This window comes from Dysgonomonas sp. BGC7, assembly GCF_001261735.1.
Lineage (GTDB): Bacteria > Bacteroidota > Bacteroidia > Bacteroidales > Dysgonomonadaceae > Dysgonomonas.
This window is the reverse complement of sequence record NZ_CVRP01000008.1, coordinates 115344-158423: the sequence shown is the minus strand read 5'-3', so window position 1 is coordinate 158423 and position 43080 is coordinate 115344. Positions and strand designations below refer to the sequence as shown.

Here is a 43080-nt window from a genome sequence, read left to right as displayed (position 1 = left end):
TCTTTCTGAAAATCAGGCTTAATGACTGCTTGCTCATTATCTAAATTGGATGGTTTTTGCCATTCGGAGAGCTTTTCCAACTTCTTATCCACCTCTGAAAGCTTCTCCCAAAGTGCATCGTTCGATACTGACTGTGCCATATTTTTCCTATTTTAAGTTGTTAATAATCTATTTTAAAGCTTTGGTCTCTTGATTTTTCTCTTTTTCTTTTTCCGCAACAAGGCTTCTGCTTCGTTCATATCGTAATTAGACGGCTGCATATTAAACAAACCGCCTATGCTTGATATCGCATCGGCTACTCCTATACAGCATTTTCTATCAAGCTAGCTCCTGCCTCTTTCGGTGGGGTTACTTGCTGTTGTTCATATTGTTGCTGTTTCTGAGAATGGCTGTTCTCAGTTAGCAGTGCATCCAGTTTGGAGTAGCTAAACTTCCTGTCTATCTCCGAACCTTTGAACGAATGCTCTCCTTTCTTAAATGAAATCCCTTGTACTTCATTTGTTTGTCCTTTGTATTTATACTTTATGGATATATTTTTCTTTCTTAGGAGTTCTTCAAATGCCTGCCAACTCTTGGCTTTTGGAAGAATATCTTTAATCACATGGTAGATTTCGTATTTAGTCTGTTCCGCTCCCTTTAGCCTCTGAAGATTGACATTCTCTTTTCTTTTGCCGTAAGTGAGGTCGTATTTATCCTTTAATTGTTTACACACTTTCTCATTCCGGTATTGGTCGTTCTTTTCGGAAATCGTCTTACCATCATTATCCACCCGATTGAACACAATATGGCAATGTGGATGAGCAGTGTTACCATGGCAAACAATGATATACTGTGTATTTTCTATACCCATCGCCTTCATATACTCGTTTGCCAAACGTTCCATAAACTGGTCTGTCATCCGTTCTTTATCATTGGGAGAAAATGCCAGCGGAATATGTCCCACACATTTTGAAAGGTTCGGATTGAGTAAGCTTTGCATATAAAAACTGTTGATTATGGATTTTGCATCGGTTTCCAATACACCTTCACTCGCCAAAATCTTAGATTTTTTGTTTCCTAAGACGTATGAAATACAGCCCTTAAAACTCTTTCCTTTTACTATTTTTCCAATCATCCGACAGTTTATTGATGATAGTTTGTATCTGATTGAATAGAATTTCGGTTTCGTTTTTGAGCCGTTTTATGCCCAAAAACTTGGCTGTTTTTGTGAGCTGATTCAGATTATTACCCATATTGGAGAGGCTTCTAAGCGTATCCAGTTCTTCTTTTTTCAGCGGTTCTTTTATCTTTCCGTTTAGAATCGCATCGTGACAATAGACACTAAGCGGAAGATTTGCTTTGGCTGCCCGATGGCGAATAGCATAGAACTCCGGCTCGGAAAAACAGACCGCAATGGTCTTGTCTTTGCGAGTAACGGAGCTTTTCTTCGGGCGTCCTCCTTTCTTCTTATGGTTACTGTCCTGATTCAATACTTTCGATTTTTATTTGCTGATAAAGTGATAATAGAAGGGTCTGCGACCCTAACCCGAAACTGCGACCAACGAGAGAGGTTTCCCCTTTGGCTGATAAGCCAAAGCGAGGGTTTTCATGCAATCAAAACATAACCTCGCTCCACTACAAGAACATTTATGTTCCATTTAAAAGATAAGTCGTTACACTATACAGACTTACTTTACAATGGATAGAAGCTAAAGATTAGAGCTTCTTCCACATTTCCACATCATCTTGATAGATTTTCAGATGATGACGGACAATGTTCTCAATAAAGCCCGATACGCTCATTTTCCGTCCTCCTAACTTGCAGACGATCTCATCCAGGCTGTCTCGCACCTCCCGACTGATAAATACAGGTTTGCGGTCTTCGAGTTTTGGAACAGAGAGAAATGCTTGCTGATATTCCTCCAATGATTCCTTGCGCTGCTTGCTACTGATACGTTTTATCGTGCAAGGTGTATTTACCACCGGTTCTGTTTGCAAACTATCCTCTGTACGAATACTATCTTCTATCCTGATAGTTTGTTCAATATCTCTATTAGAGTTCTCTTTATGTACATCAACGCCCACAACATTGAGATCATCTCTCCCTAGAAATTTTTTCAGAAGTTCGTCTTTGTCTCCATTATCGAATTTTGTGGTGTTGGGTTTCCCTGCAACCGAAGGTAGAGGTGACCAGTCTTCGGGCATTGTCTTTTTTGCTGCCTGTTATCAGTTTGTTTACTGCTCATAGCATACTGTATTAAAAATATGAATACTACGGCTCTTCTTACTATAAAGGGCCGATTATCAGTTGCAAATAAACTACTATTAGTCAGCAGTATTAGCAGACTTATTTTATATGGAGTATTCTGCAATATCTTTCTGCTGTATTGAGTGTATGGGCAGTATATACTTCACTGTTTTGCACATCGGACAAAACTGAGCAACCGAAATACGATATGTGAGAATGATATTTTCTCTGTTGGTGTTTAGTTCAGCATCTCAATGGGCTGAGAAACTGCTTTTTTAACTAAGAATTGATACTCAAGAGAGAAAAATTGAAGTTACACTATAGACAACCCCTGCCACAAGCTGCCACTTGATTTAAAAGCCATTGAGGAATGAATGTTTCTACTTTACTTCCTATCGGAAGAAAGAAAAATAAGGGGGAGGCGATGCCTCTTGCTGCCAAATCAATACCACTGACTGCCAACAGACTAAATGCTCATTGAAGGTTGCGTTTTTCTTTTTTACTTCACAGCAGAACGATGAAGTTATCACAGTTGAATTTGCTTGTTTATAAGCAAAATACGACATGAGGATGCAAAGGGATCTATCCTTTGGTATGTGATAATTGAAAGGCTTATTTTTGGAACAAATACGAATAATAATTTTAAAATATAGTGCAATGGAGATCGTAAATATTGAAGCAAAAACATTTGAAGCGATGCTTTCAAAATTTGAAAATTTCGCTACCCGGATGGAACACCTTTGCCGTCTGTATGGTAATACTGAAAGTGAGTGGATGGACAATCAGTACGTATGTATACTGCTGAATATTTCGCCGAAAACCCTGCAAACATTTCGGGACAACGGCACGCTGGCATATTCTCAAATCAATCATAAAACGTACTATAAGTCCCAAGATGTGGAAAAGGCACTGCCATTGGTGGAGGAAAAGCGTAAACAAGCCAATCATCAGGGAAAGGAACTGTAAGTATGGAAAAATATCAAAATTATCGGAGTTTCCCAACTGCATGGCTGGGAGCTTGGGAAAGTGTCAATGGTAATCCCGATGTGTATATTTTTCAGGGGTATAACGGCAGCTATAACCTGTTAGCCTACCATTATGATAAGGAATCCAAGCGGGAAGTTTTTCCTGTTACGAAATTGATTCGGGTAAAGATGGTTACTCCATTGGTATGGGGATGAAACGGAGCAAGATAGAATCAGAAAAGTCGCCTTATGGTTTGTATATTACAGGTTGGGGTCGTTATATGAAATGTTAAACAAAACAGATTTTAAATCAATAAAATAGAAAAAATATGAGTAATCAATTAATTACACCGGAGAGCAATGAACGGGTAAAATCATTTTTTCTCTCACTGGATCGGCTGGCTTCGCTTATGGAACGATTGTTTCCTGTCCGCAAGCCGACTTTGAATGGAGAAAGCTTTTATACGGATGAAGAGTTGTCGAAAAAGTTAAAGCTAAGCAGGAGAAGTCTTCAGGACTACCGGAACGAAGGGAGAATTCCCTATATCAAACTGGGTGGTAAGATCTTGTATCGTTCGTCGGATATTGAGAAGCTTCTACAAGATGGCTATAGGGAGAGTTTTAGGAAGTAAGCAGACCAGACTAAGTGTGCAGAATACTCTTCCCTACAACATCAACTTTTTTTCTTTTTTATCCGGTAACTATTTATTACAGCAAGCATTGGTAAATAAGACAAATCTTTTCCTGTTAAGGTAAACCCGCAAAGGCTTCGGATTTGGCATTTTACCGGCTTGCTGTTCTTTTATGGACGGATAAATATGAAAATCATTATTAAACATTTTCTTTAAAATAACTGACAAGATACAGTATGTGCTCCTACTGTAGCATAAATTTCCAACCTAATTCTTCGATTTTTTATTTATCTTCAACTTAGTAGTTGATATGTAGAAGAATTCCTGATTTATCTCAAACATTGTCTTTGTCAAGCAAAAGACTATTTTGTCCCAAATCTAGAAGTGTCTACCTCTTTACGTTTATTCTCTTTAAAACCTCCAAATTTATAGGTCAACGATAAACTCACATATCTATTATCGGATTTCATCTGCATATTTAGATTTTGGTTATCAAATTGGGTCTTTACATTCTTAGGATTCCAAGAGTTAAGTATATCATTAACCTTGAATCGAACTTCTGCTTTATTATTGTTCGAAGTCCATTTAACTCCTGTATCAATTTTATACATCTTAGAGAGTGTGGCTGGACCTTGGATATATTTAGGCATATACGCACCTGACAATTCAGCCTTTATATTTGGTTTTGAGGATATATTAAATGTATTGTTTAGTGTTGCAGAGAAACTAACAATATCATTGGAGAATGACAAATCATGAAAATTATTACTCTTCACCTTTTCATAGAATCCTGTCAGGTTTAATCTGGAATCTAATATTGAGCTAATGCGAAAAGGAATCACGGTATTTATCCCTACTTGACGGGAATAGTCAAAATTAGTTGTTTTATAAATTATAGCCAATCGTTCGGATGATTGATAAGGTAATTGTGCAAAATAATCATCTTGAAGACTACCATAAAGTGTGAAAATATATTTGCTCTTCAGAATATAAGACAACTGAGTTTCGTATGACCTGTATGGTTTCAAGTCCGGATTTCCGTGTATTTCGGTATAACCACTTAGATGTGAAATAGAATTAACCATTTCCCAATAATTAGGATAGTCTTTGTCTGACGATATACTGTATTGGATTATATTGCCTGGATCAATCGTGTAAGTTAGTTCCAATTCGGGATAAGCACTCCAATAGTCTTTACCTTTATGTTTGTAATACTCTCCTGTCAAATGGGATTTTAATGATAATTTATCAGAAAATTCTTTAGAAAATCCCGCATACAACTCATAGGTATATTCGTCCAGATTGCTATCTGTATTTGAGGTCGATAAGTCTTTGTCCTTCAAAGACGAATATATTTGTGAACTTTTGTCGGATGCATAACTGAATTTAGTTCCATAATCAAGCGTCCAATCTTGACCTAATGAGTGACTCTGATCTGCGTATAACGAAAGCTTGTTGATATTTTGTTTTGATTGTGCAATAAAAGCATCTTCTCTACCTGTCTGGAATTCATTGTAATTCTGAGTAGAATGATTCTTATAGAATGTATAATCAACACCTGTATTTAATCCAAAATTAGAGGAATAACTCAACGATATATTGTGCATCTGAACAGGACTGTCCATTGTTTTTTTATTCTGAGAATTAGAAAATGAACCTTTAGAGGTTTCAACAATTCGTCCTCCTGCTTTTATCTGACCTGTATATACCAAACTTAATTTATTCCCTTCACCTAAATACAGATCATTTCCCAGACGGATATTATGCCCCTGGCTTTTGTTATATCCTCTGTTAGATTGTTCAATATTATATAAGATATTATTAATGGTATGATGTGAATCTAAATCAAGACCAGAGCGATGATTCAGATACCCGAACTGATACATAAAATCAGTCGATGTTTTAGGAGTGCTGTACATTAGTGTTATCCCTCCCTTATAATCGGCATAATGATATTGACTATATTCTGTATTCACTTGCCCTTGTAATTGTGGTGTTTCAGACAAATTATTTGATAGTACCAGATTTATAGCTGCACCATGAACATGGTATTGAGGAGGTGCACTATACATTACTTCTGCCGATTGAATTCGCTCCTTAGGCATATTTTTCAATAATGTAGTCAACTGATCTCCAGTCATTGTCGAAGGTTTTCCATTGATAATAATAGCTACACCATTACTGCCTGCCAGCTTTATGACATCACTTTGTTCTGATACACCCGGTAGTTCCAAGATAGCTTCGTAAGCATTACCGGCCATTTTATTTTTCAATAGTTGTGGCATGTCATAAGTCATTTTACCATTTATTACCTTTACCACAGGACGTTCACCATTAATTACAATTTCGGACAATAGATTTTCTTTTTCGTTCAGTTGTATTTTGCCTACATCGGAAGAAGAGAATTCACAGATAAATGTATTGTACATTAAATGCTGAGCTAATAAGCGAAAGTCTTTTAAATCTTCGTTAAAAGAGAAATAACCCAACGAGTCGCTGTAAATAGTGTTGATGAATAGAGAATCCTTTGTTTGTAATACAATGGTTGCAAACTCTATCGGGCTATTTCTTGTATCTACAATCCTTCCTGTTATATTTTGTGCTGCTACATTAAAATAGGATAGCAATAGGACGAATACCACAAATATTATTTTTTTCATAGTTGTTTTCCTTTTATTTCAGATAGTACTTCTCTTTCTTTTAGTAATTGTTTTCGACTTAGGGGTTGGGAATATACATTGGTTTCTTCCTGAGTGTTGTTGATCTTAAATTTGATTCCATCTTTTTTTGAAAACTCAATGCTTCCCCCAACAGAAATATTATTCCTGTTATCAGAGTATCTGGTATCTGGTCTTGTCGGGTAGCTATCGGATTGAAATACTCTACCAGGTACAGACAGTTTGATACTGAACTTTTGAGCATTGGCCGATGATATCAAACCTAACGTAAATGCGAGTAATAAGATTGTCTTTTTCATATTTTATTCTACTTTGATTTATTTCTGATGCAAAGATTTACAGAACAATAGATAAAATGGGTTATCACTTACTTATGAAGTCTTATCTAGTCTTAACAGATTGCAAATAGTGAAATATTTCTATTTACATTTGTTTCAATATAATTTTATAATGTAATGAAACCTAACTTTAAGTATATAGTCATTTGCATTCTTGTCTCATTGTCGATTGTATTTCTTGTTCAGCTTTTTTGGTTGAAAGGGTTATATACTAGCATTCAAGTCGAGACCGAAAAAAATATCTTCGATTGTCTTAATATTGCTAATTCTCACGAGTTGGAGTTCAGAATGGATAGCTTGGAGAGTTCTTCCGATAAGGATAAACTCAACGGAGAAATATCAATAACTCAATCTATTGGAAATAATGATAGTAAGGAGGCAGACACATCTGAATCGAAAAAAATGGTAAAGAGTAAGCGAATTGTCCAGCATGGAGATACAATAAAGGATAGCAAAGAAGAGGTCGGAGATGAGGAGTTTAGTTTAGCTCAATTTGAAAAACTGGGAGTTATGATTCGCGAAACAATGCATCAAACAGTAGATTCGATCGCCCCAATCAGATTAGATACACTTCATGCTGCTCTGTCTACTGCTTTAAAAGCAAGAGAGATCAAATCTGATATATATAAAATAGAGGTTGTTGATTTCTCAAAAGACAGTGTCATACAAAGTTTAGATATTACAGAGATAAAGAATGACTCATTTGTATTTAACTATACATTTGACTCAAATAACCAGCTTGGTTATCGAGTACATTTCGAGGCTTTGACCAAAACGATTTTGTCACAAATGTTGGGTATTCTGTCTACAACAGCACTTATTGTCCTTATTTTAGCGTTTGCTTTTTGGTACCTAATCCGCACGATCCTCCAACAAAAAACATTGGACGAAATGAAAGATGATTTCACCAACAATATGACTCATGAATTGAAGACCCCGATAGCTGTCGCATACGCAGCTACAGATGCTTTACTGAATTTCGGACAAGGAGACAATAAAGAGCGGCGTGAGAAATATTTGTCAATCAATAAAGAACAGCTTGAAAAACTGAGTAGTTTAGTAGAACAAATTTTGTCCATGAGTGTGGAACGACGATTGAAACTTATTCTCAAAAAAGAAGACCTCAGATTAAAGTATATGTTTGAGATTCTTATAGAACAACACAGGATGAAGAGTGAGCGAAAAATCATTTTTAATCTTAATATACAGCCTGACGACTTAACGATATGTGCAGACAAGGCTCACTTAAACAATGCCTTAAGCAACCTCATAGATAATGCTGTTAAATATTCTAAGGATAAAACCATTATAGATATTACCGCTTACATAGACAATCGGTATTTTATTATTAAAGTAAAGGATAATGGAATTGGAATTGCTTCGGACAAACAAAAATTTGTGTTCGAAAAATTCTATCGTGTTCCACAAGGTAATAAACATAATGCTAAAGGTTATGGAATAGGCCTATTCTATGTAAAAACAATAGTAGAAAAACACGGAGGAATAATAAACGTGGCCAGTGCTATTGGCAAAGGCTCTGAATTTACGATAAAAATACCTGTTGAATAATGGAAAATATAAAAGTCCTATTGGTTGAAGATGAGCAAACCCTCGCTATGATAATTAAAGATACATTGACGGATCAGGGTTTTGAAATTATTCTGGGAGAGAATGGAGTTGAGGGTTTGAATTTATTTTTTGATGTTAGACCCGATATCTTAGTAGCAGACGTAATGATGCCTGAACTTGATGGCTTTGAGATGGTCAATAAGATACGACAAACAGATAAAACAACTCCTATCCTTTTTCTGACAGCACGATCGGCAATTAAGGACGTTGTCGAAGGCTTTGAGCTTGGAGCCAATGACTATCTCAAAAAGCCTTTCAATATGCAAGAGTTAATCGTAAGAATAAAAGCCTTAGTCGGAAGAATACAAACATATAAGGAAAAGGAAGGCTCAACAAACTTTAGTATTGGTAGCTACCATTTTAATGCGGTATCACAAATATTAAGTCATGCCAATGGCAAGGAAGAACTGTCTCACAGAGAATCAGAAATATTAAAGCGATTATGTATAAATAAAAACAGTGTTGTAGAAACACAAAGTATCTTGCTAGATCTTTGGGGTGATGACAGTTTTTTTAATACAAGAAGTTTACATGTTTTTATTACAAAACTAAGGCATAAATTGGCTAAAGACGACAATGTTAAAATAGTAAATATTAGAGGAATCGGTTATAAGTTGATTGTATAGAGCATATCTCATCATACTTAAAGCTTACATCAAAAAACGGCAGACTGTTGAAAGCTTGCCGTCATTGTACCTGGTATATCTATTCAAGCTAATTCAAGGAAATATTCTTACTGTATACAAGTGTTCGTATTCGAAGGTCATTTATCCCAATTTGCTTTAGTAGCCATCCTCTGAATACCTCAGCATTTGCCGAGTGTACGCGAAAGGCAACGGCAATGACCATCTCCAACCCATAATATTCAGGATATATTTTTGAGCCTTCGCAAACACAACTTCCAACATAGTCACCATTAACGACACCCAATTTTTCAATATTCCGAGTGAGCCTTTTGGCAGTCTGGTAGTGAATACCAAACAAGTTGGCAATCTAAGAAATACTCATTTTCGTTTCACTTGGAACGGTTACTGTTCCATTATTTGATATTGTGATTTTTCTATTTTCCATGATTATTTGGTTTTAATTGCTCTGTTTTACATTGATTTGCTTTATTGTCATTTTCAACATAATCCTCCAGTTTGTATTTCCCGCCAATACGGCTACTTAACTTCTTCATATCCTCATTAAGCTTCTGTCGCGTTAGCTTGGCATAAATCTGGGTGGTTTTAATGCACTTGTGCCCCATCATCTGACTGACCGTTTCCATCGGAACTCCCTGTGAAAGCGTGATAAGCGTTCCGAAATTATGTCGCCTTTGATGGTAGGTAATCCGTGTTTCTATCTTACATAGCTTCGCAATTTTCTTCAAATTAACTTCCATGCATGACAGGGTTATCATATTGAAAATCTTGCTCCCCTTTCGCTCCGATTTATATTTCTCCATGATTTGTAATGGTACATCCAATAGCGGAATATTGCATTTACTGCCTGTCTTTTGCCGTTTAATCTTTAACCAAAGTCTTCCGTTCTGCTCTTGGTGGATATTTTCTTCTGATAGATTTCGCATATCTGCATACGACAAACCTGTGAATGTCGCAAAGATGAACATGTCGCGAGTGTGGCATACACGTTTGGAGGCTATCGATACATTCATAAATTTATCCAGTTCTTCGCGATTCATGTGCCTGCGTTTACGGGGTGGTTGCTCGGGAATATAACTGGCAAAAGGATTTTTGTGTAATATTCCTTGACTGATTGCCCTGCGGATTATCTTTCGTAACATAATTGTATAGGAAGAAACTGTATGTGCCGTAAATCCCTGTTCGATACGCATAAATGAATCAAACTTTTCGATAAAAGATAATTCTAATTGTCTGAGTGGTATATCCTCCGCATTATAGAGGGTGCGTAAGAAACTTTTTGTTTGATTATACACCGAAATATAGTTTCGCATAGTTTCAGCAGAACGGGTAATACCTACTTGTTTGGAATATTCTTCGTTATGCTCCTGAAAGAGTTCCAGTAAGTTTTCTTTCTTTCGACCAATACCACCTACGGCATTTTTGACAAGCTCTGCGGTAATATATCCCTGTTCATCAAGTATCTCTTTATAATACCGATTAATCTTTTCGATCAATTGTGATATCTGATAGTTTGCTTCGGCTGCATGACGGCTTCTGCCTGTCAGACGATAAGTTTTTGCATCCCAAAGTTTCGAATCGACATCTAATCCGACAGAAAACTGAGCCATTTCCGCATTGATGGATATTCTACCCATTAGCGGACACCTGCCGTTTTTCTTTATCTTTTGTCGATTGATGTAAAACAAAACAGCAAAAGTGCTGTAAACGGTACTTTTCGTATTGTTTTTATTCTTGTTCCTTGTTGCATTCATTTCTCTCTCCTCCATAAATTACAATACTGCATCAGTAGAGTTACTCCTCTCAAAATCGTATTTGCCCGATAAGCGTTTGTTAAGTAATTGCATGTCTTCTCTGATTTTATCATTGCTGACCTGTGCATAGATTCGGGTGGCTCGCCAATCGGTATGTCCTAACAATTCGCCAACCGTTTCGAGCGGAACACCCTGTGAGAGTGTAACAACCGAAGCATAGCAGTGACGTGCCATGTGGAAGGTAACTCGCTTGTCTATACCGCATTCCTTAGCGATTCGTTTCAGGTAGATATTGGTTTTACTGCAACTGATCATCGGAAATAACCTGCCATCTTTGACTATTCCCCGATATTTTTTGATAAGTTGAAGAGGTATTTCCAATAGTGGAATATGACAGGGTGCTCCTGTCTTCTTCCGACTGAGATGAATCCACCAGACTCGATCTTCGGCTCTGGAAATGTTTTTTTTAGTCAAATTACGCATATCGCTGAATGCGATGCCCGTGAATGAGGAAAACAGAAACATATCCCGAATAAAGTTCAGATTCGGGCGGGACAGTTTTGCTTTTATCAGTGTATCCAACTCATCCGAAGTCAGTGATTTGGGAACAGCCTCTTGGGCAATGTACTTGTAGTCCGTAAATGGGTCGGAGCGAACCAAGCCGTTGTTTGTCGCTATTTTAATGATTCTTCGCAGATGAACGATTGTATTGATTATTGTTCCACAAGCAAGACCAAGTTCAATACGCAAATAGTAGTCATAATCGGCAACAAAGGAAGGTGTCAATGCCTGAAAGGGTATGTCGGAAATATTATATTTCTTTCGCATAAAACGTTTCAAGTGACCAAGAGAGGTTAGAAAACGCTTATAAGTTCCTTCTGCACGGTTTATGCCTACATTTTGTAAGAATTTCTCATTATGAGCCTCAAAGTATTTGACAAGGGTATCTTGCTCAGATGCAATACCTTGAAAAGCATTTTGACTTCCAAAGCTGATACATTGTTATTCTTTAGCGAAAGTTCCCGATAAGCGGAATGGATGGCTACGCATGTCTTATCCAACGTTGCGTTGATGGACAAAGCTGTTTTACTTTTACCGATAGCTCTTCCCGAGGTAGTATTCCAAAGGGATACAGGGACATAAACTTTGGCACTGAACTGTATCATTGATTTTCCGATGCGGATACGTCCTAAAATGGGAACTGTTCCGTCTGCTCTTTCCTCTTTTCGTTTGAGGTAGAAGCTTACTTTTACGTCTTGCATAATTAACTCTTTTACAAGTTACAAAATCAACTGTTATAGAGCTAATCAACGATACGCAAAATGCTGTGAATTAGCGAATAGGAAATGGATTCAGAGTGTAAAGCTGACATAACACAGCCTTGTTTAAAAAAAATGTACTGAATCGTTTACTGTTAGAGGAAAATCTGTTATTTGAATGAGTCGCCACAGTTTAAAACAGGTAACGTATTCGTAACGGAACCTCTTCCTGAATACACAATATCTTACTTTTTTAATGCTTGCAGCGGAGAGAAGAATAATGAATTTATCGCCAATTAATCAGGAACTTACGCCGTTTTACTCGTTCTTGCATTTTTGGTGCAGAGTTTAGAAACCAGCTTGGTTCTTATATTTGCTTAATTCTCTCACTATGCTAAAGAGCGACTTATCTTTTGTAAAGATAGAAAATGCAATTTACTTCGCTTTATTTTTTTCTTTATTCGACATTTCAATCCAGCATTCTACTCGATTTCTAATTTAGATGCACCAGCTAAATTACAAACAGCAAGTAATATACTCGTTAATAGTCTTTTGCCCCATAACCTTAGAGACTTTCGATACATTACCTAATTGTTGGGCTAAACCTAAAACTGCTAACTTGTTCTTAATAATTTTTTGTGAAGTAGTCATAATTTAATCTGTTATAATGTTACTGTTTTTATTGGTAACTGTAGATTAAATCGTGACTATTTGACATCACATAATTAACTGTTTTTCCAATCCTATTGATCATTTGACTTAACTTGGTATTCTATCTTTAAGGTGATTGATTATAAAATCCTCAAAATCTGATAATGTTTTACCATAATCAACGTGTTTCAGTGGAACCAATGTTCTAAAATCGCCATCTAAGTGGATTTTTTCGGCTTCATTGATTTGATTTAACACATCAATTAAATAAGTTAAATCATATCCATCGGCATCAGTAATAGCACCGATAGTTGTACCCGGAACGCTGACTGTGACTCCGGTAACCAGTACTCCCTTTTCGTCTAGTACCGTACTACGCAGGCTCCCTTTTCCTTTAGGTACAGCTGTCTCGTTGGTTTCTTTTACTTCTTTTTTTATGATAATCGAGCTATCCGGCATACTTTTACTCGCATGTGCTTTATAATTTATATCTATTGAAAAGCCCCTGCCAATGAATAGATTGACAGAGACCTCAGTTTTTAATTAATTATGAAAAAGTGTTCTTTACTCTATAAATTAATATCGAAATTGATTAACTCTTCAATCTTTAGGTTTAGTAGCAATTATTAGCATGTTTAATTATTTAAGAAATATTTTGCGAATAGCCGCATTTCCATAATCTAATAAATAAATATCTCCATCTATATCGATGGCTATATCAGTAATAACTCCACCCCATTGAGCAGACTCAAGAGAGTTGTCATTTAAATCAGAACCATATTTAGCTTTAACAAGAGTACTCACAATCTGAGTTTCCAAATCTATTTTTCTTATAGCAAAATTTCCCTTATCCATAATTAATAGGTTTTCATCTAGGTCAAGTATTAGAGAAGTAGGACCATAGTTTATTTTTGCTGTGGTAACTGGACCATCTAGATATCCGTATTGTTCATATTTTCCAAGCCAATTTACACCCTGTCCACTTGCTAGAGTTAGCATAATAATTCCTTGATACTCGTCTTGCGATAGATAAATAGAACCATTTCTTGTTATAGCAGTTCTACAGTTATCATGAAGAGAAGATGTACGGAAGGTCGTATTAATCCTTCCTGAAGGCATTTCAACCTTTGTAACACCTCCATAACTCCTTGATAGATAAAAATTACCGAACCTATCTACTGAAAGACCTTGAGGAGAGGGGCTTAAACTCGAAATATTATCAGTAGAAACTAAACTTACAGAGCCAGCTAATGTAACCTTCTTAATTTTATTTGAGTCAAGTACATAGATATCATCATTGTATAGTGTAAAACCGGCAATATATGCAAAACCTGTGGATAAAGTAGATAAATTACCATCGGGAGATATTTTATAAATATTACGAGCATCACAATAGTAAATATTTTTCTGACTATCTACTGCTATTTTTGATGACAATGCCACAGTCAATCCTCTCGCCAAAGTTGTTATTCCTGCCCGATTAAAGTTTTTTGGCGCCTCGGCCACCATCCCTCCGGTTTCAATTTTAAGGACACCTGTTTTCAATCCATTCGGAGCAATTACCGTGAGTCTATTTTCTGTAGCCGTTTTAACTTCCGCAGCAATACCGTTGAATAAAACCATATTATCAGCTTTGTTTGTACTGAATCCCATTCCTTCTATCGTCACTTGTGTTCCGGCCAATCCGTTATCTGGAACTATTTTAGTGATACCCAAACTTTGATTCTTAAACTCTGGTCCTATTGTTTTCTGATCATTGACTATCACTTCCACCTTGCCGCTGCTAATTCCAGTCGGAAGCTTCAAGCTTAATTCATTTCCTGTAGCTACCAATATAGGAATCTCCGCACCATTTATGAAAACCTTATTTTCATCTGCTTCTTTACTGAAATCTTTTCCCTGAATGGTCATTTGCGTACCCGCAGGACCACTTAACGGAGATACGATTGATAATGTAGGAGCCGGTACTACGGTAAACTGAGGACCAACGGTTTTTTGTGCATTAATGATCAATGCCAGTTTCGCCGTTTCCACTTTGTCAGGAGCTTCAACAACTAACTTAGTCTCCGATACTTCCAATACTTTGGCTTGTATATTATTAAAATAAAGCTGATTTTTTGTCAGTTCTGTATCAAAGCCCTCTCCCGTAATTGTAATCTTTGTACCCTTCCCTCCGGTCAGCGGCTTAATTCCCTTTATTTCCTGATAGATGAAATTTGGTCCAGTAGATTCCTTACCATCCACCATTACCTTAATAGCCCCTTTGCCCGCCTGAGCCGGAACTTTAGCAACGATCAATGTATTGGAAGCATTGACAACTACTGCTTCTTTTCCATTAACTAAAACTTTAGCCGGACCTTGCAGACTGCTGAAACCTTCCCCGGAAATACGAATATTTGTTCCTGTCGGCCCATTGGCAGGAAAGATATTTTGTACACTCAGATCCTGATAGGTGTAAGTTCCTACCTCCAACGTTTGTTTACCGTTATTAAGTCTGATTGCTCCTGTTTGTCCATTGGAAGGAGCCAAAATCACTAATTCATCTTCTTTAGCACTGAATACTTCAGCTTTTACTCCTGAAAATTCAACGGTATTTCCATTCATATTCGAACTGAATCCTGTGCCTTTGATGGTCACTAAAGTCCCTCCCTTTCCACTGTTAGGATAGAAGCTTTCTATTTTCAGTTGTGACTGGCTACCCGCGCCATCTTCATCATCGTCCTTACAAGCACTAAATCCTAACATAAGGAAGATCGCCAATAGGTATAGGCTAGACTGTATATTTGTAAAATGATTGATCTTACGTTTCATCTTTTTTGCATATTTAATTATAATCACTTCTGATTCTTGATTATTTCAATTTTAAAAACTGTACTTTACACCTAACTGCAAGCGGGCTCTGGATGCAAAATAATCTATACTGTAGGGTTGTCCCGGATCGTTGAATGTATATACGGGATAATTACCTGCGTTCTGCTCAGAAAAAGGAAGTACGGGTACTAATCCGACAGAGGCCGTGGAATTGAATGACTCGGAAGCAAAATATTGTTTTCCCCAGCTTTTAGATAATAGATTCGTCAGGTTGATCACATCGACCGAGAAAGTTAATGTTTGTATTTTATCCTTATTGGTTACAATCTCATGGGCAAGGTGCAGATCAGTCCTCACATTCCATGGAGTACGCCCAGCGTTGCGCTCAGTAAACCGTCCTCTTCTTCCTTTCAGGTAATCGTCACCATCGATAAATCTATTGAGAGCCTCGGCTTGCTGTTGAGCTGTCTGTCCTGTACGGTCCTTAAAGAAACGGATCGCTTCTTCCTGTTTAGGAATATATACCAGTGATACATATTGCGAGTTACCTTGCATCGTATAATTGACAATACCGTATGTGAAAGGGCTGCCCGAAGATGCATCCAGATGCAAAGCTACATTTGTCTTGCCGGCTCTGCCCCATTCGATATCATAGCCGACAGAGGCGTTAATCCGATGGCGTATATCCGAATTACTGTACGCTAGTTCAGGGTTGTTCGGGATAAGAGATGGTGTCATCTGACGATTAGCCTCCATCGAACTGTTTTTTCCGGCCATCAGGTCTTTCGACATTCCGTAAGTATATGTTGCATCTATAGTCAGACCGTTATTAAATGCTTTGTTTATCGATGCCCGGACACTGTATCTGTATCCCTGATCGGTATTGCTCATCAGGTAGATACTCGAAAAACGAGGATCTACCGATCCTTTATAAACAGGTTGCTTATGCTCTGCATCGAATCCGTACCAGAAAGGTTCATCTTTAATATTTACCTGCTGGAAAAATATATCTTCGAGTGTTTTTTCGTATATCCCTTCCAATGAGAATTTCCAATTATCTTTAGTCGTATAGTCAATAGCAAAGCTTCCTCTTAAATATTTCGGCATTTCAAAATCATTATCGATCAGATCCAGTTCCGTTTGTCCACTATTGGGATTATTTAAAACAATACCGTTTTGTTCTATATAATCTCCGATACCGTTTTGCCCCGGTTTAAGCGGATCTAAGCCGGGCGAAAACGGGTCTTCATCCGCCCGTTGGCTGTAATCGCCGTAGGTATCACCTGCATGCCGATAAGCATATGCCAACCACGAGAAAGGCACTTCGCCAGTAAACATCCCTGCCCCTGCGCGAATAACCAGGCTTTTGTCCTTGAACGGATCATACTCGATATCGACACGTGGAGAAAAACGTACCTGTCCCAGAAAATCATTAGTGATACGGTTCAACGGAGTATAGCTGTAAGTAGTACCAAAGTTCGGATCAGCCCATATACCTTTTGTCTTCTCACTCAATAAAGGTTTATTCGGCAAGTCGGTAAGACTGACACGAAGTCCCGGAGTTAGTTTCAATACCGGACTCAGCGTTATTTCATCCTGTAAATAGAGGCTATAGTTATTCAGTTTGAATTGAGCTGCCGGGTTATTTAAGATATAATTACGGTCGTTATTCGCGTAGTTATAACTGCCTCTTACCCTGTATGGATTACTTCTGAGGAAATCATCGATACTCAGGTAATCGATACGCCCGTTCCATCCGCTGACATAACCATAATCTACATCAAATAATTCATTTTGAGTCCCGAACAGGAAAGCATGGTTCTTAAAATTCCAGTTGATATCGGCTGATACCTTCCAGCTTTTTTGTTCTGTATCAAAGATGCTGGCTTCACGATCCGTACCCAAATAGATCATTGTTCCCGGAGTACGTCCGGCAATCTGAACCTGTGGCATATTTGGGTTACCCGATGGATCGCGCCTGTCATTAAACAGAGTGTAACCTACAGATACATTTGCAAAAAGATTATCACTCCATTTACTTTTCCATTCTGCACCGGTCTCTATCTGTTTGGTTACCTGATCGTAGCCCATACTACTGAACCGGAATCCCTGGCGGTCACGCTGTAGCTCCTCGGCATTCGACAGAAGGGTATGATTAAACAAGGTGAGTTTATGGTTTGCATCAATCAGCCAGTCTAGGCCGTTATAGAAAGACTTGGAGTGCATACGCGGAGAGAATTCACCCGCTGTACCGGCATCAAAAGCATCGCCATAACGATTTTTCAGATACTGCCTGATAGCATCTTCATCCGTTTTACTCAAAATATGAGCTGTTTCATCCGTACCAGAGATGTATTGCGAGGGGTTACGGCTACCTGTCAATGTTTCATTCCCGAAGAAAAATAGTTTGTCCTTGAGCAAAGGAAAGCTAAGCTGTAACCCTGTGTTGTAGTCATAGTAGTCACTATTCATTTTTCCTAATGAGCCGATACGGTCTTTGCCTGTCAGAGTAGCACTACCTGCCGAGCCCCAAATTGTTCCTTTGAAATTACTGCTGTCACTGCTGATGGTCAGAGGCTTTCCTTCAGGTCTATTGCCTTCAAGACGGACGTCAAAATCCGAATTTTGTGCATAAGCCGATATCGAGACAAAAGATATTGCTATTCCAATCAGAAGGTGTTCTTTTATTCTATATAAGTTCATTGTTGTCTTTTAGTTTAATAATACATTATCGATAATATGCAGCACCCCATTACCTGTCAGAATATTTTCACGCTTGAGATTGATGGCTTTGGTATTATTGGTACCCAAAAGAGTAATCCCCTTAAATGTCCCCGGAACATTTGCATCGGGAATTAAGGTAACAGCTACATTATCTCCGTTGACCATGGTCTCGGCAGTAACATTCCCCGCCAAAGTGGTCAGGATATAATCATAAACAAACCGTCGGTCGGGAACAATGTGATAGCGTAACAGCTTTTCAAGTTCGTCCTTACTCTTACCGTTGATTGATTCGATAGTAGACAAACCGTAAGTGATCATAGCTGCATTATTGGGGGCATAGACCGTATAGGCACCTTCTTTGGATAGCTGTCCGAGCAGGTCGGTTTTTTGCAAAGCCTGATTAAATAAGGTAAGCTCTGTTTCATTACTAATGGCATCGCTCAAATAATCGAATTCATAAGGTTCCAGCAATCGGTCAATCACCTGGATGTTGCCGTTGGATGCACGCATCTTATAGGTACTGATAGGCGCTCCGTTTACTGTTGTAATTGTATCCTGATTTCTTACCCAATGGGTAACAAAAAGCTTTCCGCCATCCTGGGATGTTATCTCTTGATTGAACAGAAACGGTAATTTATCCAGTTCATAAATACCATTCAGAACATGATAGGAGATAACTTTGGTCAGCCTAGTCTGGCCGGCTGATGAGGGGTCGGTCCCTGATAGGCCGAATGCAGCATCGGAAGGAGCTAATAGAGTATAGGGGCCAGATTCTAATAGCAGATCATAAATTCCAGTACGTGTGGCGGCTGTATTCAGTTTAGAGAGATTGATATTATCTGCAACGATCATACTGATCAGGTTTGCATCATAAGAATAGGTGCTTTCATCGTCATCGCAACTTGCCAGAAGTCCAGCTAAAGGGAAGACACACAAGAAGAGATATTTTATTGGTCGTATCATTTTCTGTATCATTTTTTTCAATTAAAAATCTTTGGGGATAAAGAGCCGGTCTACCACATGGATAGGGCCGTTCAGAGTCATAATATCAGGTTCGATAATGGTAGCGCCTTCTATTCCTTCTTTTGCATTCTTTAACTTCACCTGAATTTTACCATCATTGCCTTGTGTAAAAATAAAAGGATTGTAAATAGCTGGTATTTTGATAGGGTCATACCCTGCCATGCTGATAATATAGTTTTTCATATAATCTTGTATTAAGTCATTCGAAAAGAATAGTGTAGGCTTCACACTCCCTTTATTTATGGGTAAATATTTTTCGCCCCAAGCATGGTATGAAATGATAGAGTCACTTTTCAAAAAGGCTCCATAATCGTAAGGAGCCCCATCACGGGCATAGTTGGTTGGAAACTGAAACTCTATATATTCCCATCCCCACTCTTCGGTATGATCGATATAATATTTTGAGTAATACATATGATCATTTAATATCCTAAGATCTTCAGCTTTATTGAAACCTGCCTTTTTAAAGGCATCATCCGTTGGAGCAAACAGAGAAAGCATTTCTATGTTAGGATTACGTGCCGCTATTTCTTCTTTAACTATTTTGGTTTTATCTGATAATTTAGACCTCATTAGTTTGTTTTGATAATCATAGTTTAAGTTATTGTAAATGTATTGACCGGTTTGATCATACATTTGATCATAAGGATACACGGTAGCTGGATAGTACATTTCATCGTTCCGTTTAATAATCTCTAAGAAGATCGAAAATCGTCCATCCTCTTTCAAAAAAGTCAACATATCTTTTGTTGGCCTTTTTAGTAGTCGATCAATGTATATCACATCTGCGTCTTTGGTTTGTTGTCTATTAAAAGTTCCTGATACTTTGCCGTCGATCAAAATCTGATTGTTGTTGACGGATACATAGTGGGCATATCTATATGCCTCTGTTCCATTGACATTACTCACTCTTAATTTTTTATCCACACATTTGGTTGGCATACAAATATTACCTACTGTTTGCTCTATTTTAGCCGGATCAAGTTGTCCCTCTACCGTATGATACTGTACCAAAGTATCACACTGTTCGGATGTCATTTGATCTATTGTCTGCTGATTGATTCCAGCTTCCTTAAGTGCATTATCAGTAGGCACAAAGAAGGTAATTTGCGATCGGTTGTCTAATTCTTTGAAAACATTACTCTTTTCCAATGCCTTCTGAAAGAGACTACTACTACCCGAACCGGACAATTCCTCTATCAGTTCTTTATCTATTTCTTCAACCGGAATCTGTTCTCCTACCGGATCGGGTTCGAACTCGTCTTGTGTACATGAAGACAAGAACATTAATGCAAGTAGTATATGTAATAAATATTTTTTCATTTTATTATTGTTGTATAGTTGAAATTAATGCATTACTTGGTAATGCGAACAACCCATCCAGGTTGTGCACAATACCATTAGATGAGAGGTAATTGACCTTATATAGGGGTTTAATAGAGATACTACTCCATACTGAATTACTCTCCCTGTAAAATCCTACTGCACCACTACCATAACCGGCATTTATTCCTGATGTGCAAGTTTCATCTCCTTCAATAGGAACAGTAAAGCTTTGTGTACCTCCTGTTGAAACGACTCCCAGATCCGTAGTGAATATCTGCGACTTGAATACATAGCATCCAAATAATCTTTTTTTATAATGGGCAGGGTTCATGGCCTCAATATCAGACAGAGTAATACCATTTTTCTCAAACTGGTCATTATTAGGTGCCAGCAGCATCCACGATCCAGGATTTGCTAATTGATCCCAATAACCAAATTTTTTGAGTGCAGCAACAAAATAGGTATACTCGTTCCTTGCAGTCAGAATATCCTGAACTGTACCGTCAGTATACTTCAAAACATTTTCAATTGTATGTACTACGCCATTTGCGACTATTTGATCGGGATAGGTGATAGTCACGCCATTTACATAAGAAGTTTTAGTCCAGCCGTTATCAAATTTAGAAATGAACACATCTAGTCCGGCAACTGTATGATATCTGTCATCAATAGACCCTGCCGGTATTGTGTTTGATATAATCACTTGGTCTAAAATACAATAATTCAACATTATCCGTAAGCTATCTACATTTAAGTTATCAAAATCTGAGACATGATATATACCCTGAGCATTGAACGCTTTATTGTTAGGTGCAAATATCGTGATGCCTTTTTTAGTATTTATCTCTTCGAGCAATCCGGTCTTTTCGATTGCAGCATAGAATAGAGTAAAGTCAAAATTATTCTTTAGATATGCTCCTGCTTCTCGATATTTTGCATTCTCTTCATAAGCTTGTATGTCATCGTGAGAACAATTATAGGAGAGAGACAGGCAAAAGCATAGCGATACAAGTAAATAGAAATTCTTCATAATTTTTTATTTATAAACAGGTGGTGCATATTTTCGCTGAATAGTTGTCAGATAAGCCTTTCCATTGACAATCTCTATGGTATTTACCGTAGAAAAAGAGCGTGGATTATATTCTCCTGAATGAAGAGAAATAATCATATTTGGGAAATAGGCCGAAGCAATCTGCCGCAAAGCATCCACTCCATCTTTATGGAAAGTTAGTAGGGCAAATTCTCCTCCTTTCTGGGCATCGCGTCTACCATAAGGATTTTGAGCATAACTTAGACCTGGAGCAATCAATGAAATAAACTGAATCATATCCGTTTTTATACCGTTAGAAGAGGGTCCTCTGTACAAAGGGAAACTGGAATAAGCTGCTACTTCATTGCTTTCGGTATTACGGACTAATGAACTAATGAATAGTCCGTCGTAATTTTTTATTGCAGTTTTAGAATCATATCCACCACCATAGATATCATTACTTACTGTAGGATATAATGATAGATATACATTCATATTATCCAATATGCCATAATGAAGTGATCCGGTAGTATTTGACCCATCTTTTCCTTCCAGAGAGGATTGAAATCCATATGCGCTATAATTGTACATATTGAAGTAAACTAAAGAGTCGGAAAGAGGTAATTTGTGAAAATTCTCTTGTCTCAAGATGATTCCATTCTCTTTTGTCATATAATCCTTTTGCAGTACATTTAAGGTATAAATCTCTTTGGCTTGCAAGTCGATGTTTTCATCTATGGCCACATCCTTTTTCAAACGTTTTTCCAGCGAAAAGAAAGGTATTTCGTTGATTGGACGAAACATAAATACAATTCGATGCTTACCGGAGGGTACTTGCGCCCAACTTGACAGGTCAAAACCGTTGAGTATTGGACCGACCAAAACATTTTCTTTTCCGGGATATTCAGGATTCTTCTTTGAAGTACTTCCGGCACTATGTGTTGGGAATGGGGCAGCATATTTGTCTCGCTGATCTAAAAAATCACTTACAATTGCTGCACTCACAGGAATCCCTTCTTCGTCAAAGACAGGATCAATCAGCATTGTCAGAAAAGGAGGTCTTTCTAATCTATTTTCCAGCTTCACTTCATAATTCAAACTATTGAAAACCCGTAGATAGGCCGGATTGTCTATCTCGGTATATTCTATTTCTGTGCAGGCACTAAAAAGGCTGTATAGAGAAATAAGTATACCAAGCTGTAATGATGAAGTACAGTATCTTAGTTTTAGTTTCATTTTCATTTTGTATGTTTAACAATTAATAATCTTGAATGATAACGTTGCTCTTCAGATTGCAAACCTATTAGAGCAATAGTGTACACACCGGCATCCTGGATTGGCATTCCTCTAAAGTATAATTCAGGATTGCTTATTAAATCACGACCGGTTAAAACAGGAACATCGCTTGCCCATATTCCGGGAGTAGTGAATGCTGTAGCCCTATAAACCTGGATCTTATATATTGTTTTTAAAGATTCAGACATCCATATATATGGAAATATTGAATGAATATATCCGGGAGTAAGCTGATTTGTTGCTTTCTCATTATAATTATATACACTTTTAAATGGTTGCCCGTTATCAGTTGTAAAAGTGACGTATGGGAAATCCCTATTCATATTTAGAAATCGGTATTTTGTAAAGTATTCCCGTTGTTTTCGAGCATATGTTCCATCTTCTATTGCTCCGGTGAAGTATACTCCTGCCAGATCGTTATTCACTATTGATAGATCAACTCCTCCATTGAGGGAATTAACCCATATCGAATAATTTTCGTTAGGATTTAAATCATACTCTGTTGATGCAAGAACCAGACCTTCAGTATCAGTTACTTCAATGGTATTCTTTCCGCTGATTACTGGTATGTAGTCTGTATAGTCTCCAAAACCAATCATATGTCCAGTGCTTTGTCCCTTTATTTTCAGCCCCAGCTGCTTATCCATAGGCAGGGCATTGACTAATTGTATACGGGCATAAGTCATATTTACAGAGCTTTCTACATCCGGAATAATTTCAAATTCATTTTGAAATCCATCAAGTTGTTCCCCGGAGATAGAAGTTGGCATGTAATAAAGAAAGTCTCGTGGAGCAATTACCACAGTATAAATACCTCCGGGTTTATAGCTATAAATGGGAGCATAGGTAAGATGTGTCGTCTCATCTTTTGAGAGAGCAATGGTAGATGTTGCGGGGTCGAATGCCAGATTCTGAGAGTTGTCAGCACCCGGAACCTGGCGATTATCATCAGTAATTACTTTCAGTTGATAAGTTCCATAAGGAATATCTACGTACTCAGAATATGTGCCCGGAGCAATATTACTCAGTCGATCATCTATCTTTGTACCATCAGACCAAGCTAAACTTAAAGGAACATTGAGATTCTCAAAATTATCATATGGAGAAACTACATCGTTAGAAGATAAATTTAAAATTCTGATTTTAATATTAGCCGGATTACTTGGTTTTTCGATACTTCGTGGCACGGCAGTTACATTACCAAAAGTAACATAGTAATCCATGAAATGATTTTTATTATCTACATTCAGTTCAGCTACATCAATACGAGGAATGCTATAGCTGATAACAGACAATTTGAAATTGGTTAACGGTTCAGACAATACAGCAAGCGGTATATTCCATGTTTTTATGAGCTTACCATCTTTCGGAAAATATTTTGTTCCTGGATAAAAGTTTTCTTCAGGTCCGGGTTCTCTTACTACAAAATTGGTTAAACTGTCTCCATTCGCAATGACCTGATTGGCATAAGTCAAATTAATAAGTCGAATGGTAGAACTTTTATCTGCATCTGTTTGATAACGATTATCAGTCAGATTGTCAAACTTATCATCTTCACATCCATTCAGTAATAGGGATATACAACATATACTGATAAAGAAGAAAGACAATTGAATTATTTTATGTCTCATATTCAAAATAAATTATAAGTTAATCCGATCATAATTTCACACCCTCGTTTGTAACTGCGGTTGAGATATTCATTTCCATGCCATTTGCCACCTGTACTCGGATTAGCATAGACCGTCTTAATTGCGGGATTGAATATATTCTTAGCATATCCTTTAAATAATAGACCTTTGGCTACTCTTTGGCTGAAAACAAAATCAAGTGTAGGTGCAGGCTGGGTGTAAAGATCCGGCTCACCTGTAAGGTTGATTTGTACCAGACGTTCTCCTACCATATTGAAGGTAGTTGTAAGTTCTGTTCCTAAATTCTTATTGCTGTAATTCAACCAAGCGTTAATGGAATAAGGTGCCTGTTCAAATAGTGGGCTGTTTTTCGGTGCATGCCGATCAATAAAACGGTTAGCAGCCAAACGTTCCTCGGATTTCTTTATTTCGCTTTGAGCTAATAGTAAGTTAACTCCTAAGAAGAAAGTCTGTTTTGGCCCCCAAAATGTTCCAATATCTTTGACTGCTTCGAGTTCCATACCCCACACCTTACCAATATTCTTATCGTTTTGAAATTGTATCATTGGAAATTCAGGATAGGTCGCAGCTAAACCGTCTGTCTTGAGGCTGAATACTTTCACTAACTGATTTTTTATCCTTTTACCAAAGACTGATATAGCAAAAACCTCACCGGGAGCAGTAAACCATTCCCAGCGGAAATCAAGATTTTGGGTATCTTGATTTTCCAAATCAGGATTACCAACGATCAGTCCCATCTGATAAGGGTCAAATTCGAATATATTGGTAATTTCCCGTAATTCGGGACGGGCAAGGGTATTGTTATATGCCAGCCTGAAGTTCATATTTTCCTTAAATACATAAGTGGCATTTAAGGAATAGTATGGCTTATAGGAAGTTGTATAAACTGAATTGGGATCGCCTGTTGGAATATTAATGATGTTTCCTTCTTCATCTACTCCACTTAAGGATGGATCTATATATACATTTTTTGTATCCACTTTGGAGCGGATATCTGTTTTCTCGAAACGAACTCCTCCTGTTAATCGAATATCAGACGGCAGCTGTAAATCAAGCATACCGTAAAATGCTGATGTTTCATAGAAACCGGTATAGTTGTTAGGCGATTTCTTACTGTTGTAAAGAAATCCTCCGATGGGAGCTTGTCCTTCACCGGTAGAGCCGTTTGGCACTTTAACCCCAATAATTTCGGAGCTAACCATACGATCCAGATTACCATCGACATCTAATAAGGTCAGATTTCCGTATCGGTTGAAGTTGGAGCCTGGTAAAAAGAGAATGTTTTCTGTGAAATCTCGTTCTCTGAAAAGGTAATTGAATCCTGTTTTGAATTCCTGTTTCTTACCAAAGAATGGGAAAGGAAAACTTAAATCAGCTTTGTGGTTATAACTTTTTTCATCCAAGTTGCGCCATCTTCTACCATTGGGTTCGGCTTGTATTGTTCCGAATGAGCTGAATCCGTTAACATAGCCTGAAGTTAATGCATAAAGATGCTCTGTATAAACATAATTTGCATTTCCATTTTCTTCTAAGTTAGGCTTTGTATACCACGCTCCTCCTATCGGCATATAATCTACTAAAGAGGTATATCGAAAATCGGGATCATTCTGTCCCGAGCGGGAAGTAGAAAGGTTATAGCTTAAACGTGGAGAATATTCACTCTCAAAGAACTTATGCTCTCCCTGAAAATTATAAGTATTCAGGTCACGGTAGGATTGGCGTAACGAATTAATAGTACTGAACACATCTCCCGGTAAGCCTGTATATTCGTATGCGCCATTCATATTCGTGGCTGTTGTTTCTCCACCCCAACTACCAACATATTGTGCACTAATCTCATGCCGTTGGCTGAATTGATAGGTCACCCCTACTAATGTTCCGTAATTAAGCGTTTCAACACCTGTATTTTCTTTGTATGTCTGATATTTACCCATAAAGAGGCTATTGGGAGTAATATAGTTGGGAATATGGCGGCGACTGTAGATGGACGGATTACCCGTTACTACTCCTTGATAGATACTATATTGGGTAACATCCCCCTCATTGATATCTGTTGTTCGCCTGTAATAGTTTCCTCCGAGAATGACTCCCAAATTGTGTTTTCCACCGAAGAGTTTATAGGTATTCCCGAAAGTGGCTGAATAAAGTTGGTTCAACGGGGCTCTTTTGTATCGGGTGGTCATGACAGGGTCAAAACTATGCATTATTGTATTGATCCTATTCACTTCTGCTTTAGATTCGTTGCTATAACTACTATTGGCAATCAGTGTTTGTATATCAGAGAGCCCTTTGGGATATTGAGTTGCCAGATTTTTAAAATCCGAAGTCAAATTTTTGTCATTTATCTTTTCACCAAAAGCGCCCATATCACTATTCCAAAAACTATTATATTTTCCTCCAATACCAATATTGGTATTGAATCCTGTTTGGGCAGTGATCTCAAGAGTCATCTGATCGGGAACCGATTTGGTTTTCAGTTCGACTATACCCGATGATGCATCGGCCGGTTTATCCGGTGTCGCTGTTTTGTAAACAGTAATATTGTCGAGAAGCGAAGCAGGAACCAGATCCAAAGGAATTGTACTTCGGTCGGGATCGGAAGATGCCAGACGAACTCCGTTCAACTGTCCGATAACGCTTCTATCTCCAAGCCCTCGTACTGCTACATATTTATCATCTGTAATAGTAACGCCCGATACTTTTTGCAAAGCCTGTGTCGTGGTGATACTTCCTGTTTTACTTATCTGGGCTGCTGAAATCGCATCTTGCACTGTAGTCGACTTTTGACGATCCATCAATACAGCGGATTCGGTATTCACTTTTCGTCTAGCCATAACGACTACCTCTCCTAAGGTTTTACTGTCTGGCTCTAAAGCAATGGTTATACCACTACCGGATGCCGTTACCCTGTATTCACTTTTGATATAACCTAAATAGCTAAATTCAAGAACAGAACCTTCCGCTACCGACAAGTTAAACTTTCCATCTGCATCGGTAACTGTTCCTGATTGTGTTCCTTTTATTTTTACATATACACCAATAAGTGTGGTCTTATCTTGTTTATCTATAACGTTACCTTTCACTTCTACTTTGGGTTTTACTTGCAAGTTAGGCTGGGCTGTTACCTGTTCTTGTTTAATAATCACATACACATTGTTTGCTAATCTGTATGTGAAACCTGTCGACTGCAGGCTGGCTGTAAGTATCTGGGCAATAGTCATCTCCTTGGCATTGAGGGCAGACACCTTGATATTACGTAGCTGCTGCACATCGAAGGAAATACTTTGCTTGCTGTTCTTCATCAGAACACTGATTCTCTCAGGAAGTGTCTGCCCTGGAAAGTTATGGGTGATTTCCTGCCCATATACCATCGCATGAAAGCAAAAGAACAATCCCATAAAGAGCAGTAATACGCATTTAAAATTACCTTTGTCGTTCTTACAATTTTTCATCGTGATTACACATTGATTTTTAGTTTAATTACTTGTTATATTTCACATTAACTTTTTTCATTTATCTCTTTTTTAGAGAAAGAGATCTCTGCCTCCTATTTGAAGGAGGTTAATTTCTATTGTTTCTTTTTAGATACTAAAGGATTATTACTGTTTCTATAATGTATTTTATGCCTATTGTTGGATCATTATGATTTGGCAGTAGAATGACAACTATTTGAATACAAACACCTGTTTTTTATCATTACTTATTTTATAGTTTATTCCGTATATCAATTTTAGAGATTCCATGAGCTGTGTCAGGGTAGTCCCCTTTATGAAAGAAGCTTGCAAAACAATATTTACCATCGCTCCATCATGAATCACTAGCTCTATGCCATAAAACTGTCGGATACGTAATTGTAGCTCTTTTCCGTCAGCATGATTTAGTATCAATTTTCCATCCATCCATCCCGATGCCTCGTATGCTTGTAATTCCGAAGCCTCGAAACTTCCATTCCGGCGATTATACACTATTTGCCTATTCTCGGTCAATACATCCAATAATTTACCGGAAGCGTTGACTTCAACTCTTCCCGATCTCACCGATACCACATTTTCATTCAGCTCCTTGTAAGCCTTGATATTGAAAGAGGTTCCTTTAACTACTGTCTGAACCTCGCCGCTATGAACTATAAATGGTTTATCGGGGTTCTTTGCAACATTAAAAAAAGCCTCTCCTTCTTCCAACCAGACCTCTCTCTTATCCTTATTGAATTCATCTTTGACAACGGAGATTTTACTACCTCTATTGATAGTGATAACCGATCCGTCGGGTAGCTTCAATTCACGTATATCCCTATCGGCTTCAAAGATAGTTTTCTCCGACACCTCCGTTAGTAAAGATTGCTTGTTGGTATCAGCATTCTGATAGTTAACATAAGTCAAAGCACTACCGAATACAATCAGTAGGATTGCTGCGACTGCCGCGTACCTTCTTAAATGAATAAAAGGATTTATTGAAAACTTTTCCTCCTTTGTGTAATTGAGTAATGATTCCTTTCGCATCTCACCGAGATCAAAGATTTCTTGGAATCCATATTTTTTACTCAATTCATTCCATATTTCTTCCGTAGCTTCTTCTGAAGATTTTGCCTCTTTGAAAGAGTATTCTTTTGAATAAAAGTTCTCTGACATTTTATTCAAAACGGATTCATCCAATCCGGTTTCCTTTGATTCCATAAATCGGCGGAATAATTCATTACCTGCCAGTAATTGTTTTAAACGATCGACCTTAGTTTTACCTGTCCAAAATCCTTTTCCTTCTTCTTTTTTCAAATCCATCTGTATCTTTTTCTATTAAAACAAGTATGCTATCATACCTTTATTCTTCTTCGGTGTAAGACAAACATTGCCTTCTATATATATACCGTAATGAATTCTGGAATTATTAATGGGAAAAGTGTTAAAATCGAGAAGCCAGATCTAACCTACAGAATAATATACTCTATTATAGATCTTTACATATAGAATGGAACTTTTTTTTAACACTCTTTTGTTTATTTTTATGTTCACCAAAGCGTAATGCTACTGTAACTATCTTGCTTTACATTTGGCATGATAAAAAAGCAGAGCTTAATCATGGAGATTTCAGATAAAGAATTATTGAGACAAATAGATGATAAAGATGTGAGATCTTTTAATCTTTTTTATCTACGATATAATCAGGTGATCTTCGAGTATATTCGTTCTCGAATAAAGGATGAAATTCTAACCAAAGAGATTGTACAGATTTACTGGGAAAACTTCTGGAAAAATCCGATGAAGATTAAGACTGACGAGAATGGTTCAGCCAAACGATTCATCTTTTCATTCCTGCAATTCAGGATCGGAGACTATCTGCGTAGTTCGGTAGCTTTTAACTCTGCTTTGGAAAATATAAATATTGATGATCTGCAGGATCAGATTCCCTATAACCATATCTACGAAGAGATACATGCACAAGATATAATTAATGCAGTCAATGAGATATTGAAGAGCTTGCCGAATACAACCAGAAATGTTTTTCTTTTGGTACATCGATATGACTATTCTGTTGAAGATGCTGCAAAGATGCTCTCGTTAAAAGAATCATCAGTAAGAGTAAAGCTATCGGAAGCACTCTCTAAAGTAAGGATAGCACTTCCTCAATATATTACTGATGACACTAGCCGATATAAACGGAAGCTCTCTAAAAAGACCTAGAATGCTATATCTTATTACATTGAGGATATCAGTTACCGTTATGAACAGACTAACGACGCACAAATCGATGCATATTTTCCCCTGTAAACGTAAAAGATACACTTGTGGTTATTGAACTTGATGAGTATGGGCTTAAAAGAGATGTCGCATTAGCTGAGTTGATGAGTTCGCAAGCTAAATTACCTATTCTAGCAGCAAATGAAGAAACGCAAATAAAAAATATTGAGGTTATAAAGGCTCAATTAAGAAGTGTAAAAGCAATGCTGAATCAGCAACAAAGGGAGTTTGACCGCTATAAAAATCTACTGGCAGATGAATCTACTACACAACAAAAATTCGACAATATCAGTGCGTCTTTGTCTATTGCACAATCAGAGAATGATCAGGCAGAAGCTTCTTTACTCGTAGCCGAATCTAAACTAAATGATTTCAGAGCACAGCATAATGCAATAGAGGCAGAAATAAAATCAAGGAAGCATTACTTGAAAGACAGAAACTAGATATTAGATATACCACCATCACAGCTCCTTTTGATGGACAAATTGGTAAAAAGATTATCCAAGAAGGGCAATTGATACAGGCAGAACAAACGTTAGCTTTCTTAGTAAACAAATCCGAAGAAAAATGGGTTATGGCCAACTTCAAAGAGACTCAGATCGCTAACTTCACGATTGGACAGGCTGTATCTATAGATGTCGATACTTTTCCATATGAGAAATTTAGTGGAGTTATAGAATCGCTTTCTCCAGCAACAGGTTCCCGTTATTCCTTGCTTCCACCAGATAATGCTACAGGTAATTTTGTTAAAATTATCCAACGTATTCCTGCAAGAATCAAACAAGTAAAGCATGAGCGTAAACGAATGACAGTCTGCTTTATTTGTAAAAGTCGATTGTTTCTTTTATCAATATATCAATGGGAGTGTAGTTTTCAATATCGCCACTCTTGTTATATAATAAATAATCAATCGCCACTCTCAATGCAGCCTCCCCCTGATATTCAGGACGCTCGGAAATAAGAAAGTCAATACTTCCATCTTTCAGGCTGGCAATATTTCTCTTACTTGTTCCAAATCCTATTAATTTAACATTAGCAATATCCCGCTCTTTTAAATATTCTGCAATAAGATAACCTTTCGTATCGAAAACTACTGCCCCTCCTATATTGTGATGTTCATTGAACAGACAATCGAGAAGAATATCACTTTCTTTCTTACTTTCATAATCATACTGAGCCGAATGTACTTTTACATTCGGAAAATATTCTTTCAGATAAGTTATAAAGCCATAGGACCTCGTCAGCGACTGCATAGAAGTTTTATCTCCTACTCTTTTAGCCTGAAAGAGTGCGATATCTTCTCCTTTTTCCAAAACAGTAGTCAACAATTTAGCCTGCACGATACCAGTCTGATAAGGATGTGGTCCAAAAAATGCTAAAGGTTTGGTATTTTCTACAGCCGTATCAATGAAAACATAAGGAATATTCTTTATAAATAGCTGGTTGGCAAAAAGCAATGTTTCATCATAAAAAGAAGGTCCTATAAGTATCGCATCGGCTTTTAAGGACAAAGCCTTATTGAAAACATCCCGACACGAATACATGTCAAATTGATTATAATACAAAAAATTTACTTTTAAATCTATATTAGTAGAATAGTAAATCACATATTCTATCCCTTTCTTCACAGCATACCAATAATCATCATCTGTATGTTGCGGAAGAATAGCCAAAATGCGAAGCCGTTTATTGTTTTCAACTTTCTGAGTTCCGGAGCTATTAAAATAATCTATTTCGGCAAGAATGTCTTCAACCCTTTTTCTACTATCTGCAGAAACCTCACCTCTATTGTGTATAACCCGGTCTACAGTTCCGGCCGAAACTCCAGCCAGTTCAGCAATATCTTTTATTCTGTATTTTTTAGCCATGGTTTGATCAATCAAATTTCAACAAAGATAACAATATAATACCACCGTGCAAATACACGGATAATCTTTTAATATAAAAAACAAGATTATTAGCCATTAATAGATAATTATATATGTTACAAAACATATTATTAAATTTGTAACATTAGCTTTCAAATATATATTTTTGTAATCACACGGATAAAGCACGATTAATTAATCTATTCAATATCATACATTTCTATTAAAATATAAAAATCCGTGTCTTTTTAGTTAAATTCGCACGTAAATAAGCTTACTAAAGTAGCCAATGGCTAAAAACATCTATCATATGAAATCTATTACAACTATTCTATTAGCTTTAATCGCTTTCACATCTGTACATGCAGCAGATTACAACATCGAGTCTTTTGGCGCAAAAGCTGATGGAAAAACGGTATGCACCAAAGCCATACAGACTGCAATAAACGAAAGTTCTCAAAAAGGAGGTAAGGTTATTATTCCAACCGGAGACTTTATTACAGGAACACTATTCCTTAGAGACAACACTACATTAGTTATAGAAAAAAATGCCCGTTTATTAGGATCAACTCAGCTGAACGACTATCCGAAAACAACAGTCAATTTTAGATTTTTTGGAGACACCTGGGTATACCAATCGCTTATAATCGCCCATAATGTGAATAATATAACAATAGAAGGACGAGGAACTATTGATGGACAAGGAGGTTCTTTCCCTGTAACAACAAAAGTAAAGCCCGATCGTTATCGCGATCGTCCTTACTTATTATGGATAGCTGAATGCAAAAATGTACTGGTTCGGGATGTAGAACTAAGAAGCTCCGCTATGTGGATGCAGTCGTACATAAGATGCGAGAACTTAAGAATAGATGGGATCAAGGTTTTCAACCACGCCAATAAGAACAATGACCTGATGGACATTGACGGATGTAAAGATGTTGTTATAACCAACGTCATTGGAGATGCGGACGATGATGGTATTACATTAAAAAGCACCACAGACCGTATTAGTGAAAACATTGTCGTATCCAATTGCATCATTAGCAGTCACTGCAATGCCATAAAATTTGGAACCGAAAGTACAGCCGGGTTTCGGAATGTGACCATCAGTAATTGTGTAATTCGTAGATCGGCAGCCTCCGATGCAAAAACTGGTGTTCCTGAAGGTATTTGTGGAATAGCATTCGAAGTTGTAGATGGTGGCATTATGGAAAACATCAACATATCAAATATAGTTGTGGATGGACCTCGTGTTCCATTATTTGTCCGATTAGGGAATAGAGCTCGCAAACACTACGACGAAGCCCCTACCCCTCCAATAGGGTCAATGTCAAATATAAACATCAGTAATATAACCGCTTACGCATCATCACCTATAGGATGTTCAATTACTGGCATACCGAAAGGCAAAATAGAAGGCATTACTCTGTCTAACAGCCGCTTTGTGTGTTCACAAGGAATCTCCCAAGACATGAGTAACACTATTGTAAAAGAACTTGAAAAACTTTATCCGGAGTCCACAATGTTCGGAACATTACCATCATATGGTTTATATATCCGTCACGTAAACAACATTAATCTAGATAACATAGTATTCGATCTGAAAGAAAGCGACACACGTCCAGCAATTATCTGTGACGATGTCAATGGAGGAAGTATTCGCAATATAAGTACAATCGGAGCTAAGAATAATTCGGAAATAAAAATTCTCGACAATTCGAAAATTCAAATACAATAGCATACCAATAAATAATTGTTTAAACATATTAAATCTAAATAAACAACCGAAATGAAAACAAAGCTATTTTCTTCACTACTACTTTGCGTTTGCTGCATATTGAATGCACAAACCTCAAAAAAGGTATCGGAAGCAGAATTAATAAAAGCCCTCAATGAATGCACTACTTACGCTTCTACTGTACTGTTAGACGAGGAAGGAAAATCTCGCTGCGACTATAATACAATAGAAGGAAAATGGTATCCATACGAAGAACCTTGGCATACAGGGCAAATCATATTAGGCCTACTGGAAGCATACAAAGTTACGGGAAATAAGGAAGCTCTTGCCGCAGCCCGCAAAGCCGGAGACTGGTGGATAAATTTGGAGATAAAGGACAATCCCCGCTTTGCAGGTATGGTTGCGGCAACTCACGGAGATGATATAGGAAATGATCAGATAGTATTTGCGACAACAAGCGATGGTACACCGGGCATATTCGAACTAACACGGGTTACAGGTGATGCGCGCTATGCAAAAGTAGCCACATCGGCATCAAAGTGGTTATTAGAAAACATGTACTATCCTGAAGAAGGCGTATGCTATGATCTTGCCGACCTCAAAACAGGAGAAGTTCTAACTCAAAACAGTCCATTCTACAAAAACAAAAAGGATCAGAAGCTAGAAGACGTTTCTCGTCCTAACACCGAAGGCTCTCCGTTCAAAGATGCTTACGAGTTTTCAAAAGACCAAAGGTTTCGTGATGCGCATATCTTATTATCCAATTCGCTGATAGAAAAACAAGACAAAGATGGAATATGGATGCGCTACATGCCAAATCATATAGAAGAGTCTTCTTTCCACCCCCGTTTCAATCTTTGGTATGCAGAATCCTTACTGGAGGCTTATGAGCTGACTAAAGATAGGAAATACCTTGAAGCAGCTGCCAAAACCGCACGGACTTATGCCAAAGCACAAAAAGCCGATGGAACTATCTATTATGTAAACTACACGGATGGAAAGCCCTCCGACAAAGGCTCGATATGCGGCTCAGCTGTTGCTTTTGCAGGCATACTTTGGATACGTCTTGCCCAATATGGTTATGATGAATTTATTCCATCCTACGAAAAAAGCATTAATTGGGTTCTTAAAAACCGCTACGCAATAGATCATCCCGATCCGAATGTCAGGGGAGCAGTAGTAAACACCCGATATCGCACAAAAAAAGGGCAAGTATGGCTTACTCACCGTGATGTAGGAACATCTTTCGGACTCCGCTTTATTGCTGCATACTATCAATTAAAATACAAAAAATAAGAAATGACTGACTTAATTAAAGAATTTAAAGTAGATACCTTGCAGGTTTTTGTTTACAAGAGCCGATTGGCAATGGGCGCAGCCGCTTATGAGTTTTATAAGCAAAAAGTACAACACATGATGTTGGATAGAAAAGAAAATATTAGAGCAATATATGCTGCAGCTCACTCTCAAAGCGATTTCTTTCAGGCTTTAGCCAATGATAAAGATATCGACTTTAGTCGCATCGACGCTTTCCATATGGACGAGTATATGGGTTTAGGCGATGATGCTCCTCAGAACTTTGGCAATTTCTTGAAAAACATCATTTTTTCGAAACAAAATTTCGGTATAGTAAATTATGTCAATCCGAGTGCTAAAAATATTGATGCAGAAAGCGAGCGTTATGAAAAACTTTTAAAAGAAGCTCCTCTAGATATCGTCAGCCTTGGAATTGGAGAAAACGGACATATAGCATTTAATGACCCACACGAAGCTCGCTTCGATGATCCTCGTTGGGTAAGAGAAACTTCCTTAGATCTCATCTGTCGTCAACAACAAGTAAATGACCATGAGTTCTCACACATAGACGAAGTTCCTCAAACAGCCCTGACGTTAACCATTCCGGCTTTGATGTCGTGTAAAACAGTAATAGGAATTGTTCCTGATGCACGCAAAGCCAAAGCTGTATATGAGAGTCTCAATGGACTTGTGTCGGAAGCATGTCCGGCATCGGTACTTCGAACACATAGTGATGCCACCTTGTTTATAGACAAGGATGCAGCAAGTTTATTGCAAATTTAATATCTTAAAATCTCATGGGAAAAACATGTAAATTAGCAGCAGTTTTTTTTATCACAATGTTGATTTCCGGATCAATATTGGCACAGGACAAAGGGAACCTTCGAGGAACAATAAGAGATAATACCGGAAGTACGCTTCCGGGTGCTTCGGTTTCTATGAAAGGTAGTACGCTAGGAGCAGCATCTAATATGGATGGTGAATATGTATTGCAGGGTGTTCCTTCCGGAGAAATAAATATAGAAGTAAACTATTTAGGATACAAAACTATTTCTCAGGTTATAAAAATTGAAGCAGGAAAGACTGTCATTAAAGACTTCGTTATGGATGATAACTCAGTGGAGTTGGGTAGCGTCGTTGTATCGGCTGTAGTAGGAGGACAACAACGGGCACTGAATCAGCAAAAAGTATCTGATAATATGATGCAAGTCATATCAGCCGACCAGATGGGTAAATTCCCCGATCCGAATGTCTCTGATGCCCTAAAGCGACTAAGCGGTGTTACCACCGACGGTAAAGAAGTTCAGCTACGTGGAACCCCGGCTAGTTTTACCAACATTAATATAAATGGAGAGCAAATAATGAGTAGTCAGGAAGGCGGAAAAAGAAACGAATCTCTTGATGTTATCCCATCCGATCTGTTAGCCTCTATGGAGGTTCAAAAGACATTACTCCCTTCTAACGATGGAGATGCTATTGCCGGAGTCATTAATATGCGTACAGGTACAGCACGCTCGCTTTCACCTAAATTTTCATTCGACTTAGGTAGCGGATATACTGATATACGTGGAAAAATAAACAATAGTGCTAAGGCAGGTTATGCACAACGTTTCTTTCCTTCAGATCGAAACCCAAATGGGGTATTAGGCATCACAGCAAATTACAGTTCATTAATAAACAATTATGGATATGACCGTATCGAAGCTGAAGCTTGGGAAAATTACAAAGTAACGGATAAAGCGACAGGCGAAGTAATATCTGAGTCTGAATATATCCCTACCGACTTCCGCTATCGTCATCAAACAAGCAAAACGGTTCGTAATGGTTTAACTTTTGTGGCCGATGTAGCACCAACAGTGAATACGAAATTTACCTTTAGCTTTATCTACAACAACAGGAAAGATACCGGAGAAAGATATAGAAACAGAACACGTTTCAGGGATAACGGAAGTGGTTATTACCTAATGGAAGACGGATCTTACGGCTCGGAACGAATGCGCAATATAACTCAGGTTTCGGCTCACAACGAAAAAATAAACAATATTAATATTGGTCTGGATGGAGAATCTACTATAGGTAGTTGGAAAATTGACGGAGGATTATTTTATACAAAATCTAAACGAGATTATCAGAATGAGATGATGGGATTCCAAACTCCAGAATGGAGAGCTGGGAAAAAAGTAAATGGAGTTACCATTCCAAAAGGAACTGTAGTTGGAGTGATGCCATCTATTAGTTCTAAATACCTTAGCTCATCATATATATTCGAGCCAACCGGCAATATGGGAACAGAATTACCTAATGACATTTCCAGATACAATCTTTATATAATAGAAAATGAACATAATATTACAGAAGGTGACAACTTTACAGCAAGGGCTAACGTTTCCAAAAATTATTTTATAAATGATTACGCCTCTACTTTTTCTTTTGGAGCCAAAGGTAAGTTTATGAACAACAGAGGAGAGGTACCTCAAGGAACGTACACTTATGATTTCTTAGGTAGCGAAAGCACTGCAAACAGTTTGTCATCTTTACTATACAAAGAGCAACTGGATACTAAGTTTATGAACAACAATCTTAGTTTTGGTGCAGCTCCTAGCTACGATAAGGTTAAAGACTATGTAAAAAATAATCCCGACGATGTTAAAATAAACGAATATTTTACAAACATGAAAATTGACGGTTCATATTACGAAACGCAAGAAAATGTTTATGCCGGATATTTAATGAATAAAACCCAGATCAACAATGTAATGTTATTAGCAGGTCTTCGTGTTGAACACACTCGTGTAAATTACAAAGCGAATAAGATAGAACCTTATGTAGATCCAAGCGCTCCTATACAAGGTGATGATGCTACTTTATTCAATGCTTACAAAAGTACACCTGTTGATGAGGCCTTAAACTATACAAAATTCTTGCCTAATCTTCAGATGAAAGCAGATATGTCAGACAACACTGTTCTTCGTTTATCTTGGACAACAGGATACTCACGCCCCAATATTCTCGATCTTGTACCAAGGCAAGGCGTGGCTCAGGACTTACAGAGAGTAACACTAGGGAACCCCGAACTGAAACCTGCTTATTCTAACAATTATGACATTCTTATCGAGCGTTATTTATCAAATGTAGGAATTCTTTCTTTTGGTGCATTTCACAAGAATATTGCTAAGTTTCAGTATGTAAACGAAGGCATCTTAGATGACCCTACCAGTGGTTACAATGGATGGCAGGTAATACAGACCAAGAATGGAGAATCAGCAAAAGTATTCGGTGCTGAAGTAACATTAAACTCTAGTCTTACATTCCTACCTTCATTCCTGAAAAATTTGGTATTTACAAGTAACTATACTTATGTGTTTTCTCAGGCTACAGCTGACGAAAACCGAGGGGTTACCCGTTTACCCGGTCAGGCAGAAAATACAGCTAACTTTGCTCTAGCCTATTCTACCAAGCTCTTTACATTACAAGCCTCGATGAACTATATGGGTTCTTTTATCAATGCTCTCGGTTCTAACTCGGAACGTGATATTTGGCAAAATGATCGTTGGCAGCTAGACCTTAATGGCTCGGTGAATATTTATAAAGGTTTGACTCTTTGGGCCGAAGTAGTAAATGTTCTCAATAGTGAAAGTTACTCTTATTTTGGCAATAAAAGCCGTATATACAATCTTCAATACAATGGCATAACTGCCCGTGGAGGATTTAGCTTCAAGTTCTAAGAAAATAGCTGTAAACTACAGAGAAGCCTTAATTTGCTTCTCTGTAGTTTATATGATTTTATTAATAAATATTAGTCAATGAAAGTAAATACAGTAATATTACTCCTTATCTTTAATCTTATTTTCTTTGCTCAATCGGTATGTGGAAAAACAACGATACCTGATATAAAAAACTTACCGCATCCTCGTATTTTATTACCCGAAAAAGGGAAATATCAGTTGGTGCAAAACATTTCAAACGATTCGGTTTGGAGTGTTATGCAACAAAATACATTAAAGGCATGCGATCAGCTTTTGACAACAGCACCTCTTGAACGCAAAATAGAAGGAATACGTATGCTCAGTACATCGAGAGAGGCCTTATACCGTATTTTCATGCTTTCATATGCCTTTCGTACAACAGAAAATAACAAGTATGCAGAACGTGCAAAAGCGGAGCTATTAGCTGTTTGCCAATATCAAGACTGGAATCCAAGCCATTTTCTCGATGTAGCAGAAATGACTATGGCCGTCTCTATTGGCTACGACTGGTTATATAATACATTAGACAAAGAATCCCAAAAACTGATAAAAGACGCTATATTAGAAAAAGGATTGAACCCTTCGCTGGACAGCAAATATAACACATTTTTAGAACGTGATAATAACTGGAATCAGGTATGTAATACAGCTATGGCATACGGTGCTGTGGCTATAATGGAAGATCAGCCAAGACTGGCAAAAGAGCTCATAGAACGTTCTGTCAAGAGCATCCGACAACCAATGAAGCGTTATGGACCAGATGGCGCCTATCCTGAAGGTTATGGATACTGGCACTATGGAACAACCTATAACGTAATGCTACTAGCTTTATTAGAACAGATATATGGAACGGACTTCGGTTTGTCCGATATTCCGGGTTTTACAAAAAGTGCATATTACATTATGCACATGATTAGTCCAACTCTTCAACCTTTCAATTTTGGAGATTCAGACTCGGGCATCCGCCTCAATACATCTATGTTTTGGTTCGCAAAAAAAATGAACGACCCTGCTCTTATAAACTACGAAGTGAACTATCTGCTCAATCTAAAGAAATACAATTACGAGCAATATAGCCGTATGCTACCTTCTATTTTTATATTCGGCCATAATTTCAAACTGAGCGAAACCAACACAGACAGATTACCTTTGACCTTTGTTGCCAAAAATGAAACACCTGTATCATTGATGCGTACCAAATGGGGGGCGAAAAATGCTATCTATGTAGGTATAAAAGGAGGACTACCCTCCGACAACACACACAATCACTTAGACCAAGGCTCATTCGTCATAGAGGTTTTAGGCGTACGCTGGGCTATTGATTTAGGGCCACAAGATTATGCCTCACTCGAAAAACATGGGATTTCTCTATGGGACAAAACTCAAAACAGCCAATGCTGGACTATATTCAGATACAATAACTTTGCTCATAATGTATTCTCTATAAATGATAAGCTGTTTGATGTAAACGGACGAGCCGAAATAAAATCGTACAAAAACACCCCTAAACTAAAAGAAACAGCCCTCGATCTCTCCCCCCTATACGATGGGCAATTAGCTTACGCTTCACGCAACATAGCAATAGTAAACGAGGAATATATAGAGATAAAAGACTTGGTGAGAACTAATGCCGAACCTGCCAACCTAACTTGGCGTATGCTCACCAAAGCAAAAGTAGTACCTACTGGTGGTGGATTCTTTCTGATACAGGACGGTAAATCGGTATTTTTATCTATTCCGGCAGAATCCGAACCATTCGTGACACCGGCAACCCCGACCAACGATTTTGATGCGCCCAACCCGGGAGTAAGTATTATCGGATATAAAACAAAAATTGCACCTAAAGAAACTAAAACTCTTACAGTACGCCTGTTTCCTCAAACTATAGAGAAAACAATGGAAATATGTGATCGTGTAGCCGGTTGGCAAATTAAGAATCAGATTTCAGTAAAACACCATGCCCTAGACTGGACAAACGGAGCATGGTATAAAGGCCTATCCGAATGGGCTAAAGAAACTAATAACGAAACGTATTTCGACTTCCTGAAAGCACAAGGCGAACGTCATGGCTACAATGTATATTACAGACCATATCATGCCGACGATATTTGTGTATCGCAAATGTATCTCGACCTGTATAAAAGGTATGGTGATAAAGATTTTATAACTCACACTATAGAACGGCTTGACTATGTAGTCAAAAACCCTTCGTCAGCACCTCTTTTGAAAACACATCCAAAAGGACGTGACGAACGCTGGTCCTGGTGCGATGCCTTATTCATGGCTCCTCCGGTGTATGCAGAATTATATACCATGACTGGTAATAAAAAATATGCAGAATTCATGGACAAAGAATTTAAAGAATGTACAGATTCTCTATACGACAAAGGTGCAAAATTATATTTCAGAGATTGTTCCAAGATCAACTTGCGTGAGCCTAACGGAGAAAAGCAATTCTGGGCACGGGGCAACGGATGGGTACTGGCCGGCATTCCTTTAATCTTAGATAATCTGCCAAAAGACTATCATAACAGACAATACTATATCAATCTGTTCAAAGACTTGGCTGAAGGAGTTCTGAAAACACAGGATGAACGAGGCTCATGGCATGCCAGTCTACTCGACAGCGATTCTTATCCTCTACCTGAGAATAGTGCTTCGGCATTCTTCTGTTATGGCATGGCATGGGGTATCAGAAATGGTCTGTTAGATAGTAAAAAATACATGGATCCGATGTTAAGAGCATGGGCTACGCTCTGTAACTATGTACACGAGGATGGTAAAATGGGTTATATACAACCCGTTGGGCATGAACCAAGACCTGCTGACGAAAATACAACAGATGTGTATGGTGTAGGAGCTTTTCTGTTGGCCGGATCAGAAATATTGAAACTGGAAAAGAGTAACCAAAATAAATAAAGCACGATGAATAAAACACTCAACAATGTAACAATAAGCAAAAAGACCAATTACCGATGGGTAATATGTTCAATGCTATTTTTTGCTACAACAATAAACTATCTCGACCGTCAGGTACTTTCCCTTACATGGAAAGACTTTATAGCTCCTGAGTTTCATTGGACAAATACCCACTATGGAACAATAACGGCTCTGTTCTCTATATTCTATGCAATCAGTATGTTGTTTGCAGGAAAATTCATCGACAAAATGGGTACAAAGAAAGGCTATCTATGGGCTATTGGGATTTGGTCTGTAGGAGCCTGCCTTCATGCTTTTTGTGGCATTCTCACATCGGGAATCACAACTGGACAATGGCTAGTTGGCTTCGCCGGAGCCAGAGAAGCTATCGAGATGTTTGGAGATACAACGGTAATTGTAAGTGTGAGTGTTACCTTATTCATCATTGCCCGCATGATATTGGCTTTGGGAGAGGCCGGAAACTATCCGGCAGCAATAAAAACAACAGCAGAATATTTTCCCAAAAAAGACAGAGCTTTGGCTACAAGCCTTTTCGATTGCGGATCGGTAGTTGGGGCTTTAGCTGCTCCGGTAACCATTCCTGCAATAGCAGAACATTGGGGATGGGAAATGGCTTTCTTACTGATAGGCGCACTTGGGTTCATCTGGATGGGAGTATGGATGGTTGTTTACAAAAAGCCACATCTAAATTCGAGAGTCAATTCGATCGAACTTTCATACATCAATCAAGACGGACAAGATACAAAGAAAGAAGAAGAAAAGGTTTCGTACCTTCAGTGTCTGAAATACAAACAAACATGGGCTTTTGCTTTGGGTAAATTTCTAACAGACGGGGTTTGGTTCTTCTTCCTGTTCTGGACACCTGCTTATCTGAGTGCTGTGTACGACATTAAGTCATCCGACCCAAAAGGACAGTTGGCCATATTCATGCTCTATCTCATTTCACTTATTTCTATTGTAGGCGGATGGTTACCATCCTATTTTGTAGACAAAAAGAAAATGAATCCTTACGACGGCCGCATGAAAACAATGTTGATTTTTGCATCCTTTTTGTTGGTTGCCCTTCTGGCTCAGCCATTAGGACATTATTCATACTGGCTGCCTATTATATTCATAGGTAT

At 37.9% G+C, this 43080-nt stretch carries 33 protein-coding genes and 1 pseudogene (1 of these 34 cut by a window edge); 14 read left to right on the top strand and 20 right to left on the bottom strand.

Annotated elements, in window-relative coordinates; genetic code table 11:
• Positions 1-301: 301 nt before the first annotated feature.
• The 3 genes from BGC7_RS08675 to BGC7_RS08665 form a co-directional block, all read right to left on the bottom strand.
• Positions 302-1114 (bottom strand): relaxase/mobilization nuclease domain-containing protein, encoded by an 813-nt coding sequence (locus tag BGC7_RS08675; RefSeq protein ID WP_242034350.1) that lies wholly within the window; start codon positions 1112-1114, stop codon positions 302-304.
• Positions 1080-1469, bottom strand: coding sequence for a plasmid mobilization protein (locus tag BGC7_RS08670; protein ID WP_050701185.1), 390 nt, complete (start codon positions 1467-1469; stop codon positions 1080-1082). Before BGC7_RS08670 ends, BGC7_RS08675 begins: the two co-directional genes overlap by 35 nt.
• Before the next feature lie 226 nt (positions 1470-1695).
• The gene (locus tag BGC7_RS08665; protein WP_082206584.1) at positions 1696-2184 is read right to left on the bottom strand and encodes a DUF3408 domain-containing protein; all 489 of its coding nucleotides are present in this window, start codon (positions 2182-2184) and stop codon (positions 1696-1698) included.
• Positions 2185-2884: 700 nt separating this feature from the next.
• Between BGC7_RS08665 and BGC7_RS08660 the strand changes: the two genes are divergently transcribed.
• The 3 genes from BGC7_RS08660 to BGC7_RS08650 all read left to right on the top strand — a co-directional run bounded on the left by BGC7_RS08660 (position 2885) and on the right by BGC7_RS08650 (position 3824).
• Positions 2885-3193, top strand: a complete 309-nt coding sequence (locus BGC7_RS08660; RefSeq protein WP_050701194.1) for a helix-turn-helix domain-containing protein — start codon at positions 2885-2887, stop codon at positions 3191-3193.
• Positions 3194-3195: 2 nt separating this feature from the next.
• A complete protein-coding gene (locus BGC7_RS08655) occupies positions 3196-3408 on the top strand; it encodes a DUF3876 domain-containing protein (protein WP_242034349.1) in 213 nt (70 codons plus the stop codon).
• Between the two features lie 113 nt (positions 3409-3521).
• A complete protein-coding gene (locus tag BGC7_RS08650) occupies positions 3522-3824 on the top strand; it encodes a helix-turn-helix domain-containing protein (RefSeq protein ID WP_050701184.1) in 303 nt (100 codons plus the stop codon).
• A gap of 362 nt (positions 3825-4186) precedes the next feature.
• Here the strand turns inward: BGC7_RS08650 and BGC7_RS08645 are convergent, their stop codons facing one another.
• Both BGC7_RS08645 and BGC7_RS08640 read right to left on the bottom strand, forming a co-directional pair.
• On the bottom strand, positions 4187-6484 hold the full coding sequence (locus tag BGC7_RS08645; protein WP_050701183.1) for a TonB dependent receptor: 2298 nt from the start codon (positions 6482-6484) through the stop codon (positions 4187-4189).
• Positions 6481-6801 carry a hypothetical protein gene (locus BGC7_RS08640; protein ID WP_050701182.1) on the bottom strand — a complete coding sequence of 107 codons (321 nt, stop codon included), beginning with the start codon at positions 6799-6801 and terminating at the stop codon, positions 6481-6483. The genes BGC7_RS08645 and BGC7_RS08640 overlap by 4 nt, the downstream gene beginning before the upstream one ends.
• 156 nt (positions 6802-6957) lie before the next feature.
• On the opposite strand from BGC7_RS08640, the gene BGC7_RS08635 reads away from it, so the two are divergent.
• Positions 6958-8409, top strand: a complete 1452-nt coding sequence (locus tag BGC7_RS08635; protein WP_050701181.1) for a sensor histidine kinase — start codon at positions 6958-6960, stop codon at positions 8407-8409.
• On the top strand, positions 8406-9095 hold the full coding sequence (locus tag BGC7_RS08630; RefSeq protein ID WP_050701180.1) for a response regulator transcription factor: 690 nt from the start codon (positions 8406-8408) through the stop codon (positions 9093-9095). The genes BGC7_RS08635 and BGC7_RS08630 overlap by 4 nt, the downstream gene beginning before the upstream one ends.
• Positions 9096-9183: 88 nt before the next feature.
• Here the strand turns inward: BGC7_RS08630 and BGC7_RS17640 are convergent, their stop codons facing one another.
• The 14 genes from BGC7_RS17640 to BGC7_RS08565 all read right to left on the bottom strand — a co-directional run bounded on the left by BGC7_RS17640 (position 9184) and on the right by BGC7_RS08565 (position 29414).
• Positions 9184-9453: a hypothetical protein gene (locus BGC7_RS17640; RefSeq protein ID WP_255351459.1), complete on the bottom strand. Its 270-nt coding sequence runs from the start codon at positions 9451-9453 to the stop codon at positions 9184-9186.
• A 76-nt stretch (positions 9454-9529) separates the two neighbouring features.
• The gene (locus tag BGC7_RS08625; RefSeq protein ID WP_050701193.1) at positions 9530-10867 is read right to left on the bottom strand and encodes a site-specific integrase; all 1338 of its coding nucleotides are present in this window, start codon (positions 10865-10867) and stop codon (positions 9530-9532) included.
• An 18-nt stretch (positions 10868-10885) separates the two neighbouring features.
• A complete protein-coding gene (locus BGC7_RS08620; RefSeq protein ID WP_255351461.1) occupies positions 10886-11758 on the bottom strand; it encodes a site-specific integrase in 873 nt (290 codons plus the stop codon).
• A gap of 2 nt (positions 11759-11760) precedes the next feature.
• On the bottom strand, positions 11761-12129 hold the full coding sequence (locus tag BGC7_RS18155) for an Arm DNA-binding domain-containing protein (RefSeq protein WP_050701178.1): 369 nt from the start codon (positions 12127-12129) through the stop codon (positions 11761-11763).
• A gap of 756 nt (positions 12130-12885) precedes the next feature.
• The gene (locus BGC7_RS08610; protein ID WP_050701177.1) at positions 12886-13236 is read right to left on the bottom strand and encodes a peptidase associated/transthyretin-like domain-containing protein; all 351 of its coding nucleotides are present in this window, start codon (positions 13234-13236) and stop codon (positions 12886-12888) included.
• Positions 13237-13416: 180 nt separating this feature from the next.
• A complete protein-coding gene (locus BGC7_RS08605) occupies positions 13417-15588 on the bottom strand; it encodes an IPT/TIG domain-containing protein (RefSeq protein ID WP_157258687.1) in 2172 nt (723 codons plus the stop codon).
• A 51-nt stretch (positions 15589-15639) separates the two neighbouring features.
• Entirely contained in the window at positions 15640-18291 is a 2652-nt protein-coding gene (locus BGC7_RS08600) for a TonB-dependent receptor domain-containing protein (protein ID WP_050701175.1), read from the bottom strand.
• Between the two features lie 9 nt (positions 18292-18300).
• Positions 18301-19275 carry a fasciclin domain-containing protein gene (locus BGC7_RS08595; protein ID WP_185112964.1) on the bottom strand — a complete coding sequence of 325 codons (975 nt, stop codon included), beginning with the start codon at positions 19273-19275 and terminating at the stop codon, positions 18301-18303.
• 21 nt (positions 19276-19296) lie between these two features.
• The gene (locus BGC7_RS08590) at positions 19297-20658 is read right to left on the bottom strand and encodes a fasciclin domain-containing protein (protein ID WP_082206577.1); all 1362 of its coding nucleotides are present in this window, start codon (positions 20656-20658) and stop codon (positions 19297-19299) included.
• Between the two features lie 4 nt (positions 20659-20662).
• Entirely contained in the window at positions 20663-21691 is a 1029-nt protein-coding gene (locus tag BGC7_RS08585) for a fasciclin domain-containing protein (protein ID WP_050701172.1), read from the bottom strand.
• Between the two features lie 6 nt (positions 21692-21697).
• On the bottom strand, positions 21698-22927 hold the full coding sequence (locus BGC7_RS08580) for a hypothetical protein (protein WP_050701192.1): 1230 nt from the start codon (positions 22925-22927) through the stop codon (positions 21698-21700).
• Between the two features lie 2 nt (positions 22928-22929).
• A complete protein-coding gene (locus tag BGC7_RS08575) occupies positions 22930-24618 on the bottom strand; it encodes a DUF4397 domain-containing protein (protein ID WP_050701171.1) in 1689 nt (562 codons plus the stop codon).
• Between the two features lie 2 nt (positions 24619-24620).
• Complete coding sequence (locus tag BGC7_RS08570) at positions 24621-28091, bottom strand: carboxypeptidase-like regulatory domain-containing protein (protein ID WP_082206576.1); 3471 nt, start codon at positions 28089-28091, stop codon at positions 24621-24623.
• Positions 28092-28304: 213 nt separating this feature from the next.
• Positions 28305-29414 (bottom strand): FecR family protein, encoded by a 1110-nt coding sequence (locus BGC7_RS08565; protein WP_050701169.1) that lies wholly within the window; start codon positions 29412-29414, stop codon positions 28305-28307.
• Between the two features lie 297 nt (positions 29415-29711).
• Between BGC7_RS08565 and BGC7_RS08560 the strand changes: the two genes are divergently transcribed.
• The 3 genes and pseudogenes from BGC7_RS08560 to BGC7_RS18320 form a co-directional block, all read left to right on the top strand.
• Positions 29712-30314, top strand: a complete 603-nt coding sequence (locus tag BGC7_RS08560; protein WP_050701168.1) for an RNA polymerase sigma factor — start codon at positions 29712-29714, stop codon at positions 30312-30314.
• Between the two features lie 104 nt (positions 30315-30418).
• Positions 30419-30814, top strand: a complete 396-nt coding sequence (locus BGC7_RS18090) for an HlyD family secretion protein (protein WP_199318943.1) — start codon at positions 30419-30421, stop codon at positions 30812-30814.
• Positions 30781-31077, top strand: a pseudogene (locus tag BGC7_RS18320) (HlyD family secretion protein); the annotation flags it as partial. The gene BGC7_RS18090 and the pseudogene BGC7_RS18320, both read left to right, overlap by 34 nt.
• Before the next feature lie 112 nt (positions 31078-31189).
• Here BGC7_RS18320 and BGC7_RS08550 read toward each other — a convergent pair.
• The gene (locus BGC7_RS08550) at positions 31190-32239 is read right to left on the bottom strand and encodes a substrate-binding domain-containing protein (protein WP_050701167.1); all 1050 of its coding nucleotides are present in this window, start codon (positions 32237-32239) and stop codon (positions 31190-31192) included.
• A gap of 310 nt (positions 32240-32549) precedes the next feature.
• On the opposite strand from BGC7_RS08550, the gene BGC7_RS08545 reads away from it, so the two are divergent.
• The 6 genes from BGC7_RS08545 to BGC7_RS08520 form a co-directional block, all read left to right on the top strand.
• Positions 32550-33977, top strand: a complete 1428-nt coding sequence (locus BGC7_RS08545; protein ID WP_050701191.1) for a glycoside hydrolase family 28 protein — start codon at positions 32550-32552, stop codon at positions 33975-33977.
• Positions 33978-34028: 51 nt separating this feature from the next.
• Positions 34029-35273 carry a beta-L-arabinofuranosidase domain-containing protein gene (locus BGC7_RS08540; protein WP_050701166.1) on the top strand — a complete coding sequence of 415 codons (1245 nt, stop codon included), beginning with the start codon at positions 34029-34031 and terminating at the stop codon, positions 35271-35273.
• A 3-nt stretch (positions 35274-35276) separates the two neighbouring features.
• Complete coding sequence (locus tag BGC7_RS08535; RefSeq protein WP_050701165.1) at positions 35277-36056, top strand: 6-phosphogluconolactonase; 780 nt, start codon at positions 35277-35279, stop codon at positions 36054-36056.
• A gap of 14 nt (positions 36057-36070) precedes the next feature.
• A complete protein-coding gene (locus BGC7_RS08530; protein WP_050701164.1) occupies positions 36071-38998 on the top strand; it encodes a TonB-dependent receptor in 2928 nt (975 codons plus the stop codon).
• A gap of 78 nt (positions 38999-39076) precedes the next feature.
• Entirely contained in the window at positions 39077-41938 is a 2862-nt protein-coding gene (locus tag BGC7_RS08525) for a glycoside hydrolase family 88 protein (RefSeq protein ID WP_050701163.1), read from the top strand.
• 6 nt (positions 41939-41944) lie between these two features.
• Positions 41945-43080: the 5' portion of an MFS transporter gene (locus BGC7_RS08520; RefSeq protein WP_050701162.1), read on the top strand. It continues 310 nt past the right edge of the window; the window shows 1136 of its 1446 coding nt (coding positions 1-1136); it begins with the start codon at positions 41945-41947; its stop codon lies off the right edge, out of view.

Bases quoted from the DNA above. Each gene is read 5' to 3' on its own strand.
- BGC7_RS08545 (WP_050701191.1), top strand. From the start codon at position 32,550: ATGAAATCTATTACAACTATTCTATTAGCTTTAATCGCTTTCACATCT.
- BGC7_RS08610 (WP_050701177.1), bottom strand. From the start codon at position 13,236: ATGCCGGATAGCTCGATTATCATAAAAAAAGAAGTAAAAGAAACCAAC.
- BGC7_RS08585 (WP_050701172.1), bottom strand. From the start codon at position 21,691: ATGAAGAATTTCTATTTACTTGTATCGCTATGCTTTTGCCTGTCTCTC.
- BGC7_RS08595 (WP_185112964.1), bottom strand. From the start codon at position 19,275: ATGATACGACCAATAAAATATCTCTTCTTGTGTGTCTTCCCTTTAGCT.
- BGC7_RS08575 (WP_050701171.1), bottom strand. From the start codon at position 24,618: ATGAGACATAAAATAATTCAATTGTCTTTCTTCTTTATCAGTATATGT.
- BGC7_RS08580 (WP_050701192.1), bottom strand. From the start codon at position 22,927: ATGAAACTAAAACTAAGATACTGTACTTCATCATTACAGCTTGGTATA.
- BGC7_RS08525 (WP_050701163.1), top strand. From the start codon at position 39,077: ATGAAAGTAAATACAGTAATATTACTCCTTATCTTTAATCTTATTTTC.
- BGC7_RS08625 (WP_050701193.1), bottom strand. From the start codon at position 10,867: ATGAATGCAACAAGGAACAAGAATAAAAACAATACGAAAAGTACCGTT.
- BGC7_RS08535 (WP_050701165.1), top strand. From the start codon at position 35,277: ATGACTGACTTAATTAAAGAATTTAAAGTAGATACCTTGCAGGTTTTT.
- BGC7_RS08650 (WP_050701184.1), top strand. From the start codon at position 3,522: ATGAGTAATCAATTAATTACACCGGAGAGCAATGAACGGGTAAAATCA.
- BGC7_RS08635 (WP_050701181.1), top strand. From the start codon at position 6,958: ATGAAACCTAACTTTAAGTATATAGTCATTTGCATTCTTGTCTCATTG.
- BGC7_RS08645 (WP_050701183.1), bottom strand. From the start codon at position 6,484: ATGAAAAAAATAATATTTGTGGTATTCGTCCTATTGCTATCCTATTTT.
- BGC7_RS08560 (WP_050701168.1), top strand. From the start codon at position 29,712: ATGGAGATTTCAGATAAAGAATTATTGAGACAAATAGATGATAAAGAT.
- BGC7_RS08675 (WP_242034350.1), bottom strand. From the start codon at position 1,114: ATGATTGGAAAAATAGTAAAAGGAAAGAGTTTTAAGGGCTGTATTTCA.
- BGC7_RS08655 (WP_242034349.1), top strand. From the start codon at position 3,196: ATGGAAAAATATCAAAATTATCGGAGTTTCCCAACTGCATGGCTGGGA.
- BGC7_RS08605 (WP_157258687.1), bottom strand. From the start codon at position 15,588: ATGAAACGTAAGATCAATCATTTTACAAATATACAGTCTAGCCTATAC.
- BGC7_RS08565 (WP_050701169.1), bottom strand. From the start codon at position 29,414: ATGGATTTGAAAAAAGAAGAAGGAAAAGGATTTTGGACAGGTAAAACT.
- BGC7_RS08540 (WP_050701166.1), top strand. From the start codon at position 34,029: ATGAAAACAAAGCTATTTTCTTCACTACTACTTTGCGTTTGCTGCATA.
- BGC7_RS08590 (WP_082206577.1), bottom strand. From the start codon at position 20,658: ATGAAAAAATATTTATTACATATACTACTTGCATTAATGTTCTTGTCT.
- BGC7_RS08550 (WP_050701167.1), bottom strand. From the start codon at position 32,239: ATGGCTAAAAAATACAGAATAAAAGATATTGCTGAACTGGCTGGAGTT.
- BGC7_RS18155 (WP_050701178.1), bottom strand. From the start codon at position 12,129: ATGCAAGACGTAAAAGTAAGCTTCTACCTCAAACGAAAAGAGGAAAGA.
- BGC7_RS08640 (WP_050701182.1), bottom strand. From the start codon at position 6,801: ATGAAAAAGACAATCTTATTACTCGCATTTACGTTAGGTTTGATATCA.
- BGC7_RS08660 (WP_050701194.1), top strand. From the start codon at position 2,885: ATGGAGATCGTAAATATTGAAGCAAAAACATTTGAAGCGATGCTTTCA.
- BGC7_RS08665 (WP_082206584.1), bottom strand. From the start codon at position 2,184: ATGCCCGAAGACTGGTCACCTCTACCTTCGGTTGCAGGGAAACCCAAC.
- BGC7_RS08530 (WP_050701164.1), top strand. From the start codon at position 36,071: ATGGGAAAAACATGTAAATTAGCAGCAGTTTTTTTTATCACAATGTTG.
- BGC7_RS08570 (WP_082206576.1), bottom strand. From the start codon at position 28,091: ATGAAAAATTGTAAGAACGACAAAGGTAATTTTAAATGCGTATTACTG.
- BGC7_RS08600 (WP_050701175.1), bottom strand. From the start codon at position 18,291: ATGAACTTATATAGAATAAAAGAACACCTTCTGATTGGAATAGCAATA.